Source organism: Bradyrhizobium sp. USDA 4451 (assembly GCF_054822585.1).
Genome location: NZ_JBTRCH010000001.1, coordinates 853,120 through 910,130 on the forward strand (window position 1 = coordinate 853,120; position 57,011 = coordinate 910,130).

Here is a 57,011-nt window from a genome sequence, read left to right on the forward strand (position 1 = left end):
GCAGAACCATTTGACATGTGCCTCGGCACTGCGCGCGGCTACGACGCAAAACAAAACCGCTGCAAGGCACGTGGCGAAAAATGAGCGTACAGCCGAGCCGGCATCGCGCTCCCGCCCACTAAACATTGAACCAACCGCCCGCACACACTTTAAGGACTTGTTCAACTTATATCAAATTTTACGGTTACGCCCGTCTGCAACAGCTCTCGGTTGCATTGTGGTTAATCGTGGCGCGCGCGCCCCAGCCTGTCCTCGAGTGCCGCTTTTCCGGCCGGTTCCATCGAATTTTAGGCAATTCCGGCACGGGCGCTCAATTCAACTGTCGTAGTGAAATCCGGACAAATCGGATCGGGAGGCCGGTTAGATGTTCGGAGTGCTGAGTGCCGTCAGTATCGGGGTGGGGTCCGCCCTCGCCTATGTGACGAAATCGTCCCTGTCGCGGACGGAAACCCTCGAGACCTGCGCGGGCGCCTGCCTGATCGTCGGGCTTGGCCTCCTGGGCGCCGCGCTGCCGCACCTCGCCTGACGAGTCTCGTTCGCCGGCCTTGTGACCCTCGAGCCGCTTACCTTTTGGGCTCGCGCTCAGCGCGGCAGTTTGGGAATCCCGGCCACCGGCGGGTCGGTGGCGGTCAGGGTTTGCAGGAAGGCGATCAAATCCTTCTTCTCGTCCGCGGTCAGCGACAGCGGCTTGATGTCGGGCGATCGGCTCGGCCGTTCGATCCCGCCTCTGTTGTAGAGCTCGATGACATCTTCCAGCGTCGCGACTGATCCGTCGTGCATGTAGGGCGCCCGGCGCGCGACGTCGCGCAAGGTCGGGGTCTTGAACGCATATTTCAGCTTCGCCGAGGTCGGAAAGTAGCGGCCGCGGCCGATGTCGTGGCCCTTGGCGGTGCCGATATCCTGGAAGGACCCGTCGGAGAAGGACGGGCCGCTGTGGCAGGACGAACAACGTCCCTTGCCGTTGAACAGATCGAATCCCTGCTTGGCTGATGCGCTGATCGCGCTCTCATCACCCTTGATCCAGCGGTCGAACGGCGCCTCGCCCGCAACGATGGAGCGCTCGAAGGTCGCAAGCGACTGTTCGATCCTCGGCCGCGTGATTGCGCCGTCGCCGAACGCGCGGGCAAACGCATCGACATAGCCTGATATCGCCGACAGACGCGCGATCAATTCCGGCTCGGTCATGTTCAGGTTCGCGGGGCTCAGGATCGGCCCGAACGCGACGGATTCGAGATCCCTGAACTTGCCGTCCCACCCCAGCGGCTCGAAGAAGGCCACGTCGATCAGCGTCGGCGAACGGATCGGCAGCCCCTTCGGATCCTCGCCGATGGCGCGTGGAAGGCCGTCGGCCCAGGACAGGCTCGGCTTGTGGCAGCTCGCGCAGGCATGCGTCTTCGACCGCGACAGCAGCGGATCGAAGAACAACATCTGCCCAAGCGCGGATTTCGCCTCCGAATAGGGATTGCTGCTCGGGAAGGGCACGACGTCCGGCCGGCGATAGCTTGCACGAATGGCCGCAGGGTCGCGCGGCTCCGTCGCCGGGGTCAGGGCAAGCGACAGCCCGACCGGCAAGACTGCTGCGAGCAAGGTCAGGCTGACCCAAAGCCTCATCGGGGTCCTCAGACGGTATCCTGCTCGGTATATGCCGAAGCATGTTCAACGAAGTTTTAACGCTCGGTTGCGGGCAACTACGGATGCCGGGCGATGGTCCTGGACCATCGCCCGCATATTCCCATCAACGTGATTACGATCAATCCGCGCAACGATAGAGCTGCACAACCTGTAGCGGCTGCGTTCGGCTATTTCTTCACCGGACGCAGCGGCGCGGAGAACTGCTCGGTGCGATCGCGCTCGGTCATGTCGACGACGGTGTCCATCGGCGCGGTCAACTCGTAGACGTAGGAAACGTCGGTGAAGTAGCGCTTCGCGGTGCCGCCGAGCGCTTCCGGCGCAACGCGGTCGAGCAGGATCAGGCCGAAGTCGCTGTCCGCCCGCCGCGTCGCCTGGCTGGTGTTGAACTCTTCCCAGCGGAAATGGAAGATCGCCTCCGCATCCTCGCCGACCACCTCCCAATTGGCGACGATATGCGGATGCTTGCCGACCAGCGACAGGCCCTCGTCGGAATGCGAGGCGAGCTCGAAGAACAACAGCGACAGCGATTGCGCGGCGCGGGCGCTGACCGTGATGTCGGGACCGTTCACCGCGATCCGCTCGGCATGCGGAATCGCGCGCGCTTCGAACAGGCCCTTCAGCTTGACGCCCTGCCACTGGCTCTCGCTAAGCAGCGTGACGACATTCGACATCGCGTGGATGCGCCCGATCAGGAGCTCGCGCGCGACGTCGATGTCGGCGCCGTGCCGCAGCGTGCGGGTCACGATCGACTGGATCACGGCGAGGATGTTCTTGACCCGGTGATTGAGCTCGTCGATCACGGCGGTCAGCCGGCGCTCGAAGCCGATCCGGACCTCGATCTCGCGACTGAGGCGCAGATTGTTGTAGGCGACATAGCCGAACAGACCGCAGACGATGCCGGTCAGCGCGAGGCCGATCGCCGCGACGATGGTCGCGGTCTGCTGCGCGCGCACCGTCGCGTTGCTCTTGGCGTAGTAGTCGAGCGACCAGTCGCGGCCGCCGAAGGTGACCGTGCGGACCATCGATGGCGTCGGCCCGTCCTGGCGCACCGCGCGCGAGGTGACGATGCCCTGCTCATTGGCGGTGAACTCGTCGTTGGAATCGCGCGGATCCTTCAGCGCCACCGCGAACAGCGAGGAATCGTCGTTGGTCAGCATCAGCGACGACAGCTCGTAAGAAAACGTGATGAAGCCGGCCGGCTCGGAGGCGCCTTCCTGGAACACCGGCGCGGCGAGCACGACCCCGACCGGACCGTTCTGCCGCAGCAGCGGCACCGGGTCCGAGGCCACCGGCTTGGCGTTGGCCATCGCTTTCGCCAGCATCGGGCCGACCACCGAGTGACGGTCGAAGGCGCGGCCCGGGATGCTCAGGGTCTCCGGGTTGCGCGGCTCGACGTCCATCAGCACGTTGATCGGCTTGTCGAGCGCCTTGATGTCGAGCGCCTGATCGTCGAAATCGCGGATCGAGGGGTTGGTGAAGCCGGCGGCCTTCAGCTCCGCTTCCGCCGCGGTCAGCTCGTTCGGCTTGAGCCGCGCGATCCAGGCGGCGACGACGAAGTCGGTCTTGAAGGCGTAGATCGCCGAGCGCAACGGCTGCAGCATGTTGGCCTTGACCATCGACGGCGTCCGGAACAGGCCCGAAGCGACCCGCGCCAGCAGCTCGCGCTCGGTCAGGCGGTCCTGCACCAGGCTGGCATGGACGTCGATCGCCCGCGCCAGCGCGATGCCGTCGATCGCGAGCTCCTGGTCATGTACCCGATAGGCCGCGAGACCGGAGAGCAGGACTCCGATCAGCGCAATCAAGGCAACGATGAAGCCCAGTCGAACCACACGCTTACTCGGCAATCAGGGGGTGGCGAAAGGGGACTGAAGGCATCTGGCTTCTGCGGGAGCGGCGACTAGTCAGGATGCGAAGAACGCCAGCCGCAAAGGAATATGGAATAGCGATCATCGGTACGCAACAGGAGCCGGTCGGCAACATTAACGACGACGCCACCCGGCGGTCTTTGGCGGCGCCAAAGGTTGCTAATCGTCAAAGTTGGAATTTGTTCCGGCGATAGCGCAGCTTTTTTGCGGCGAAGTGTTAGGGAGCGGAGCAAGCGGTACCCCTCTCCCCAACCCGGAAGGGGGGAGGGAGCCTGACCATCGTGCTCACCTCACGCCGAAGCATGCGAGTGCTTCACGCGCGACCGAGCGATTCGAGGACAACGCGTGTAAGGGAAGCACAGGCGGAAGGGCTCCCTCCCCCCTTGCGGGGGAGGGTGGGGAGAGGGGTACCGCTTGCTCGTTGAAAGAACAAACCGATCACCCGCCACAATGATTAACGGCCGGCCGCCTTGCCCGCCGCCTGTGACCGAAGGCCGCCCTTCGTCTCGATGAAACTGATGATGCGGTCGAGGCCGTTGCTTGTCTTCAGATTGGTCATCACGAAGGGCCGCTCGCCGCGCATCCGCCTGGCGTCGGTATCCATCTTCTCAAGCGACGCACCGACATGGGGCGCGAGGTCGATCTTGTTGATCACCAGCAGGTCGGAGCGCGTGATGCCGGGGCCGCCCTTGGACGGGATCTTGTCGCCGGCGGCGACGTCGATGACGTAGATCGTGAGATCCGCCAATTCCGGCGAGAAGGTCGCCGCCAGATTGTCGCCGCCGGATTCGATCAGGACGAGGTCGAGATCGGGGAATTTCGCCCGCATGTCGGCGACCGCGGCGAGGTTCATCGAGGCGTCCTCGCGGATCGCGGTGTGCGGGCAGCCGCCGGTCTCGACGCCGGCGATGCGGTCCGGCGTCAGCGAGCCGGAGCGCACCAGGAACTCGGCATCCCATTTGGTGTAGATGTCATTGGTGATCGCCGCGATGTCGTAGCGCTCGCGCATCGACTTGCAGAGCAAATCCATCAGCGCGGTCTTGCCGGAGCCGACCGGACCGCCGACGCCGACCCGCAGCGGGCCGTGAGAAGTGGGCATGTGAACAGCTCTCTCTTATTGTCGTCCCGGCAAAGGCCGGGACCCATTACCACCGAAAATCGATGTTGCGACGCGCCGGAGCCACAGCCTCGCATAACCACACAAGCCGGTGGTTATGGGTCCCTGCTTTCGCAGGGACGACGGGTGGAAAGTGTCGCGCCTCATGACCGGAACAGCCGCGTATATTGCGTCTCGTGACGCAGACTGGCGAGGTCGGCGCGGAAGGTCGCGCTGCCGAGATCGTCGAGCGTCGCCATGTCGGCCCGTGCTGCGGTCGCGGCAACGACCGGCTCGAGATCGGCCAGCACGCGCTGGCTGTCGGTCTGCCCGAGCGGGATCAGTCGGCTGCCTGCGGAAATCCAGTTCGAGACCACGGCGTGCAGGAAGGCATGCAGCGACGGCGCCAGGCGGATGCCGTGCGCGGCGCTGACGATACCGACCGCGACCGGATAGACGATCACGCCGTCGCAGGCCGCGATCATGGTGTCGAGACCGGGTGAATTCCAGGCGGCGCGGGCGATCTCGATGAAGGCGCGTCCCTGCGTCGTGGTTTCGAGCTGGCGCTCGCGCGACGGCACGAAGGCAGCGGCAAGCTCGGCGATCGCCTTCAGGGCGGCAGGATCAGGGCCAGACGCCGCGCGAAAACTCTGCGCGAGGAACACGGCGTCGCAAAAGCCGCTGCCGTCGCTCAGCATTGCGGAGAGCCAGCCGCGCAGCGAAGCGGCATCGGTGATATTGCCGGCCTCGACCGCCCATTCGAGGCCGCTGGAATAGGCGAACGCACCGACCGGAAAAGACGGCGACAGCCACGTCATCAGCCGGTACAGCGCGGCCGCCTCATCGTCCGCCATCCCGCCGCGCATCGCGGCGGGATCAGGCTCATTTGTGGTCATGAGCATGGGAGTGGTCGTGGTGATGATGGGCATGCCCGCAATGCTCATCATGGTGATGGTGATGGTGATGGTGGTGGTCGTGATCATGCCCGTGATCATGGTGATATCCATCACCGTGGTGATGTGCATGATCGTTGTGGTGACCATGATCGTGCGCCTGACTATGAGCATGATCGTGGCCGGCATGAACATGCGCGTGCGCCTCGGCCTGCGCATGCTCGGCATAGGCGCCGCCCTCGGGATCGAACGGCGCTTCGATCTCGATGATTCGGGCCCCCAACCCCTTCACCATTGCCTCGATCACGTGATCCCTGCGGATGCGCAGGCCCTTCGGCATGATCTGCGTCGGCAGATGGCGGTTGCCGAGATGCCAGGCGACCCGGATCAGATGATGCGGATCGCTGCCGCGGATTTCCACGAGCGGCTCGGGGGCTGCGACCACCTCGACGAGGCGCCCGTCCTCGAGTACCAGCGCATCGCCGCCGCGCAGCGCGACCGCGTTCTCGAGGTCGAGCAGGAATTCGAGCCCGCGCGTCCCGGTCATAGCCATGCGCCGCCGGTGCCGGTCGTCGAAATCGAGCACGACGGTGTCGGCGGCGGCTTCCTTGAAGCGATGCTGTCCCAGAACCTTGGTTGCGCGGATCATCGATGCCTCAGAGCTTCTGGACCTTGCCGTCGCTGATGATCTCGATCACCGTCGGCCCGGTCTTCATGTCCGCGGAATATTCGCGCCACACCTTCATGTGCGGCGCCTTGCTGTGCGCGGTCAGGTCGTCGCGGGTTTCCCAGCGCTCGACCACAACATACAGATTGGGATCGTTGACGCTGACATGGCCCTCATAGGAGAGGCAGCCCTTCTCCTTGTGGGTCTCGACGATGCAGGCCTTGTGCCCCTTGATGAAGTCGTCCCTGTTCTCCGGCTTCATCGGCGTGGTGGCGATCACATAGATCATAGAATTGCTCCCGTTGTTGTTCTTGCTTAGCGGACGTCGACCTTCTCGGGCGTGATCACCTCGATCTTCGGCGGCGCGGACATGCACTTCACGGCGACCCGGCCGAAGGTCTTCATGTGCTCGGCGGCACGATGCGGCACCAGCGCCTCGGCGTTTTCCCACTGCTCGACGAACACCATCTTGCTGTGGTCGGTGACGCTCTCATGCAGATCGTAGGCGATGTTGCCGGGCTCCTTGCGGGTTTCCTTGATGCAGGCCGTCGCCGCGGCGATGAATTCGGCGCGGGTTTCGGGCTTGATGGTCAGCGTGGCAACGACGTAAATCACGGAAATTCCTCCCGGTTTTCTTTTCTAGGTGAGATACCGGGGTGGGTTTTAGAACATAAAATAGCGCTGTGCCATGGGTAGCACCTCGGCCGGCGCGCAGGTCAGGAGTTCGCCGTCTGCGCGTACCTCATAGGTCTCCGGATCGACTTCGATCTTGGGCGTCGCGTCGTTGTGGATCATGCTCTTCTTGGAGATCTTTCCGCGGGTATTCTGCACCGCGTAGAGCTTCTTGCTGATGCCGAGCTTGCGGGCGAGGCCGCCGGTGACCGCAGCCTTCGAGGTGAACACCACCGAGGACGCGGTCAGCGACTTGCCGAAGGCGCCGAACATCGGCTGGTAATGCACCGGCTGCGGCGTCGGGATCGAGGCGTTCGGATCGCCCATCGGCGCTGCCACGATCGAGCCGCCCTTGATGATGCAGTCCGGCTTGACGCCGAAGAACGCCGGCGACCACAGCACGAGGTCGGCCATCTTGCCCTTCTCGACCGAGCCGATCAGCTTCGACACGCCATGCGCGATCGCGGGGTTGATGGTGTATTTGGCGATGTAGCGCTTGACGCGGAAATTGTCGTTGTCGTTGCCCTTGTCCTGCGGCAGCGCACCGCGCTGTTTCTTCATCTTGTCCGCGGTCTGCCAGGTGCGGATGATCACTTCGCCGAGCCGGCCCATCGCCTGGGAATCCGACGAGATCATCGAGAGCGCGCCGAGATCGTGCAGGATGTCCTCGGCGGCGATGGTCTCCTTGCGGATCCGGCTTTCGGCAAAGGCCAGGTCTTCCGCGATCGATGGATCGAGGTGATGGCACACCATCAGCATGTCCAGATGCTCGTCGATGGTGTTGCGGGTGAACGGCCGGGTCGGGTTGGTCGAGGACGGCAGCACGTTCTTCAGGCCGGCAACCTTGATGATATCGGGCGCATGTCCGCCGCCGGCGCCCTCGGTGTGGAAGGCATGGATGGTGCGGCCCTTGAACGCCTCGATCGTATCCTCGACGAAACCGGATTCGTTCAGCGTGTCCGAATGCAGCATCACCTGGACGTCGTAATCGTCCGCAACCGAGAGGCAGGTGTCGATCGCTGATGGCGTGGTGCCCCAGTCCTCATGCAGCTTCAGCGCGCAGGCGCCGGCCTTGACCATCTCGACCAGCGCCGCCGGTCGCGACGCGTTGCCCTTGCCGGAGATGCCAAGATTGACCGGGAAGGCGTCGAACGACTGGATCATCCGCCCCATGTGCCACGGGCCGGGCGTGCAGGTGGTCGCGAAGGTGCCGTGCGACGGGCCGGTGCCGCCGCCGAGTAGCGAGGTGACGCCCGCCATCAGCGCGTGCTCGATCTGCTGCGGGCAGATGAAATGGATGTGGCAGTCGAATCCGCCCGCGGTGAGGATCTTGCCCTCGCCCGCGATCACGTCGGTGCCGGGACCGACGATGATGGTGACGTTGGGCTGGATGTCGGGATTGCCGGCCTTGCCGATCGCGGCGATCATGCCCTCCTTGATCGCGACGTCGGCCTTGACGATGCCCCAGTGATCGACGATCAGCGCATTGGTTATAACGGTGTCGGCCGCGCCCTGCGCGTTGGTCACCTGCGATTGCCCCATGCCGTCGCGGATCACCTTGCCGCCGCCGAACTTCACCTCCTCGCCATAGGTGGTGAGATCCTTCTCGACCTCGATGATCAGATCGGTGTCGGCCAGCCGCACCTTGTCGCCGGTGGTCGGGCCGAACATGTCGGCATAGACGGAACGCTTGATCTTCACGGACATATCAGCCCCCAGTTTCAGCCAGCGCGGCCCTGGCGCGCGCCATGGTGTCATCGAAAATGCGATCGAGCCGCGGATTGATCCCCCGGCAGCCGGCAACGACCTTGTCGGCCCAGGCCGCATAGTCGGCGAGATCGGCGCGCTCATCCTTGCTCGGATGCGGCACGATCCGGGCGCCGATATTGCTGACCTTGTCGGCGGTCTTGATCAGCTTTGCGTCGGACGATTTGTGCGGAGCGTCATCGATCTGCTTTTCCCGCCGCTCGGCCTTCGGCAGGCTCATGTCGTCGGTGCACTCGACCACGAGATTGGCAACGCGCTCGCTGAACTTTTGCGCGAGCTCCTCGCGGGTGGTCTCGGTGTCCTCGATGGTGTCGTGCAGCCACCCTGCCGCCACCAGCTCGGCATCAGCGCCATCGGTTACGTGCGCGAGCAGATTTGCGACCTCGGCGAGATGATTGATATAGGGCTCATTTCCCCGCCCCTTGCGGGCCGTGCCGTTGTGACGGCGGGCGGCAAGTTCGGCAGCTTCGGAGACCATGCGAATTGCAGGAAGCATCGATTATACGACTCCCGCTTGGTCGCAGTTGCTATTGGCGGGAGATCGCGAAACGGCGCTTGTCAGCGCCCGGGGCTTACCCCTCTCCCCAACCCTCCCCCGCAAGGGGGGAGGGAGCCTGACCAGAGTGCTCACCTCACGCATCTCCATGGCTCACGGCGCATTGAATCCGAATCACAGCTTCCCCTTCACCTCGGCGCGGAAGCCGTGGATCACGCGCTTGCCGGCGAGGGCGACGAGCTGGACGTCGCGGGTCTGGCCGGGCTCGAAGCGGACGGCGGTGCCGGCGGCGATGTCGAGGCGCATGCCGCGGGCGCGTCTGCGGTCGAACTTCAGCGCCGGGTTGGTTTCGAAGAAATGGTAGTGCGAGCCGACCTGGATCGGGCGGTCGCCGGTGTTGGCGACCGACAGTGTCACGGTCTTGCGGCCGGCATTGAGCTCGATCTCGCCGTCCTTGATGAAGAGTTCACCGGGGATCATTTCTCTCTCCTGTCATTCCAAGGTACGCGAAGCGTGCACTATGATGTGCTCTGCACATCTGAGAATCTCGATCAACAATCTCTGGATTCCGGGTTCGGCCTTCGGCCGCCCCGGAATGGCGGTTCGTGGCTAGCGGATCGGCTCGTGCACGGTGACGAGCTTGGTGCCGTCGGGGAATGTCGCCTCGACCTGGATGTCGTGGATCATCTCAGGGATGCCGTCCATCACCTGCGCGCGGGTCAGGACCTTGGCGCCGGCCTGCATCAGATCGGCGACCGTGCGCCCATCACGCGCGCCCTCGACGATGAAATCGGTGATCAGCGCAATGGCCTCGGGATGGTTCAGCTTGACGCCACGCTCGAGCCGGCGGCGCGCCACCATGGCGGCCATCGAAACCAGGAGCTTGTCCTTTTCGCGGGGAGACAAATTCATGCGAGCACTCTGATCGTTCTGAAAGGATTAGTTGAGCCACAGGCCTTTAGTTAAGCCAGAGTCTTGGCAGCGGGACGATGGAGGCGCGGCCCAGCACCGCCATCATGTCGGCGCGCAGCCGGGCCGCATCTTGGGCACAGAAGCGCGCCATTGCAAAGCCATTCCAGGCGGAGATGCCGACCTCGCCGCCAAAGCTTTCCGAGACCTCGCGGATGCGCGCGACCAGCGCCTCGTCGCCGGGCACGATCAGCGCGGTGCCGATCGCGCATCCCCCATTGGCAATCGCGGGCCGTGCCAGCTTCGCGCCGATCTCGCCGTCGAGCCTGATGGTCTCGGCAAACACCAGCCGGCCGCCGCGCCGCACCCGCCAGCGGTCGACGAATTCGCCATGGCGCATGGTCTCGCCCATCGCGGCGCGGCCGAACACCACGATCTCGCAGAGCAAAAGCGAGGCGTGCTCGGCAAAATCGATGTCGAAGCTGCGGTGGATGCGCGCGCGGTCGAACAAAATGGTCTCCTGCGGCAGCCAGGAGAGATGCGCACCGTCCGCAACGCTGAGCGAGATATCAAGCCGCGCCGCGGCGCCGGGCGCGCGATAGACCTTCTCAGCGGCTGCCGTGGTCAGCGTCAGGCGGGCGCCCTCGCCGGCGGAGATGCCGATGTCGAAGCGGTCCCCGCCAGCAATGCCGCCGGCGGTGTTGACGAACATGGCGGAGAGGCCGTCATCTTCCGGTGACGGAAAGCGGACGCGCAGCGAGCCTGACTCGTGCAGGTCGCCGCGGCGGGTCGCGCCGTCCTTGCGATGCACCGCGAACCGCACTGCGCCCTGGGCGCGGTTTGCCGCAAACGTCGCCGCTGCCGCGCCTGCGATCCCGCTCCGCATTCCCCGACGCTCCCTTCGCACGCCACGGAGGGCGGCGTCACATCCTGTTCACAGCGCCATCTGGCGGCTGATCTCGGCGGGATCGAGGCTTGCGCGGTCGCAGGCATATTTCACCGCACCCCGGTCCATCACGGCAAAACTGTCGCCGAGTTCGCAGGCAAAGTCGAGATATTGTTCGACCAGCACGATGGCGATGTTGCCGAGGTTGCGCAGATAGGAGATGGCGCGGCCGATATCCTTGATGATCGAGGGCTGGATGCCCTCGGTCGGTTCGTCGAGCAGCAGCAGTTTTGGCCGCATCACCAGCGCGCGGCCGATCGCAAGCTGCTGCTGCTGGCCGCCGGAGAGATCGCCGCCGCGGCGGCCCAGCATGGTCTCGAGCACCGGAAACAGCGAGAACACGTCGTCGGGGATGTTGCGATCCTCTCGCTTCAGCGGGCCGAAGCCGGTCTTCAGATTCTCTTCCACCGTCAGCAGCGGGAAGATCTCGCGACCCTGCGGCACGAAGCCGATGCCGCGCCGCGCCCGCTCATAGGGCTTCAGCGCGGTGATGTCCTTGCCGTCGAAATTGATCGCGCCGGAGGCGATCGGATACTGGCCGACCATGGCGCGCAGCAGCGAGGTCTTGCCGACGCCGTTGCGGCCGAGCACGCAGGTGACTTTGCCGGGCTCGGCGGTCAGCGACACGCCGCGCAGCGCCTGCGCCGCGCCGTAATAGAGATTGATGTTGTCGACCTTCAGCATCGCTAGCGCCCCAGATACACTTCGACCACCCGCTCGTTCGACGACACCTGGTCGATCGAACCTTCGGCGAGCACCGAGCCTTCGTGCAGGCAGGTCACCTTGACGCCGAGCTCGCGCACGAAGGTCATGTCGTGCTCGACCACCATGATGGTGTGGTTCTTGTTGATCTCTTTCAGCAGCTCCGCGGTCAGATGGGTCTCGACGTCGGTCATCCCGGCGACCGGCTCGTCGACCAGCAGCACCTTGGGGTCCTGCGCCAGCAGCATGCCGATCTCGAGCCACTGCTTCTGGCCGTGCGACAGACTGCCGGCGAGGCGGTTGCGCGCCTCGGTCAGGCGGATGGTCTCGAGCACCTTGTCAATCCGCTCGGACTCGGCCTTGCTGCCGCGCCAGAACAGCGTGCCGCGCACGGAATGATCGACATTGAGCGCGAGCAGCAGATTGTCCTGCACGGTCTGGCTCTCGAACACCGTCGGCTTCTGGAATTTGCGGCCGATGCCGAGCTCGGCGATGCGGGTTTCATCGAGCCTCGTCAGGTCGACGGTGCCGTCGAACAGCACGGTGCCCTCGTCCGGCTTGGTCTTGCCGGTGATGATGTCCATCATCGTGGTCTTGCCGGCGCCGTTCGGGCCGATGATGGCGCGCATCTCGCCGGGCGCGAGCGTCAGCGACAGATTGTTGATGGCGTGGAAGCCGTCGAACGAGACGTGCACGCCGTCGAGATACAGCATGGCGGAGGTGGCGCGGGTATCCATGACGTTCATCGGTCTACTCCGCCGGGTTCGGTGCGCCGACGCCGTCTTCGCGCGCGGCACTCGCCTCGTCGGCTGCCATCCCCGCGCCGCGCCGCGTCTCGCGCCAGCTGTTGAAGGTGCCGACGATGCCCTTCGGCAAGAGCAGTGTGACCAGGATGAACAGCGCGCCCAGCATGAATAGCCAGTACGGCGCCAGCGGCCCCGAGGTGAAGAACGTCTTGGCGTAGTTGACGACGACGGCGCCGAGCGCCGCCCCGATCAGCGTGCCGCGTCCGCCGACCGCGACCCAGATCACCGCCTCGATCGAGTTGGCCGGCGCGAACTCGCTCGGATTGATGATGCCGACCTGCGGCACATAGAGCGCGCCGGCGACGCCGGCCATGCAGGCCGACAGCGTGAACACGAACAGCTTGTAGGATTCGACGCGGTAGCCGAGGAAACGGGTGCGGCTTTCGGCATCGCGCACCGCGATCAGCACCTTGCCGAGCTTCGAGGTCACGATCGCGCGGCAGATCAGGAACGCGATGATCAGGGCCAGGCAGCTCAGCAGGAACAGCGCGGCGCGAGTGCCTTCGGCCTGCACGTTGAAGCCGAGGATGTCCTTGAAATCGGTCAGGCCGTTGTTGCCGCCGAAGCCGAAATCGTTGCGGAAGAACGCCAGCAGCAGCGCATAGGTCATCGCCTGCGTGATGATCGACAGATAGACGCCGGTGACGCGCGAGCGGAAGGCGAGCCAGCCGAAGCAGAAGGCGAGCAGGCCCGGCACCAAGAGCACCATCAGCGCCGCAAAGGCGAACTTGTCGAAGCCGTACCAGTACCAGGGCAGCTTGTCCCAGTTCAGGAACACCATGAAGTCGGGCAGGATCGGGTTGCCGTAGACGCCGCGGCTGCCGATCTGGCGCATCAGGTACATGCCCATCGCGTAGCCGCCGAGCGCGAAGAATGCTCCATGACCAAGCGAAAGAATCCCGCAATAGCCCCAGATCAGATCGATCGAGAGCGCAAGGATGGCGTAGCAGACATACTTGCCCCACAGCGCCACCAGATAGGTCGGCACCTGGAACATCGAGCCCTGCGGCAGCAGCAGGTTCGACAGCGGGATCAGCACGCCGACCGCGGCGACGAGCAGGACGAACGCGGTCGCTGCGCGGTCGAGCGAGCGGGTCAGGATGTGCGGTGTCATGCTTCCACCGCCCGGCCCTTGAGCGCGAACAGGCCGCGCGGCCGCTTCTGGATGAACAGGATGATCAAGACCAGGATCGCGATCTTGCCGAGCACCGCGCCGGCCACCGGCTCCAGGAACTTGTTGGCGATACCGAGCGTGAAGGCGCCGACCAGCGTGCCCCAGAGATTGCCGACGCCGCCGAACACCACGACCATGAATGAGTCGATGATGTAGCTCTGGCCGAGATTCGGGCTGACATTGTCGATCTGCGACAGCGCCACGCCGGCGATGCCGGCGATGCCCGAGCCGAGCCCGAAGGTCAGCGCGTCGACGCGCGAGGTCGCGATCCCCATCGAGGCCGCCATGCGGCGGTTCTGCGTCACCGCACGCATCTCAAGCCCGAGCGCGGTGTAGCGCAGCATCGCGAGCAGGATCGCGAACACCGCGAGCGTGAAGCAGAGGATCCAGAGCCGGTTATAGGTGATGGTGATCTGGCCGAGCTCGAAGGCGCCGCTCATCCACGAGGGATTGCCGACCTCGCGGTTGGTCGGGCCGAACGCGGTGCGCACCGCCTGCTGCAGCACCAGCGACAGCCCCCAGGTCGCAAGCAATGTCTCCAGCGGGCGGCCGTAGAGGAAGCGGATGATGGTGCGCTCGATCAGAACGCCGATGAAGCCGGCGACCAGGAACGCGAGCGGCACCGCAATCAGCAGCGAATAGTCGAACAGCACCGGATAACGGGTGCGGATCACCTCCTGCACCACGAAGGTGGTGTAGGCCCCGAGCATCACCATCTCGCCATGCGCCATGTTGATGACGCCCATCACGCCGAAGGTGATGGCCAGGCCGATCGCGGCGAGCAGCAGCACCGAGCCGAGCGACAGGCCGTACCAGGCGTTCTGCACCATCGACCACATCGCCAGATTGCTCTGGATCGAGGACACCGCGCTGGCGGCGGCCTTGGCGACCAGCGGCGGCTGATCGCCGAGCCCGGTGAGCAGCGCCAGCGCCTCCTGGTCGCCGCGCGCCTTGACCACGGCGACGGCGTCGAGCTTGTCGCTGTCTGTCGCATCCGACTTGAACAGGATGATGGCGGCGCGGGCCTCGGCGAAGGCCTGCTTGATCGGCTTGACGCTCTCCTTGGCGAACGCGGTCTCCACCGTCGGCAGCAAATTCTCTTCGTGGCTCTTGAACACCGATTGCGCCGCGGCGAGCCGCTTGGCCGGATCCGGCGACAGCAGCGTCAGGCCGCCAAGCGCGGCTTCCACGGTGCGGCGCAGGCGGTTGTTGAGCCGGACGGCGGCGGCGTTGTCGGGCAGCTTGTCGACGGCGGCACCGGTGGTGGCGTCGACGATCTTGCCGTCGGTCTGGGTGATGAAGACCTTCTTGCTGTCGGGATCGGCCGACAGCCGGCCGTCCTGCAGCGCGCTGATGATGGGCGAGGCCAGCGCATTGCCCGATGCGGCGATCTCGCCGACCGCTGCCTCCGTGTCGGAGAACTCGTCATTGGCGAATTTGGCGACCGAATCCTCGAACGGCCCGGCCAGCGCCGGCGCGGCAAGACAGCTCAACAGCAGGATCGAGAGCAACAGCGTACGAAAACGATCAATACAATTGGCAAACACGTCAGGACCCCGGCCGGAGTGTGAGGAGAAGGCGGCGAGCATGCCGCCTTCTCCAGGTTCTTGGATGGTTGTGTTGTGTCGTTGATCAGGTCAGGAGCTTAAGAGCCTTTCAGCTCAAGAGCCCTGGCCGCCGCACTTGTTGGTCTTGGTGTTGTAGTTGCCGCACTTCTTGCCGACCCAATCGCCGATCAGGTCCTTGGAGCCTTCAAGCTCCTTCGACCAGGCGTCGCCGGCCACCAGGCCCGGGGTCTTCCAGACCACGTCGAACTGGCCGTTGCCCTTGATCTCGCCGATGAACACCGGCTTGGTGATGTGGTGGTTGGGCAGCATCTTCGAGGTGCCGCCGGTCAGGTTCGGTGCCTCGATGCCCGGGAGCGCGTCGATCACCTTGTCCGGATCGGTCGACTTCACCTTCTCGACCGCCTTCACCCACATGTTGAAGCCGATGTAGTGCGCTTCCATCGGATCGTTGGTCACGCGCTTCGGATTCTTGGTGTAGGCCTGCCACTCCTTGATGAACTTCTCGTTCGCCGGGGTCTTGATCGACTCGAAGTAGTTCCAGGCGGCGAGATGGCCGAGCAGCGGCTTGGTGTCGATGCCGGCGAGTTCTTCTTCGCCGACCGAGAACGCGACCACCGGAATGTCGGTCGCCTTGATGCCCTGGTTGCCGAGCTCCTTGTAGAACGGAACGTTGGCGTCGCCGTTGATGGTGGAGACCACGGCGGTCTTCTTGCCGGCCGAGCCGAACTTCTTGATGTCAGCGACGATGGTCTGCCAGTCGGAGTGACCGAACGGCGTGTAGTTGATCATGATGTCGTCCTGGGCGACGCCCTTCGACTTCAGATAGGCTTCCAGGATCTTGTTGGTGGTGCGCGGATAGACGTAGTCGGTGCCGGCCAGCACCCAGCGCTTCACCTTCTCTTCCTTCATCAGATAGTCGACGGCGGGGATCGCCTGCTGGTTCGGCGCCGCGCCGGTGTAGAACACGTTGCGCTCGGACTCCTCGCCCTCATACTGCACCGGATAGAACAGGATGTTGTTCAGCTCCTTGAACACCGGCAGCACGGACTTGCGCGACACCGAGGTCCAGCAGCCGAACACCACCGCGACCTTGTCCTTGGTGATCAGCTCGCGGGCTTTTTCGGCGAACAGCGGCCAGTTCGAGGCGGGATCGACCACGACGGGCTCGAGCTTCTTGCCAAGCACGCCGCCCTTCTTGTTCTGCTCGTCGATCAGGAAAAGGATCGTGTCCTTCAGCGTGGTTTCGCTGATGGCCATGGTGCCCGACAGCGAGTGAAGGATACCGACCTTGATGGTGTCGTCGGCCGCTTGCGCGGGCGCGAAGGGCGAGGACGCAGCCAGGCCCAAAACCAGGCCGGCCGTCGCCGCGAGCGCGCGGCGGCGGGTCATCGTCGCTATTCCGTGAGTAAGCTGAGTAAGCATGAAATGTCGTCTCCCTGACGCAGGCGTGAACGCTTGCGAAACGGCCGCATGGCCGCCTGCGGTTAAGGGAATCGCAAGAACTGTGCCACGGTGCGGAGGCACCGTAAGCTGATGAACCAGCTGGATAATTTCACGAGTTCCGGGCAAATACGGAAATCGATTGCATAAACATTGGGCCGCCAAATTGACTGCTGAAAGAGCAGTCAGGTTATTTTATGAGCAAAATGGTCGTTTTGGCTAAATTTCCGGCACAGATTTGTGACAGTTTGCGCGCCGGCTCGACGCACTCCGGGCGCCAATCGGGGCGATATCATCCAAACTGGCGATATCACCTTGAAACCGCCCAGTTCCTGGTCCATATCCTCGCCATGCCCGCGACATCGCGGTGCCTTCGCGAGCTGCGTGTTCAAGCTGCCCCAAGCGGCTTCTGGCTCGCCTTTCAGCTAACCCAGCTTGACGCCCCAGACACGCGGGTGTCCCCGAATGCCTTCATACGATTCCGGCCGGTCTTGGCTGGGACGATGACGGCTTTTATGGAAAGAACCACCTTTTGACCTCCTTTCAGGATTTCGGCCTCGCCGATCCCATCGCCCGCGCGCTTCGAGAAGAAAACTATCTCACGCCGACTCCCATCCAGGCCCAGACCATCCCGCTCGCACTTGCCGGCCGCGACGTCGTCGGCATCGCCCAGACCGGAACCGGCAAGACCGCGTCCTTCGCGCTGCCGATCCTGCACCGGCTGCTGGAGAACCGCGTCCGCCCGCAGCCCAAGAGCTGCCGCGTGCTGGTGCTCTCGCCGACCCGCGAACTGTCCGGGCAGATCCTCGACAGCTTCAACACCTATGGCCGCCACATCCGGCTGTCCTCGACGCTCGCCATCGGCGGCGTGCCGATGGGCCGCCAGGTCCGCTCCCTGATGCAGGGCGTCGAAGTGCTGGTCGCTACCCCCGGCCGCCTGCTCGACCTCGTGCAGAGCAACGGGCTGAAGCTCAACCAGGTCGAGTTCCTGGTGCTCGATGAAGCCGACCGCATGCTCGACATGGGCTTCATCAACGACATCCGGAAAATCGTCGCCAAGCTGCCCGTCCGGCGCCAGACGCTGTTCTTCTCGGCCACCATGCCGAAGGACATCGCCGAACTCGCCGAAGCGATGCTGCGCGACCCCGCCCGGGTGGCCGTGACGCCGGTCGCCTCGACCGTGGATCGCATCGCCCAGCGCGCGATCCAGGTCGATTTCGCCGCCAAACCGGCGGTTTTGGCCCAGCTCCTGAAGCAGGAACCGGTCAACCGCGCCCTGGTGTTCACCCGCACGAAGCACGGCGCCGACAAGGTGGTGAAAAGCCTTGCCAAGGCCGGCATCGAGGCCAATGCAATCCACGGCAACAAGTCGCAGAATCACCGCGAGCGTACGCTGGCGGCGTTCCGCTCCGGCGAGATCCGAACCCTGGTGGCGACCGATATCGCCGCCCGCGGCATCGACGTCGACGGCGTCAGCCACGTCGTGAACTTCGACCTGCCCAACATCCCCGAGACCTATGTCCACCGCATCGGCCGTACCGCGCGTGCCGGCGCCGACGGGGTCGCGATCTCGCTGATCGCCGGCGCCGAGGAGATGGGCTATTTGCGCGATATCGAGCGGCTGATCCGGATTACGGTGCCGCGGGAAGACCGCCGCACCCAAGGCGGCTCCTCCGGGGGCCGCGAGGCCGCCGCGCCCGCCCAGGCCACCCATCCGCACCGCGGCGGCCGTTCCGCGCCGCGCGCCCATAATGTTCGTGGGAATGAGGCTGCTCCGGGCACAAAAGGCCCTCGCCGCCGCCGCCGTCGGGGTGGTAATAATGGCGCGCCGCAGACGAACCGGGGCGAGTCGCCGCGTCCGTCGCAGGCCGGCAACAGCGAAGGCATCCAGGGCGTCGCCTTCTTGCATCGCGAGAGCCGGCCTAGTCCGCAACCCAACCGCAACAACCGACCGAAGCACTAGCCGTCGCTCGATCTGGAGAACCATATGGCTAAGGAAGAGCTGATCCAGTTCGAAGGACTGGTGACCGAAATCCTCCCCGACGCCCGTTACCGGGTGCAACTCGACGCCGGACACGAGATCGTCGCCTACACCGCCGGCAAGATGAAGAAAAACCGCATCAAGACGCTGGCCGGCGACCGCGTGACGATCGAAATGTCGCCCTACGATCTCGAAAAGGGCCGCCTGATCTTCCGTCACAAGGACGAACGTCCGAGCGGCGCGCCCGGCGGCCCGCCGCGGGGCGGAGCCCAGCGCGGCGGCCAGTTCCGCCGCCGGTAGCGGACTTTGCAACCGCTGCGGGCATGACGTGCCGATGTCCTGCGCAGCAATTGGCCGGCGACCGCGCCGGCCAAAAAATCGCGCACGTCAGGATTGTTTTGAGCCCTTCTATCGAATAATATCCTACCCATCGATTTTCGGCCGGACGACATTAGCCAATACCGGTACAGCCGGTTCAGACGCTGACGACCCTTCCAAAAATTCGATCTCACCACCCCGCCGATCAGCGGGTCTTGAACTTGTATATCTGAGAAGGGACTACCCACGTGAGCATGGGAACCGTGAAGTGGTTTAACGCGACCAAGGGCTACGGCTTCATCCAGCCGGATGAAGGCGGGAACGACGTGTTCGTGCACATCAGTGCAGTCGAGCGCGCCGGCCTTGGCACTCTGCGTGAAGGCCAGAAGATCTCCTACGAGATCGTTGCTGACCGCCGTTCCGGCAAATCCTCGGCCGACAATCTGCGCGCCGCCGGATAAGCCGATTTTCCGGGAGCGCCAAGCTCCGGGAAATTGTCGTTAAAGCATCAAGGGCCGCACCTTCGGGGGCGGCCCTTTTTGTTTGGATATCGAGGTCGTTTGAATCGCCGCGCTGCCGCCGCAGCCTGGAAGCCTTTTCGTTCCGATAGAATCGGAACGGGCTCTCGATTCTTGTTTTGAAGCGCTTCTTCACCCGAAGCGGTAACCACTTCGCTTGAGAGCGCTCTAGTAAGTCGAGCAGGTCGTCGGCATCGTGGCGGCGGTCGGGGCATAGAACACGCAGACAGACTGCCGCGGCCGTGTAAAGGCAACGTCGGTGAGATTGATGCCGCTCTTGGCCATCACGTAGCCGATGGTTGGGACGTATTTGTAGCTGACTTCGCTGAAGATCAGATAGGTGCCCGCGACCAGCAGCGCCGACGGCACGAGGCTCGTCACAATGTCACCCTGGCTGCGGGTCGAGGCCGACAGCGTGGCCTGCGTGGCACCGGAGGCGATCGTGCCGGCCTTGCTCCACTGGATATGCGCGATCTTGGAATTGTCGACGTAGATTTCCGACAACGTGACTTTGGTCGGCGACGCATCGTAGGGCGTCATGATGCCGACGCTGGCGCTGAAGAAATTCTGCAGATCGGAGTCCACCACCTGCGTCGACTGCGAGGTCAGATCTGACGCGGCACGCGCCATCAGCGTGACCTTGCGGTCGACCGCGACACCGGACGAAAACTCGACGGTACCGAAGAACATCACCAGCATCAGCGGCAGGATGAAGGCGAATTCGACGGCGGCGAGGCCCCGGCGGTCATAGCGGAAAGCAACGACAAAGCGCAGCAAGGCTGCAGGCAGCGTTTTCATGACCTTGCTCATGAGCATGTCGTGCCGGCTGTTCCGGAGGGCTCGTTCTTGAATGTCGCGGTCGCGATCAGGAGCCGCTTGCCGTTGGTGAGGTAGGCGGAGCTGAACAGCTTGGTGACAAATATCGGCCACTGGTAGAACAGTCGGACCACCACGACGTCGCCGTCCTTGCCTGGACACCATTTCACCTGACTGGGATCGGTGATCGGCGTGAGGTTGACGGTCGAAAAACTCGTCGCAGGATAGCTGCGCACGTCAACGTAGATGCCGTTCGTGCAATCGAACAACGCGCTGCTGACCTCGCCGCAGACGAATTTCTTGAAATCGTCCTGGCTATAGTTTGCGCCCTGGGCTTGGCCGGTCATGACGAAGCGGGACGAATCCTGCGTCGCCGTCTCGAGCACCTGGCTGGCGAAGAAGATCATCGCCACTTCGATGATCGCAAACAGCAGCGCGAAGAACGGCGGCGCGACCAGCGCGAATTCGACCGCCGTCGCACCACGGCGATTGCGGCGGAAGCGACGGAGGAGGCTCATGAATGAATGAGCGGGCGGCGGCATCAACGACCCCGGATCAACATGGCGGCAGCAACAATCCAAGACAACGACCCAAGACTCACTAGCCAAGACTCACTACCCAAGAGTCACTACCCAAGACTCATTGTCGAAGTATTTCGCCGGATCGAGACAGAGCGACCCGATCCGTTAGGCTTTTCTTAACCATGACGGGGACAACTGCGATCGAGGGCCCGGCTTGTGGAAGCGCCGGCACGCGTCAGTTCTGCGGCTTGCCACCCGCGCCGGACCCAGATGCCTGGCTGCTGAGTGAACCGGCCTGGTCCATGGTCGACTTGAAGTAGGTCTCGCCGTCGCCAAGGGTGATGCGGCGCTGACAGACCGGCATGCAGCTGTAGGTCTCCCGATCGACCCCGCGATAGACGGTCACAAGCTGGTCGGTCGGACCTTCGACCTGGATCTGGCGATCCACCAGCACCTGGCCGGTGCGGTCGAGCGCGATGAAGTTGGTCGCACCGTAGCCCTTGCCGGTCACCACGACGACGCCGCCATTCTGCAAGGTGACGTCGGCAATCAGGGGGTTGCCGACCACGATGGTGGCGATGCCGCCGGGCAGCTTGACGAGCTTGGCCTGGTCGACATTGACCGCAATGCGGTCCGGATCGGGCGCCGCGGTTGCGAATGCGGGCCACAGCAGCACGGCTGCGGCCAGCGAGATGAATCCAATGCGCGCGACGGCGCGAATACGTTGGGACTGAAACGACATACTCTACCCCGGGACGTGTACGAGCCGGCAAAAGCGATACGCAGCGGACCGGCGCCCGACGCTGCCAAATCTGACGGCAATTCATTTAAGAAGAGCAAAAATCGACCGCCGAATTGCGCGGATGTCGCGACTTCCGGAGCGGATCAGTCGGCGGCCTCGTAACCCCCGGGAAAATACCGATCCCGCCGGGACAGCCGCAACCTAGCCGGTCGCACGCACATGGATCACGACGCGGTCGTCGGCGTAGAGGCGCCGCCAGCCGTCGATGTGATCGAGCAATTTGGAGGCCGGCGTCGCCGGGTCGAGCATCACCGCGTCGATGTCGTAGGCCTTGAGCAGATCGAGGAAGCCGCCGACATCCTTGAGCTGGAGCGCACGGTAATAATCCATCTCGAACTTTTCGCCGTAGAGCTCGGCACGGCCGTCGACGAACACCGGCACCTGACGCCAGATCAGGTAGCCGCCGAACTGCAGATCGTGGAGCACGCGCCGCGCCCTGTACGCCTTCAGCGCGTCGACCGCAGCAGCCGGCGAGTGGATCGGCGGCGGCGATATGGTCTGGCGCGCCGCAACGATCGCCGTCGAGACGCACAGCGCGGCGATCAGCATGGCCGCCGGCGCGGCCGTCAGCCGGACGGCTCTCACGGCACGCAGGCCGAACTGGGTTGCCACCGGGGTGAGCGTAGCCAGCGGCAGCAGCAGGGCGAACAGCTCGAGATTGCGGACATGGGACAGCGCCATGTGCAGCAAGCCCAGCACCAGGGCGATCCGCGGCAGCGGCAGCTTCACCCCGCAATAGAGCGCTGCGCCGATCAGGCCGAGAATCGACAGCTCGAACGCATCGACCTGGCTGAAGTTCGCCGGCATCCATTCCGCAATGAGATGCAGCAGTTCGCCGAGGTTCAGGATCTTCAGCGAGGCCAGGATCGAACCCCAGCCATAGGGCGTGACGCAGCATGCGGCCAGCGCACCGATGCCGAATGCCGCCCAGCGCAGCGCCAGCTGCACCCGTTGCACCGGCTGGGCATTCCACAGCGCGTCGAGCGCGAAAGCGCCGACCAGCACCAGCCCGAACAGAAAGCCGCCATGCAGATTGGCCCAGAGTGCGATCAGCGGCAGCAGCCAGACCGAGGGCGCCGCGCGGCGCTCGCTGGCAGCCATCAGGCCGTTGGCCCACACCAGCATGATCGGCAGCACCAGCACATGCGGACGGGCGAGCAGATGCCCGCATGTCAGCACCAGCGCCGCGAGCGCGATCAGGCTCGCATGGATCGTCGGCACGGCGCGGCCGAGGATCGCGGTGAGCAGCGCAAAGGTGGCGGCGCCGCAGGCGGCGGCCAGCGCCGCCGGTCCGGTCCAGCCGGCAAGGTCATAGGCCTTCGCGAACAGCACCTGCGCCAGCCAGGACGACGACACCCATGGCTCGCCCGCCTTGGTGAAGGAATAGATGTCGACCGACGGCAGTGCGCGGTGGTCGAGAATCCAGCGGCCGACGGCAATCTGCCAGTAGGTATCGGAGTCGGCGAGCAGCCGGTCGCCGACGATCAGCAGCAGCGCGTAGACGCCGCACGCCATCCAGAACCAGGCCGGGACCTCGGCGAGTACGGCGGTCCTGGCCTGCGGGACGGCTGCGGTCTCAGCACTCATGCGGACACAGACCGGTTGATGACGTCAATGCCGGAACGGATAGGCCAGCTGCCCGCCGATTTCCGCCGGCACGCCTTGCTCGGCGTCGACGCCGTAATCGTCCGGCAGCTTACCTTCGGGCATCCGGAACGTTCCGAACAGAATGTCCCAGAGCGGAAACGTGCCGGCGAAATTGGTGTCGCCGCCTTCTTCCAGCGCGGTGTGATGCCAGCGGTGAAACACCGGCGTGGCGATCACATATCTGAACGGGCCGAGCGTCCAGTTCAGATTGGCGTGCACGAATGCCGAGTGGAATGTGGTGAACGGGCCGACCCACAGCATGATGTTCGGCGAGATGCCGGCCATCAGCAGGATGACGTCGACCGTGATCGTGCCGATCAGGAGATTGACGGGATGGAAGCGCGCCGCCGAGATCCATTCCAGATCCTCGGAGGAGTGATGAATGGCGTGGTACTTCCAGAAGGCGCCGCCGTGAAACATCCGGTGCAGCCAGTACAGCATGAAGTCGGACGCGACCAGGAAGATGATCGACTGCATCCAGAGCGGCAGCTGCGCCAGCGGGCCATGCCCGTTCTCATAGAATGCAATCAGCTCGTCGGCGCCGTGCACGTTGAAGACCGCGGCCGCGCCGACCACCAGCAGTCCGATGCGCAGCACGCGGGCGAACACCGGCACGAAGAACCAGTAACAGATGTCGGTGACCAGCTCGCGCTTCTGCCACCACGGCTTGCCGGGATTGCAGGCCCAGTAATGAGTGAGCACCGTGAAGAACAGTGCCAGCGCGATCGTGATCGGCACCACCCGCATCATCGTCTGGCCGAGCATCTCGATGACTTCGATCGGAAGGGTGGACATTGGCAGCCTCATTTCACGGAAGCCCCATGAGTATAGCTGTGCGCTTAAGGAGCCGTGAATGGATGCCGGCAGCGGCCGCTCCGGAAACAATCCGCAATTTTAGCAGGCCGTTTAATCCCAAATTTACTGTGCGCAACAACAGCGGGTTCCCCCGAAGTTTATGCAATCAAATTAACTGCACCGAAATCGTCCAACCGTAGGGTGCCGCAATGGTCACGGTGCTGAGAACGCCGGCGAGACCAAATCTAGTTCGACCAGCCACGTGTACACAGGAGTGATTTTATGAAGAACCTCGTTTCGCGCTTCGTGAAGGACGAGTCCGGCGCGACCGCCATCGAGTACGGCCTGATTGCCACCGGCATCGCCATCGCGATCATCGCTGCGGTCAACGGCGTCGGCTCGAAGCTCTCGGGTACCTTCAACTCGATCTCGGGTTCGCTGAAGTAAGCCGGATCCTGCGAATTCGCATCAAAGGTCCCGGCAGCCCCGGGACCTTTGCTATTTGTCGGGGACCGATCGGGGCTCGTTTTAAAGGCGCCGGCGATCCTTTCCCGATTATTCACCATTGGCCGCTAGCGTCGGGTCTCGACCGCAGCTCCAGCTTGACGGCATGAATCCATGATCCTCGACATCGCCCGCTTGATGCTGTTTCCGGCCCTGATGGCCTTCGCGGCGGCGAGCGATCTGTTGACCATGACGATCCCGAACCGGATCTCGCTGGCGCTGGTGGCCGGCTTCTTCGTGCTGGCGCCGCTGACCGGGATGGGCGTCCACGAGATCCTCACCCACGCAGGCGCCGGTGCGCTGGTGCTGGTGGTGGCGTTTGGCATGTTTGCGATGGGCTGGGTCGGAGGCGGCGACGCCAAGGTGGCGGCCGCGGCCGGCCTTTGGTTCGGGTTCGAGCATCTGCTCCCCTATCTGGTGTTCGCGTCGCTGTTCGGCGGGGCGCTGACCGTGCTGCTGCTGCAACTGCGACAATGGCCGCTGCCCTACCCGCTTGCGTCCCAGGCCTGGCTGAGCCGTCTGCACGACAAGCAGACCGGAATCCCCTACGGCATTGCGCTCGCCCTCGGCGCCCTGCTGATCTATCCCGAGACGGACTGGATCAAGACGATCGATCTCGCGCACTTCGCCATGCGCTGAAAAGGCGGGCGGTAACCGCCCGTTAAGGCGATTTAGATACGCCTCATTAACCATGCTTTGACGAATAGCTGGTCAACTCCCATCACGGCGGCGGCAGCGTCGCGGCGTCATGTGGAAAGTGAAGCGTAATGGATAGGGCCCGCATTCTGGTCTTGGCAATTGCAGGCTGCGCCGGCATTGCGGCGCTCTATTTGGCAAGCGGAGGCGAGGACAAGCCGGCGCCTCCTCCGCCCGTCGCGCAATTGCCTACCGTCGACATCCTGGTCGCGCGCACCGACATCGGTCTCGGCCAGGCGGTGAAGCCCGAGGATGTGCAGTGGCAGACCTGGCCGGCCGCGACCGCCAGCGCCAGCTTCATGCGCAAGGACAGCAACGCCGACGCCATCAAGGACGTCACCGGCTCGATCGCACGCGCCCCGTTCATCCAGGGTGAACCGATTCGCGAACAGAAGCTGGTCAAGGCCGACGGCAGCGGCTTCATGGCCGCGATCCTGCCCAGCGGCATGCGGGCGGTATCGACCGAAATCTCGCCCGAGACCGGCGCCGGCGGCTTCATCCTGCCGAACGACCGGGTCGACGTCCTGCTCTCGAAGCGGGACAAGAATCCGGACCGCAACGGCGCCGACATCGTCAACTCCGAGGTCATCCTGACCAACGTTCGCGTGCTCGCGATCGACCAGGCGCCGAAGGAGAAGGACGGCACCAACGCACTGATCGGCAAGACGGTGACGCTGGAGCTGAAGCCCGAACAGACCGAGACGCTGGCGCGCGCGCGCCAGAGCGGCGTCCTGTCGCTGGCGCTGCGCAGCATCGCCGACAACAACGCGCCCGAGACCAAGACCGACGACATCCGTAAGCGCGGTGAGACGATCAACGTCATCCGCTTTGGCGTTGCCAACCAGGCAACGATGCAGAAGTGACCATGAGGATACACGTGATGATGGGCGGGGCAACTCAACGGACAATGCGGACCTTCATGGTCCGCGCTTTGTCGTTCTCGGCCGTCACGGCGTTTACGCTCAACCCGGCGCTGACGCCGGTGATCGCAAGCGACTACCGCGCCGCGCCCGCCCCTGCCGCGTCGGCCGATGGCGGCCAGATGAATGCCCGTTTCCTCGCACTCGGCGTCGGCAAATCGATCGTGATCGATCTGCCGAGGGACATCAAGGACGTGCTGGTCGCCGATCCCAAGATCGCCAACGCCGTGGTCCGCTCGGCGCAACGCGCCTACATCATCGGCGCGGCGGTCGGCCAGACCAACATCGTGTTCTTCGACGCAGCCGGACAGCAGATCGCGGCCTATGACATCGCGGTCAAGCGCGACCTCAACGGCGTGCGCGCTGCACTGCGAGCGGCGCTGCCGAATGCCGATATCCAGATCGAGGGCGTCGGCGAGGGCGTCATGCTGACCGGAAGCGCGGCGAGCCCGATCGAGGCGCAGCAGGCCGCCGACATCGCCACGCGCCTGGTCGGCAGCGCCGACAAGGTCGTGAACTCCATAGCGGTTCGCGGCCGCGACCAGGTGATGCTGAAAGTCACGGTTGCCGAAGTCTCGCGCAGCCTGATCAAGCAGCTCGGCATCGACCTCACGGCAAACCTCAATTACGGCACGGCGGTGGTAAAGTTCGCCAACGCCAACCCGTTCACGGCGAACAATGCTCCGCTGGTACCCAACAACGCGATCACCACGTCGTTCGGATCGTCGGTGTCGGCAACGATCCGTGCCATGGAGAGCGCCGGTGTCGTGCGGACGCTCGCCGAACCGAACCTGACCGCGATCTCGGGCGAATCGGCGACCTTCATCTCGGGCGGCGAATTCCCGATTCCGACCGGCGTGACCTGTCAGACCACGACGTCAGGCGCGATCGGACAGTGCGTTCAGACCGTCAGCTTCAAGAAATTCGGCATCTCGCTCAACTTCACGCCGGTGGTGCTGACCGAGGGACGGATCAGCCTGCGCGTGATGACCGAGGTGTCGGAAGTCTCGACCGAGAACTCGCTGACCGGCGGCGCCAATGGAACGACGATCCCCTCGATCAAGACCCGCCGCGCCGAAACCACGCTGGAAATTCCCTCGGGCGGCTCGATGGCGATGGCCGGCCTGATCCAGGACCAGACCAAGCAGGCGATCAACGGCCTGCCCGGGCTGGCGTCGCTGCCGGTGCTCGGCACGCTGTTCCGCAGCCGCGACTTCGTCAACAACCAGACCGAACTGATGGTGCTGGTGACGCCCTATATCGTCCGCGCGGTGGCGCAGAAGGACCTGTCGCGTCCGGATGACGGCTTCGCCAACGCCTCCGATCCGCAGGCCGACCTGCTGGGCAGCCTCAATCGCATCTATGGAGCGCCCGGCCGCACCACCGAGCCGGCGCGGAATTACCGCGGCACCTACGGCTTCATTACCGACTGAGGCGGACGATGACACAGACCACATCCAGGACACCCGCCGAACACAAGCGCAGCATCGGCCTGGCCGGCGCGCTGGTCGGCCTTGCCATGACGCTCGGCGCCTGCCAGCACGCCGCCGACAACAGCTTTGCGATGGTGAACTCGCCGGCCGACTATCGCGAGCGTCATCCGATCGCGGTCACCGAAGCCAATCGCTCGATCGTGGTCTTTGTCGGGCGCAGCCGCGGCGGCCTGACCGCGGAGCAGCGCGCCGAGGTGATGGGGATGGCGCAGGACTGGATGCGCGAAGGCACCGGCGCCGTCACCATCGACGTGCCCGCCGATACGCCGAACGCGCGCTCCGCCCAGGAATCCCTGCGCGAAATCCAGGCGACCTTCACCGCCGCCGGCGTGCCGCCGCGCGGGATCGTGGTTCGCAAATATCGTCCCGACGATCCACGCCAGATGCCCGCGATCCGCGTCAACTATCCGAAGATGAAGGCGGTCGCCGGACCGTGCGGCCTGTGGCCGGAAGATCTCGGTCCGTCGATCCACAACGGGTCCTACAACGAGAACAAGCAGTACTACAATTTCGGTTGCGCCAATCAGCGCAACCTCGCAGCCATGGTCGAGGACCCGACTGACCTCGTGCAGCCGCGCGCGGAGACCCCTGCCTACACGGCGCGTCGCAGTATCGCCTTCGACAAATATCGCAAGGGCACCGCCACCGCCACGAATTATCCCGAGTCCGACAGGGCCAAGCTAAGCGACACAGGAAAATGATAACCTACGCGCAGCAAAACTCCGAAGAGCAGACGGACGCCCCGCCGCAGGCCGTGGACGACCATATTGCTCCGGCGCCGCGGGTTTCCGTCCAGGCGTTCTGCGAAACCGTCGAGACCGCCGCCGCGGTCCAGTCGGCGGGCGAGGATCGCCGGCTGGCCAAGGCCCACCTCAAGATCCAGATGGGCGGCATGGCGGCCGCCATCGAGGCCTATCGCTCCGCGCCGACGCCCAACGTCATCATCCTCGAGACCGAGGGCCGCAGCGACGTGCTGGCCGGCCTCGATCAGCTTGCCACGGTGTGCGACGCCGGCACCCGCGTGGTGGTGATCGGCCGGGTCAACGACGTCACGCTGTATCGCGAGCTGGTGCGCCGCGGCGTCAGCGACTACGTGATCGCGCCGGCGCATGCGATCGACGTGGTGCGCGCGGTCTGCAACCTGTTCTCGGCGCCGGAAGCCAAGGCGGTCGGCCGCATCGTCGCCGTGGTCGGCGCGAAGGGCGGCGTCGGCGCCTCGACGATCGCGCATAATGTCGCCTGGGCGATCGCCCGCGATCTGGCGCTGGATTCCGTGGTCGCCGACCTCGACCTCGCGTTCGGCACTGCCGGACTCAACTACAACCAGGACCCGGCGCAGGGCATCGCGGATGCCGTGTTCTCGCCGGATCGCGTCGATACCGCCTTCGTCGACCGCCTGCTGTCGAAATGCACCGACCATCTGAGCCTGCTGGCGGCGCCGGCGACGCTCGACAAGGTCTACGATTTCGGCGCCGAGGCGTTCGATGCGATCTTTGATACGCTGCGCACCACGATGCCCTGCATCGTGCTCGACGTGCCGCATCAATGGTCCGGCTGGACCAAGCGCGCGCTGATCGCGGCCGACGACATCCTGATCGTGGCGGCGCCCGACCTCGCCAATCTGCGCAACGCCAAGAACATGTTCGACTTGTTGAAGGCGTCGCGGCCGAACGACCGCGCACCGCTGTACTGCCTGAACCAGGTCGGCGTGCCGAAGCGTCCGGAGATCGCAGCCGGCGAGTTCGCCAAGGCGATCGAAAGCCAGCCGATCGCGGCCATCCCGTTCGATCCGCAGATCTTCGGTTCGGCCGCCAATAACGGCCAGATGATCGCGGAGATTTCCGCCAATCACCGCGCGGTGGAGCTGTTCCTGCAGATGGCGCAGCGGCTGACAGGCCGCGGCGAGACCAAGAAGCCGAGGGGGTCCTTCCTGTCGCCCCTGCTCGAAAAGCTGCGGTCCAAATAGTGGTCCGCGTGGAGTCAAGACGTCGTGTTTGGTAAGCGTAGCGGAAACGATGGGGACGTGCGGGCACCCAAGCCCGCTTTTCAGACGCCGGAGCCTGCCGGCCCGTCGACCATGCCGCGCGAGTCCGCGGCACCGACGATCTCGTCGCCACCGCTGGCACCTAGCAAGCCGCCGCCCGCTCCCGCCGTCGAGGCCCGCCGCTCGGACAACTACTACCAGGTCAAGGCGACGATCTTCGGCGCCCTGATCGAGGCGATCGACCTGGCCCAGCTTGCCAAGCTGGACAGCGAATCGGCGCGCGAGGAAATCCGCGACATCGTCAACGAGATCATCGCGATCAAGAACATCGTGATGTCGATCGCCGAGCAGGAAGAGCTGCTCGACGACATCTGCAACGACGTGCTCGGCTACGGCCCGCTCGAGCCGCTGCTGTCGCGCGACGACATCGCCGACATCATGGTCAACGGCGCGGGCACGGTGTTCATCGAAGTCGCCGGCAAGATCCAGCGCACCGGAATCCGCTTTCGCGACAACCAGCAGCTGCTCAACATCTGCCAGCGCATCGTCAGCCAGGTCGGCCGGCGCGTCGACGAATCCTCGCCGATCTGCGACGCCCGCCTCGCCGACGGCTCGCGCGTCAACGCCATCGTGCCGCCGCTGGCGATCGACGGGCCCGCGCTCACCATCCGAAAATTCAAGAAGGACAAGCTGACGCTGGAGCAGCTCGTCAAGTTCGGCGCCATCACGCCGGAAGGGGCGACCATCCTGCAGATCATCGGCCGGGTCCGCTGCAACGTGATCATCTCCGGCGGCACCGGCTCGGGCAAGACCACGCTGCTGAACTGCCTGACCAACTATATCGAGCACGACGAACGCATCATCACCTGCGAAGACGCTGCCGAACTTCAGCTGCAGCAGCCGCATGTGGTGCGGCTGGAAACCCGGCCGCCGAACATCGAAGGCGAAGGTCAGGTGACGATGCGCGAGCTGGTGCGCAACTGCCTGCGTATGCGCCCCGAGCGGATCATCGTCGGCGAAGTCCGCGGACCCGAGGCGTTCGACCTGTTGCAAGCGATGAACACCGGCCATGACGGCTCGATGGGCACGCTGCACGCCAATAATCCGCGCGAAGCGCTGTCGCGCTGCGAATCCATGATCACTATGGGCGGATTCTCGCTGCCGTCGCGGACCATTCGCGAGATGATCTGCGCCTCGGTCGACATCATCGTGCAGGCCGCGCGCCTGCGCGACGGTTCGCGCCGCATCACCCACATCACCGAGGTGATGGGCATGGAAGGCGACACCATCATCACCCAGGACATCTTCCTCTACGACGTGGTCGGGGAAGACGCCAACGGCAAGATCATCGGCAAGCATCGCTCGACCGGCATCGGCCGGCCGCGTTTCTGGGAGCGTGCCCGCTACTACAATGAAGAGAAGCGGCTGGCGGCGGCGCTCGACGCCTCCGACGCACCCGCGCCGGTCTAGGGAGACGCCGGATGCAGATGCAGATGCTTGCCCTCGCCTTTCTCGCCGCCACCACCGTGGGCGGCCTCGCCTGGGTGTTCCTGTATCCCTACCTCTCCGGAGAGAAGAAGGCCGAGTCGCGCCGCGCATCAGTTGCGCGCAGCGAACCCTCGACGACCCGGACCGCCGACCGCACGCAGCGTTCGCGCCGCGAGCAGGTCGAAGGATCGTTGAAGGAACTCGAGGCCCGCCGGCAAAAGGACAAGAAGGTCCCGCTCGGCATGCGCATCTCGCAGGCCGGGCTGGAATGGTCCGAGCAGAAATTCTGGATGATCTCCGGCGCCCTCGGCCTGTTCGGGTTCGGCGTGGCATTCTTGGTCGGCGGCGGCCTGCTCGGCGCGGCGGGCATCGGCTTTGCGATGGGTCTCGGCCTGCCGCGCTGGCTGCTCGGCTTCCTGAAGAAGCGGCGGGAGAAGGCCTTCCTGAAAGCGCTGCCCGATGCCGTCGACGTCATCGTGCGCGGCATCAAGGCCGGCCTGCCGCTGTTCGAATCGCTCAAGGCTGTGGTCAACGACGCGCCGGAGCCGCTGCGCAGCGAGTTTCTCGCGATCATCGAGACCCAGGCGATCGGCATGCCGCTCGGCGAGGCCTGCGCCCGGCTCTACGAACGCATGCCGCTGCCGGAGGCCAACTTCTTCGGCATCGTGATCGCGATCCAGCAGAAGTCCGGCGGCAATCTGTCGGAAGCGCTCGGCAATCTGTCGCGGGTGCTGCGCGACCGCAAGAAGATGGCCGAGAAGATCCAGGCGATGTCGATGGAAGCGAAGGCCTCCGCCGGCATCATCGGCTCGCTGCCGCCGATCGTGATGATCCTCGTGTTCCTGACGACGCCCGACTACATCGCCCTGCTCTGGACCAACTCGATGGGACAGCTGATGCTGGTCGCCTGCGCGCTTTGGATGACATGCGGCGTCCTGGTGATGAAGAAGATGATCAACTTCGATTTCTGACGGTGCAGCATGATTGATATTCTGGTTGCCAAGCTCCACGACGTCAGGTTCATGACCATGCTGCTTGCCTTCTTCGCGGCAAGCGCGACGGTCTATACGCTGGTGATGCCGCTGCTCGCCGGCGGCGATCTCAACAAGCGCATGAAGGCGGTGGCCAGCGAGCGCGAACGGCTCCGGCAGCGCGAACGCGAACGGCTCTCCAAGACGGAGAAGGTGGCACTGCGGCAAACGCCGAAGCAGGTCGTCTCCAGGGTGGTGGACGACCTCAACCTCACCAAATGGCTGGCCCAGGAAGCAGCGCTCGAGAAGCTCGTGATGGCGGGCTATCGCGGCCACGCGCCCTACGTCACCTTCCTGTTCGCCCGCGCGGTGACGCCGATCGTGCTGCTGCTCGGCGCCATCATCTATACGTTCTTCATCGCCGGCGCCGGCTGGTCGCTCACGATCAAGATCGGCATTTGCGTCGCCGCGGCCTATGCCGGCCTGCAGGCGCCGATGCTGTTCCTGAAGAACGCGATCTCCAAGCGTCAGCTCCAGATCAAGCGTGCCTTCCCTGATTCGCTGGATCTGCTGCTGATCTGCATCGAATCGGGCATGTCGGTCGAGGTCGCGTTCCGCAAGGTGGCCAACGAGATCGCCGGACAGTCGATCGCGCTGTCGGAGGAGTTCGCGCTGACCACCGCGGAACTGTCCTATCTACAGGACCGCAAGTCCGCCTACGAGAACCTGGCGCGCCGCACCGGGCTCGAGGGCGTCAAGTCGGTGTGCATGGCCTTGCAGCAGTCGGAACGCTACGGCACGCCGCTCGGCCAGAGCCTGCGCGTGATGGCGCAGGAAAACCGCGACATGCGCATGAACGAGGCCGAGAAGAAGGCGGCGGCATTGCCGCCCAAGCTGACCGTGCCGATGATCCTGTTCTTCCTGCCCTGCCTGTTCATCGTGATCCTCGGGCCGTCCTACATCAAGATCGCCACGATGCATTGAATTTGCGCGACGACGCATACGAGAACGCCCGGCATTGCCGGGCGTTTCTCTTTGTGCGTATGGGGCACGGGTATCGCGAAGCTGCAAGAGGTGACGTTAGTCGTCCTTGGCGACGACGGGTGCGGCGCGCGACGCGGTCTTCGGCCCGTCCTTGCGGTTCAGCATGTCGCGGAGATAGGCGACATTGGCCGCCGCCTCGTCTGCCGGCAGGTCCGCCTTGACGATCGTCTCGGCCTCGGCGAAGCGGCCCTGCAGGCCGACGACGAGCGCGAGGTTCTGCCGGATCCTGGTGTCGGCGCGGGCGCTGGCATAGGCCTGGCGCAGCGTCTCTTCCGCCTTCGGCAATTCCTTGGTCAGCATGTAGGACAGGCCGAGATTGGACAGCACCGAGGGCTCGTCCGGAGCCAGCCGCAGCGCGCTGGCGTAATAGCGCCGCGCCTCCTCGTGCCGGTTCAACTTGTCGAGCGTGGTTCCCTGCACCGAGAGGATCCGCCAATCCGGATTGTCCGGGCTGTGCGCGCGGCTCAGGACGTCGAATGCGGCCTGCGAATTGCCGTTGTCGGCGAGCGCCCGGCCATAGGCCGCGAGCAGCGCCTTGTTGCCGGGGCTGGCGATGGTCGCCTGCTCCAGCACAGCGCAAGCCTGCGAGCGCTGTCCGGTCATGCGCAGCGCCTGGCCATAAGCGATAGCGGCCTCGGCATCCTTGGGATTCTTGCGATAGCGCTCGCCATAGACCTCGGCGGCGCGGCGCGGATCATCGGGCGTGGCGGGGGTGGGGTCCGAGCGGGACGCAATCGATCCCGTCACGTCGGACATGGTCTGACAGCCGCCAAGCCCTGCGGCGAGGACCGCCACGAAGGCTGCGGAAGCGAGATGCCGGGTCAAATGGGACTGTCGACGCATGGCACTGTGACTCACGAAATCGGGCGAATGGCTCCAACCGAGCGTGCCAGCAATAGACTGTTAACCCTAACGTCTGGTTAACTGGCGGCACGAGGGACCGGCGCGCCGGTTCCGATTCTGCAAGGCCTTGTGACCGCGGCCGCGCTACCATCCGCCGTGAAAGGCGTGTAGTCACCAGCCACGACGCCAGAACAGCCGAGAGCCGCATGCCATCCGTGTTCGAGACCGCCCCCACGACCGCCGCCACGCCGATCACCTTCGTCACCAAGGCGACCTGGGATGCGGTCCGCGACGAGCTGTCGGCGCCGGCGCGCCAGTTCGCCGAGGCCAACCGCTTCGAGGCCAAGCCGGGCAAACTCCTCGTTCTGCCGGCGGCCGATGGCGGCATTGCGCAGGTGCTGTTCGGCCTCGAGGACACGGACCACAAGGCGCGCGATCCGTTCCGGCCCGGCGCCCTGCCCGGTCTGCTGCCGCCCGGCATCTACCGCTTCGCCAACGCACCGCATGACACGCGGCTCGCCGCGCTCGCCTTCGCGCTCGGCTGTTACCGCTTCGGCCGCTATCGCAAGAACAAGGCTCCCGAGGTCCGCCTGGTGCCGCCCGACGGCATCGATGCCGCCGAGATCGCGCGGATGGCGGACGCCTCGGCGCTGGCGCGGGACCTCATCAACACGCCGTCCAACGACATGGGCCCGGCCGAGCTCGCCGAGGTGGCGCGCGATCTCGCCAGCCGGTTCGGCGCCGCCTTCAATTGCATCGAGGGCGACGAGCTGGCGCAGAATTTTCCGCTGATCCAAGCCGTCGGCATGGCCTCGACGCGCGCCCCCCGGCTGATCGAGCTCTGCTGGGGCGATCCTGCTCATCCGAAGGTGACGCTGGTCGGCAAGGGCGTCTGCTTCGACACCGGCGGGCTCGACCTCAAGCCGTCGAGCGGCATGCTGCTGATGAAGAAGGACATGGGCGGCGCCGCCAATGTGCTGGCTCTCGCGCAGATGGTGATGGACGCCAGGTTGAAGCTGCGGCTGCGCGTGCTGATCCCGGCGGTCGAGAATGCGGTCGCCGGCAATGCGTTCCGTCCGCTCGACATCTTCAGGTCGCGCAAGGGCATCACGGTGGAGATCGGCAACACCGACGCCGAGGGACGGCTGGTGCTCGCCGACGCGCTGGCGCTGGCCGACGAGGAGACGCCGGATCTGCTGGTCGATTTGGGCACGCTGACCGGCGCGGCGCGGGTGGCGCTGGGCCCGGATCTGCCGCCGTTCTACACCAATGACGAGGCACTCGCCGCCGACGTCGCAGTTCATGCGACAAGCGAGAACGATCCGTTGTGGCGGATGCCGCTGTGGCCGGCTTACGATGCCTGGCTCGATTCCAAGACTGCCGATATCAACAACGCGCCGTCGGGCGGTTTCGCGGGCTCGATCACCTGCGCGCTGTTCCTGCAGCGCTTCGTCGAGCACGCACGGAGCTGGCTGCATGTCGACATCTATGGCTGGACGCCGTCGGCAAAGCCGGGCCGCCCCGAAGGCGGCGAATGCCAGGCGGCGCGCGCGATCTACAAACTGTTGAGCCGGCGCTATGCATGATGCCAGACTGACGCCGGCCCGTGCCGACCTCGCCGCGAAATATCTCGAGGGCAAGGTCCAGGCGGCGCGCTTCGTCGACGGCACGCTGTTCGAGGTTAGCGAGGCGATCGCGCCGCTGCGCCGGGCACCGGTAAGCGATGCCGAGCAGATGACGCAGACGCTGCGCGGCGAGCGCGTCACGGTCTACGATCGCAACGGCGAAGGCTGGGCCTGGGGCCAATTGGCCGATGACGGCTATGTCGGCTGGTTACCCGAGGCCGCGCTGACGACGCCCGGTGCGACCCCGACGCACAAGGTGACGGCACTGCGCACGCTGGCGTTTCCGGGACCGTCGATCAAGCTGCCGCCGGTCGAGGCGCTGGTGATGGGGAGCAAGCTCGCGATCGTCCGCGAGGACGGCGTTTTCGTGGTGACCGGCGAGGGCTGGCATCTGCCGCGCCAGCATCTCGCGCCACTCGACGCGATGGCGCAGGATTTCGTCGCGGTCGCCGAGCAATTCGTCGGCACGCCCTATCTCTGGGGCGGCAAGTCGAGCCTCGGCATCGACTGCTCGGGCCTGGTGCAGGTCGCGCTGACCGCCGCCGGCACCGGCTGCCCGCGCGACAGCGACATGCAGCAGGACGGGCTCGGCCGCGAATTGACGGCAGCGGAAGCGAAGCACCTGCAGCGCGGCGACCTGATCTTCTGGAAGGGCCATGTCGCCATCGCGTGCGATGCGACCACGATCGTGCACGCCAACGCGCATCGCATGGCGACGGTGGTCGAGAACACACAAGCCGCGATCGCAAGGATCAAGGCTGCCGGTAGCGAGGTCACCGCGATCAAGCGGCTCTGAACCTGTCATTCCGGGGCGGCGCGGAGCGCCGAGCCCGGAATCCATCCATCCACCGAACATGCGGGCCGGGCTCTCGCTTCGCGAGCCCCGGAATGACGAGTATGGGTTACGTCGCCACCGACCCGTCGCCGGCCGCTTCGATGCGGAACGCGGCCGCGAACAGCGCGCGGGTGTAGTCGCTCTTCGGGTTCTTGAACAGCTCGGAGGCCGGCCCCTCCTCCTCGATCTTGCCGGATTTCATCACGATCAGGTGGCTCGCGAGCGAGGCGACCACGCGCAGATCGTGCGAGATGAACATGTAGGTGAGGTCGCGCTTGCGCTGCAGGTCGCGCAGCAGATCGACCATCTGAGCCTGCAGCAGCATGTCGAGCGCCGAGGTCGGCTCGTCCAGCACGACGAAGTTCGGCTCCAGCACCACCGCGCGCGCGATCGAGATGCGCTGGCGCTGGCCGCCGGAGAATTCGTGCGGGTAGCGGAAGCGCCAGTCCGGATCGAGGCCGACATCCTTCATGGCCTTGATCACCCGCGCCTCGCGCTCCTCGCGCGACAGCTGCTTCTGGTGCACTTCGAGCCCCTCGGCGATGATGTCGGCGACCGACATGCGCGGGCTGAGCGAACCGAAGGGATCCTGGAACACGATCTGCATGTCCCGACGGAACGGCCGCATCTGCTTGAAGCGCAAGCCCTGGATGTCGTTGCCGAGGAACACGATCGGGCCATCGGAGGAGATCAGCCGGAGCAGCGCGAGCCCAAGCGTGGTCTTGCCGGAGCCGGATTCGCCAACCACGCCGAGCGTCTCGCCCTTGCGCACCGCGAGGCTGACGCCATCGACCGCCTTGATGTGGCCGACGGTCGAGCGCAACAGCCCGCGCTTGATCGGAAACCAGACCTTGAGATTGTCCGCCGACATCACGACCGGCGCGCCCGGCTGCGGCGGCGCCGGATCGGGCTTCGGCTCGGCCGCGAGCAGCGCCTTGGTATAGGCGTGCTGCGGGGCGGTGAAGACCTGCTCGACCGGCCCCTGCTCGACGATCTTGCCGTTGTTCATCACGCAGACCGTGTCGGCGATGCGGCGGACGATGCCGAGATCGTGGGTGATGAACAGCAGGCTCATGCCGAGCCGCGCGCGGATCTCGGCCAGCAGCGCCAGGATCTGGGCCTGCACGGTGACGTCGAGCGCAGTGGTCGGCTCGTCCGCGATCAAGAGATCAGGCTCGTTGGCGAGCGCCATGGCGATCATCACGCGCTGGCGCTGGCCGCCGGACAATTGGTGCGGATAGCTCTTCAGCCGGGTCTCCGGCTCGGGGATGCCGACCTGGCCGAGCAATTCCAGCGTCCGCGCCCGCGCCGCCGCGCCGCCGATGCCTCGGTGCAGCGACAGGATCTCGCCGATCTGGGTCTCGATGGTCTGGAGCGGATTGAGCGAGGTCATCGGCTCCTGGAAGATGATCGAGATGTCGTTGCCGCGAACCTCGCGCATCTCCTGGTCGGACGCGGTCAGGAGATCACGGCCGCGGAAGCGGATCGCGCCGGTCGGATGCGAAGCCGTCGGATACGGCAACAGCTTCAGCACCGACAGCGCGCTGACGGATTTTCCCGAACCGGATTCGCCGACCAGCGCGACGCACTCGCCGCGCTTGATCGAGAACGAGATGCCGTCGACCGCAAGCGAGCGGCCGAAGGCCACCGAGAGGTCGCGGACATCGAGCAGAGGCTGGTTGACCGCGTCCATGCGTCAGCCCTTCGAGAACGTCTTGCGCGGATCGAAGGCGTCGCGCGCGGCTTCGCCGATGAAAATCAGGAGCGACAGCATGATCGCGACCGAGAAGAAGCCGGTGAGACCGAGCCACGGCGCCTGCACGTTGGCCTTGCCCTGCGACAGCAATTCACCGAGCGAGGGCGAGCCGGGCGGTAGGCCGAAGCCGAGGAAGTCCAGCGCCGTCAGCGTCATCACCGAGGACGAGACGATGAAGGGCAGGAACGTCATGGTCGCGACCATCGCGTTGGGCAAGAGATGGCGGAACATGATGACGCCGTTGGAGACGCCGAGCGCGCGTGCCGCCTGGATGTATTCGAAGTTGCGACCGCGCAGGAATTCGGCGCGCACCAGGCCGACCAGCGAGACCCAGGAGAACAGCAGGAGGATGCCGAGCAGGATGAAGAAGCCGGGCGGCAGCACCGCCGAGATGATCAGGAGCAGATAGAGCGAGGGGATCGCGGTCCAGATCTCGATCAGGCGCTGGAAGATCAGATCGGTCCAGCCGCCGAAATAGCCCTGCACGCCGCCGGCGGCGATGCCGATGATCGAGGACAGGATAGTCAGGATCAGGCCGAACAGCACCGAGATGCGGAAGCCGTAGATCAGCCGCGCGACCACGTCGCGGCCCTGATCGTCGGTGCCGAGCCAGTTGTATTCGAGGTCGCGGCAGCCGGTGAGGCCCTTCTTCTGCACCACCTCCTTGCATTGGTCCTCGGTCAACAGCCAGGTCGGCTTCGACGGCGCTGGAGTCGGCAGATCCAGATTGTGGGTGTCGTAGGAGTAGCGGATCGGCGGCCAGATCATGCTGCCGCCCTTGGCGGCGATCTGCTTCTGCAGATAGGGATCGCGATAGTCGGCAGCGGTCTCGAAATCGCCGCCGAAGGTGGTCTCGGCATAGCTCGTCACGACAGGCCAATAGTAATGGCCGTCATACTTCACGAGCAGCGGCTTGTCGTTGGCAATGAAATTGGCAAACAGCGACAGCACGAACAGCACCAGAAAGATCCAGAACGACCAGTAGCCGCGCCGGTTCGCCTTGAAGTTCTGCCAGCGCCGCTGGTTCAGCGGTGACGGCGTGAAGGCGTGGCGGGTGGCGGGCACCGCCTCGCCCATCGGCGATTGCGTCGTGGTCTCGACCGGCCGGGGCGCGAGCATCGACATCACACCTCCCGCGCCTCGAAGTCGATCCGGGGATCGATCCACATATAGGCCAGATCGGAGATCAGATTGACCACCAGTCCGACCAGCGAAAAGATGAACAGCGTCCCGAACACCACCGGATAGTCGCGGTTCAGGACGCTCTCGAAGCCGAGCAGCCCGAGCCCGTCGAGCGAGAAGATGGTTTCGATCAAGAGTGAGCCGGAGAAGAAGGCGTGGATGAACGCGCTGGGGAAACCCGCGATCACGATCAGCATCGCGTTGCGGAAGACGTGGCCGTACAGCACCTGGCGCTCGCTGCAACCCTTGGCCCGCGCCGTCATCACATATTGCTTGCGTATCTCGTCAAGGAATGAGTTCTTGGTCAGCAGCGTCATGGTGGCGAAGGCGCCGAGCGCCATCGATATCAGCGGCAGCGTCAAATGCCAGAAATAGTCAATGATCTTCCAGTACCAGGGGAACTGCGACCAGCCGTCCGAGGTCAGACCGCGCAGCGGGAAGATGTTGAGGAACGAGCCGCCGGCGAACAGGATGATCAGCAGGATCGCGAACAGGAAGCCGGGGATCGCAAAGCCCACGATGATCACGGCTGAGGTCCAGGTGTCGAACCGCGACCCGTCTTTCACCGCCTTGCGGATACCGAGCGGGATCGAGATCAGGTAGGTCAGCAGCGTCATCCAGATGCCGAGCGACATCGAGACCGGCAGCTTCTCCTTGATCAGCTGCAACACGCTGACGCTGCGGAAATAGCTTTCGCCGAAGTCGAAGCGCGCGAAATTCCACACCATCAGCGCGAACCGCTCCGGCGCCGGCTTGTCGAAGCCGAATTGCACCTCGAGCTTCTTGATGAAGTCAGGGTCGAGCCCCTGCGCGCCGCGATATTTCGAATTGATCGCACCGCCCGCTCCGCCGCCCTGGCCGCGCTGCGCAGCGAAATCGCCGCCACCGCCGGAGACCCGCGAGGTGCCGCCGGTGTCGGCACCGTTAAGCTGCGCGATGACACGCTCGATCGGGCCGCCGGGCGCGAACTGCACCACCACGAAGGAGACGAACAGGATGCCGAGCAGCGTCGGCAGCATCAGGAGGATACGTCGGGCGATATAGGCGCTCATCGGCTACTTCGCCTGCTCGAGCTTCGCGGCCTTGGCCGCGTCATACCACCACAGGATACGCTCCCCCATGCTCGATGAGTAGTTGTCGATCTGATAGCGCGGCAGGGTCTTGGGATGATCGAAGACATCCCAATAGGCGACCCGATGCTTGTTGGAATACCATTGCGGCACCCAGTAGCGGCCGGCGCGGAACACGCGATCGAACGCGCGGCAGGCGGTCGTCAGTTCGGCGCGGCTGTCCGCGGCGATGATCTTCTCGACCAGCGCATCGATCACCGGGCTCTCGATCCCGGCAAGATTGTAGGAGCCCTTGGTCTTGGCCGCCTGCGACGTGAAGAACGGCCGCATGCTGTCGCCGGGCGTCGCCGACGTGCTGAAGCGCTCCATCGTCATGTCGAAGTCGAAGTCTTCGACCCGGGCCCGATACTGCACGGGGTCGACGAGGCGGAACGTCGCGTCGATGCCGAGCGTGGCGAGATTCTTGATGTAGGGCCCGTGATGCGGCTGCAGAGAGGACTCGTCGTTGAGGAATTCGATGGTGAAGGGCTCGCCGTTGGGCCGCACGCGCTTGCCGTCCTTGACCACATAGCCGGCCTCGGTGAGGAGCTGGCCGGCCTTGCGCAACAGCGCGCGATCCTGCCCCGAGCCGTCGGACGCCGGCGGCACGAAGGGCGCGCCGAACACCTCGTCGGGCACCTGGCCGCGGAACGGCTCGAGCAGCGCGAGCTCCTCCGGAGAGGGCGATCCGTTTGCCATCAGGTCCGAATTCTGGAACGGCGAGACGGTGCGCGCATAGGCGCCGTACATGATGGTCTTGTTGGTCCACTCGAAGTCGAAGGCGTAGATCAGCGCCTCGCGCACGCGCGGGTCCTTGAACTTGTCGCGGCGCATGTTGATGAACCAGCCCTGCGCGCCGGACGGCGTGTCGTCCGGGATCAGCTCCTGCTTGACGCGGCCTTCCTTGAGCGCGGGGAAATCGTAGCGCGTCGCCCAGACGCGCGCGGTGAGCTCCTCGCGGAACAGATAGTTCTTCGCGGTAAAGCCCTCAAAGGCGACATCGCGGTCGCGATAATATTCGTAGCGCACGGTGTCATAATTATACAGGCCGCGGCTCACGGGCAGATCGGCGCCCCACCAATCCTTGACCCGATCATATTCGATGTAACGGTTGACCTCGAATTTGCCGACCTTGTACGGCCCCGAGCCAAGCGGCGTATCGAGGGTCGACTCCTCGAACGCCCGCGTCGCATAATAGGCCTTCGAGAAGATCGGCAGGCTCGCGACGAACAGCGGCACGTCGCGCGCGCGCTTCTCCGTGAAGGTGACCAGCACCGTCGCATCATCGAGCGCGTCCGCCTTCACCATGTCGCGGAGCTGCACCACCACCAGCGGGTGCCCCTTGTCCTTGAGGATGTTCAGCGAAAAGGCGACGTCCTGCGCGGTCAGCTTGGAGCCGTCGTGGAAGCGCGCCTCAGGCCGCAACGTGAAGCGATATTCGCGTTTATCCGGCGAAATCCGCACCGACTTCGCCACCAGGCCGTAGACGGCATCCGGCTCGTCGGCCGCGCGCGCCATCAGCGTGGCAAAGGTCAGGTCCGCGCCCTGCGCGCCCTCGCCCTTCAGGATGAAGGCGTTGAGCGAGCTGAAGGTGAAATACGACTGGTTGTTGGTGCGCACGGTCGGCACCATCGAGAACAACCCGCCTTTCGGCGCCTTCGCATTGACGAAGTCGAACTGCTGGAAATCCGCCGGGTATTTCAGGTCGCCGAACACCGACATGCCGTGCATCTCGGCGCCGTCTTCGGCTGCAGCAGGTACGGCACGCCATGCCGCTGCGCTCACCGCACCGATGCCGAGACCAAGTGCATGCCGGCGGGTCAATAGCGCCATGCGCGTTTCCTTCTAAGAGCGCTTGATCTTGGCGGCCTTGTCGGCGTCGTACCACCACAGGCTCGGAAAGCCCGTCACGCCGTATTTCGGCAGCGGATCGGGGCGACTGAAACGGTCCCAGCGGGCGGCGCGTTCGAAGCCGGCGGCGAATTGCGGGACCAGATAGCAATTCCAAAGCAGGACCCGGTCCAGCGCCTTGCAGCTCGCGACCAGGTCGGCGCGGTCCTTGGCGAAGATGATGCGCTCGATCAGGGCATCGACCGCCGGATTCTTGATCCCGGGGCGATTGCGCGAGCCCGGCCGGTCGGCCGAGTCCGATCCGAAGAAGTCGCGCTGCTCGTTGCCCGGCGACAGCGACTGTCCCCATACCGCGGTCGTGATATCGAAGTCGAAACTGCGGATGCGGTTCTGGTACTGCACGCTGTCGACCGTGCGGATCGACACCGTGATGCCGAGCCGCTCGAGATAGGGCTTGTAGAACAGCACGCCACGCTCGTCGCCCGGGTCGCCGCACAGGAATTCGACGCTGACCGGCTTGCCCGAGGGATCGATCAGCTTGCGATCGCGATTCTCGAAGCCCGCTTCCTTGAGCAGGCGCGCGGCTTCACGCAGATTGGCGCGCGCCGCCTCCTCGGTGCCGCCAACCGGATTCTTGTATGGCGTCGTGAACAGCTCGGCAGGCACCTTGTCGCGCAGCGGTTCGAGGATCTGCAGCTCGGCACCTTCCGGGATGCCGGTCGCCATGAACTCGGGAATCCCGTCGAAATAGCTGTTGTCGCGATGGTAGTCGCCGTTCGAGAGCAGCCGGTCCGAGGTCTCCCAGTCATAGGCGAGGTTGAAGGCGCGGCGGACCCTGATGTCGGTGAACAGCGGACGGCGCAGATTGAACGCGTAGCCCTGCATCCGTCCCGAGCTCGAATTGGTGAACTTCTCCTTCAGCACGCGCTTGTCGGCCACCGCCGGGAAATCATAGGCGGTCGACCATTGCTTGCCGCTGCGTTCGGCGAACCAGTCGAGCTGGTCCGCCTTGAAGGCTTCGCGCCCGACCGTATCGTCGCGGAAGAATTCGAACCGCATCTGCTCGAAATTGTTCTGCCCGACATTGACCGGGAGGTCCTTGCCCCAATAGTCGGCGACGCGCTCCAGCGTGACCGAACGACTGGCAATGAATTCCTTGATTCGATAGGGCCCGGACCCCAGCGGAATCTCCAGCGTCGTCGCAGTGATGTCGCGCTTGTTGCCCTGCGCATCGTTTGCTTCCCACCAATGCCTGGGCAGCACCGGCACTTCGCCCGCGATGCTTGGAAGCTCGCGATTTCCGGGCGCGTCGAACGTGAATTTGACATCGCGTTCGCCGGTCTTTTCGCATTTGACGATATGCCGATAATACGCGTTGTACATCGGGCTGTTGGTCTTGAAGGCATCGAACGAGAAGATCACGTCCTCGGGCGTCACCGGCTTGCCGTCGTGCCAGCGTGCCGCCGCGCGCAGCCGATAGATCACGTAGGAAAAATCATCGGGATAGGCGGCCGTCTCCGCCAGCAACCCATAGGCGGTCGAAGGCTCGTCCAGCGATCGTGTGGTCAGGGTTTCGATGATCTGCGTCGCAGCGCCGGCAAGCGAGCCCTTCACGCCCTGGATGACGAGATTGAAATTGTCGAACGTGCCGAGCTCGAACAGCCGAATCACGCCGGCTTTCGGCGCCTCCGGATTGACGTAGTCGTAACGCTTGAAGTCGGCGGGATATTTGACATCGCCGAACGTCGAGAGCGCGTGACGCCATTTCAGCCCGCCGGGGGCGTCCTCCGCGTGGGCCCCTGATATGACCGATGCGGCGGGGGCAAGACCAAGCGCCGGAGCCATCGCGGCGTAGGCGCTACCTTGGAGAAGATGTCGTCGGGTGATCGCCAATGCAGAATTCCTGTTGCTGTGCACGCCTCGCTAGATGGGACTCAATATAAGGCAACGGTTCGACAAATTACGTTGCTTTTTCCTCATGATAGCCGTTGGGGAACAATTCCGCTGCGGCCAAACGCCACGATAACAAGCCCGCGACCGCCAAACGGTTTCCCACATACGAAAACGGCCAGGCATTGCCTGGCCGTCAATCTGCATATGATCGCAGGACAAATCGTTACTTCGAAGCGGTCGGGAGCGGAGCCGGGTGCTCCGAGTTCGAATTCAGATAGGCGATGATGTCGGCGCGCTCGCTGTCCTTCGGAACGCCGGCGAAGCCCATCGCGGTGCCCGGGATGAAGCCCTTGGGATTGGCCAGGAACTTGTTGAGGTCGTCGAAGGTCCAGGTGCCGCCCTTGCTCTTCATCGCGGCCGAGAAGTTGAAGCCGCGGCCTTCGCCGCGGGGCTCGCCAACGATACCGTAGAGGTTCGGACCGACGCGGTTGGGGCCGCCCTTCTCGAAGGTGTGGCAGGCCTGGCACTTCTTGGCGGCCGCGGCGCCCTTCTCGGCGGAGGCGGTCTGCAGCAGCTTCTCGATCGGCTCGGACTGCGCGGCTGCGGCCTCGCCGCCACCGCCATGGGTCTCTTCCTTCACCGCGATCTCAAAACCCGGCTTCTCCGGCATCTTGGCCGAAAACACCGATCCGGCGGTAAAGCTCATCACCAGGACGACGATGCAGGTGCCGAGAACCGCACCGAGGATTTTGTTGAGTTCGAAGGAGTCCATTTCGGTCAGGCTCCGGGCCTTGAATGTCGACTTCAGGCCGGGAATACGGCCGCGGGGAAAGACCCGGGAATCGACCTTTCGTGCCTCCCCCAGGCAGGGTTGAGATATCGGTTTGCCCGCGCTCTGGCAACCCGTATAAACGCGCCGAATTCAACCTCCTCCCCGGCAATTTCCGCAAGCCGGACGGGCCCCGAACCGAATGACCGATCCCCGTACCTTGGTGCTGATTCCGGCCCGCATGGCCGCCACCCGACTGCCCGGAAAACCGCTGCTCGAGATCGCAGGCCAGCCGATGATCGTCCATGTGCTGCGGCGGGCCGAGGCGGCCGGGATCGGCCGGGTCGCGGTCGCCACCGACACGGCGGAGATCGCAACCGCAGTGCGCGCGGCGGGCGGCGAGGTGGTGATGACCCGCGCCGACCACCCCTCCGGCTCGGACCGGATCTACGAAGCGATGATGACCCTCGACCCCGGCGGCCGCGCCGAGATCGTGGTCAATCTGCAGGGCGATTTCCCGACCATCACGCCGGAGACCATCCGCAGCGTGATGCCGGCGCTCGACGACGCCGCCGTGGATATCTCGACCCTGGCCTCGCGGATTCACAGCGAGGAGGAGGACCGGGCGTCCAGCGTGGTCAAAGCGGTCGGGTCCCCGATCGGCGCCAACCGGTTGCGCGCGCTGTATTTCACCCGCGCCACCGCGCCCCACGGCGACGGGCCGCGCTACCACCATATCGGCCTCTATGCCTATCGCCGCGCCGCGCTGGAGCGGTTCGTCAGGCTGCCGCCCTCGCCGCTGGAGCTGCAGGAGAAACTCGAGCAGCTGCGCGCGCTGGAGGCCGGGATGCGGATCGACGTCACCATCGTCGACAGCGTCCCACGCGGCGTCGACACCGCGGCCGACCTCGAAACCGCCCGCAGAATACTTTCCAAGGCCTGAGCGGGTGCTAAAAGGCCCCGCAGGAAAGAACCGATGACCAAGAAGCTGAAAATCGCGTTCCAGGGCGAGCCTGGCGCCAATTCCCATATCGCGATCGTCGAGGCCTATCCCGACGCCGAGCCCATGCCGTGCCCGACCTTCGAGGACGCGCTGGCCGCGATCTCGTCGGGCGAGGCCGATCTCGGCATGATCCCGATCGAGAATTCGGTCGCCGGCCGCGTCGCCGACATCCATCATCTGCTGCCGGCGTCGGGCCTGTTCATCGTCGGTGAATGGTTCTTGCCGATCCGCCACCAGCTGATGGCGCTCAAGGGCGTCAAGCTCGCCGACATCAAGAGCGTGGAAAGCCATGTCCAGGCGCTCGGCCAGTGCCGGCGCACCATCCGCAAGCTCGGCATCAAGCCGATCGTCGCCGGCGACACCGCCGGCAGCGCCCGCGATGTCTCCGAACGCGGCGACCGCACCGTGGCGGCGATCGCCTCGCGCCTTGCCGCTAATATCTATGGCCTCGAGATTCTCGCCGAAGATATCGAGGACGAGGCCCACAACACCACCCGCTTCGTGGTGCTGGCGCGTGAGGCGAAATGGGCCGCGCAGGGGTCGGGGCCGCTGGTCACCAGCTTTGTGTTCCGGGTGCGCAATCTGCCCGCCGCGCTCTACAAGGCGCTGGGCGGCTTTGCCACCAACAGCGTCAACATGACCAAGCTCGAAAGCTACATGGTCGACGGCAATTTCTTCGCCACGCAATTCTATGCCGATGTCGACGGTCATCCGGATGATCGCGGGCTCGCCTTCGCACTGGAGGAACTGAAATTCTTCTCGCGCGAATTCCGCATCCTCGGCGTCTATCCCGGCAACCCGTTCCGCGCGACCTTCAGCGAAACGCAGGACTGACGCCGTCATTCCGGGGCGATGCCTAGCATCGAACCCGGAATCTCGAGATTCCGGGTCTGGTCCTGCGGACCATCCCGGAATGACGGCCTCATGCGGCGCCCCTCTTCACAAGCCCGAATGCCTCCGCAAGCAGGCTGTAGGACCTCTTCCTCGCCGCGTGGTCGTACACCGCGGTGATCACCATCAGCTCGTCCGCCTGGGTCGCCGCGATCAGCGGCTCCAGCTTCGTCATCACGGTTGCCGGGCTGCCGACGAACAGCCGGGCGCGATTGCGTGCGATCGAGGCGCGCTCGGCGTCGGTGTAGGGATAGGCCTCGGCTTCATCGATGCTCGGCAGCGGCAGATATTGGCCGCGGTCGCGGCGCAGCCGGTTGAGATCCATCGATAGCGCCAGCCGCTCGGCGTCCGCATCGGTCTCCGCCGTCACCACGGCGACCGCGAGGATCGATTGCGGCGTCGCGCGCCAGCCGGACGGCTTGAAATGCGCGCGATAATTGGTCATCGCCGCGATCGCATCGTGCGTGGCGAAATGATGCGCGAACGCGAACCCCATCCCGACCTGGGCGGCGAGCTCGGCGGAATAGTCGCTCGAGCCGAGCAGCCAGATCGGCGGCAGCGGCGAATCATCCGGCATCGCCACCACATTGGTGTAGGGATGGCCGGCCGGAAAATCGCGCGTCTCCCACAAGGTCAATTCGTGCAATCGTTCGAGGAAATCGTCGCCCTCGCGGCGATCGAGCCGGCTGCGCAGCGCATAGGCGGTGGCACCATCGGTGCCGGGCGCGCGGCCGAGGCCGAGGTCGATGCGGCCGGGAAACAGCGCCTCCAGCATCTTGAAGCGCTCGGCGACGACAAGCGGCGCATGGTTGGGCAGCATCACGCCGCCGGAGCCGACGCGAATATGCTGCGTCACCGCCGCGATCTGCCCGATCATCACATCGGGCGCCGGGCTCGCGACCGAGGCGAGGTTGTGGTGCTCGGCGAGCCAATAGCGGACAAAGCCGAGAGCATCGACATGGCGCGCCAGATCGATGCTGTTGCGGAGCGCCGCGGCGGGCTTGGTGCCGGTGGTAACGACGGAGAGGTCGAGGACGGACAGCGGGATCATGGCCGACAACCTAGTGTGAGGTCAGGAGGCGACAAAGTCCCCGGCCGCGCAGAGCAGTCCCGCACCCGAGGGCCGGAAGAGGCTGCAGCAGTGCATTGGGACAAGATAAGACGATTCATTGAAATACTCCGTTGCCCACATTCCAATCTAGCAGCGCACACATCGCCTACACAGGGCTTAATCCATATAGATCAATATGTTATCTATCCGATTTGGCGGACAACTCGTCGCCCACCACACGTGCCCTTCAGCCATTTTTTCTCGTTTCCTTGCCAACAATGGGCAATTTCCCATATCGAATGGGCTGTTTCAGCCCACCGGTTTCGCTTATCTTGGGGGCTCCATATCCAGGCCGGATGTCTGCCCTCCAGTTGCGGAGCCCTTGCGTATCATGACCGAGACCATTTCCTCCGTGCCGAACGGCCAGCGCGCCCCGAGGGCGCCGAAAATCTCCTTCGAGTTCTTCCCGCCGAAGACCGAGGAGATGGAGCGCAATCTGTGGGAGACCATCAATCGCCTTGCGCCGCTAACGCCGAACTTCGTCTCGGTCACCTACGGCGCCGGCGGCTCGACCCGCGAGCGCACCCATTCGACCATCAGCCGCATCCTGCGCGAGACCGATCTGCTGCCGGCCGCGCATCTGACCTGCGTCAGCGCCTCGCGCAGCGAGATCGACGAGATCGTCGACCGCTACCATGAGGTCGGCGTCCGCCACATCGTGGCGCTGCGCGGCGATCCGCCCGGCGGCATCGGCACGCCCTACTTCACCCATCCCGACGGCTACCAGAGCTCGGCCGAACTCGTCGCCGGGATCAAGCGCCGCCACGCCGACATCGAGATCTCGGTGTCCGCCTATCCGGAGAAGCATCCGGAAGCCGCCGATTTCGACGCCGACATCGACACGCTGAGGGCCAAGGTCGACGCCGGTGCGACGCGCGCGATCACCCAGGTGTTCTTCGACAACGATCTCTACCATCGCTACGTCGACAGAGTCCGGGCGCGCGGCATCGAGATTCCGATCGTGCCGGGCATCATGCCGATGCACAATTTCAAGCAGGCCCGCAATTTCGTCACCCGCGCCGGCACCAGCGTGCCGGACTGGCTCGCCGAGAAGTTCGAAGGCCTCGACAACGACGCCGAGACCCGCAAGCTGGTCGCGGCCACCGTTGCCGCCGGCCAGGTGCAGAAGCTGTTCAAGCACGGCGTCGACACCTTCCACTTCTACACCATGAACCGCGCGGACCTCGTGTTCGCGATCAGCCACCTGCTCGGCATCCGGCCGAACGGTGCCCAGAAAGCTGCCTGATCCATGACCATTCCTGTTTCTGCGAAGCGTACCGCCTTGCTCGCGGCTGCCCGTGAGCGCATCCTGGTGCTCGACGGCGCCATGGGCACGATGATCCAGGGCCTGCAGTTCGACGAAGCCGCCTTCCGCGGCGCGCGCTTTGCGGACTTCCACCGCGACATCAAGGGCAACAACGATCTCCTGATCCTGACCCAGCCCGAGGCGATCACCGACATCCACGCCGCTTATCTGCGCGCCGGCGCCGACATCGTTGCGACCAACACCTTCTCCTCGACCTCGATCGCGCAGGCCGACTACGACATGTCGGACCTCGCCTATGAGATGAACCTGCAAGGCGCTCGCCTCGCGCGCATCGCAGCGGAGCGGGTCAGCGCCGAGGACGGCAAGCCGCGCTTCGTCGCCGGCGCGCTCGGCCCGACCAACCGCACCGCCTCGATCTCGCCCGACGTCTCCAATCCCGGCTATCGCGCGGTGACCTTCGACGATCTGCGCAAGGCCTATGGCGAACAGGCCAAGGGCCTGCTCGATGGCGGCGCCGACCTGCTGCTGGTCGAGACCATCTTCGACACGCTGAACGCCAAGGCTGCGCTGTATGCGATCGCCGAGATCATCGAGGAGCGCGGCATCGACGTGCCGGTGATGGTTTCCGGCACCATCACCGACAAGTCCGGCCGCCTGCTCTCCGGCCAACTGCCGGAAGCGTTCTGGCATTCGGTTCGGCACGCCAGGCCGATCACGATCGGCTTCAACTGCGCGCTCGGCGCAGAAGATTTGCGCGCGCATATCGCCGATATCGGCCGCGTCGCCGACACGCTGGTGTGCGCCTATCCGAACGCCGGCCTGCCCAACGAATTCGGCCAGTATGACGAGACGCCGGACTACATGGCGCGGTTGATCGGCGAGTTCGCCGCCGCCGGCCTCGTCAACATTGTCGGCGGCTGCTGCGGCACCACGCCCGACCATATCGCGGCGATCGCCAGGGCGGTCGCCCCGCACAAACCGCGCGTGGTGCCCGAGATCGAGCGGCGGCTCAAGCTGTCCGGCCTCGAGCCGTTCACCCTGACCGATGCGATCCCGTTCGTGAATGTCGGCGAGCGCACCAACGTCACCGGCTCGGCCCGCTTCCGCAAGCTGATCACCGCGGGCGATTATACCGCGGCGCTTCAGGTCGCGCGCGACCAAGTCGAGAACGGCGCCCAGGTGATCGACGTCAACATGGACGAGGGCCTCCTGGACTCCGAGAACGCGATGGTGACGTTCCTCAACCTCGTCGCCGCCGAGCCCGACATCGCGCGCGTGCCCGTGATGGTCGATTCCTCGAAATTCCACGTCATCGAGGCCGGCCTGAAATGCATCCAGGGCAAGCCGATCGTGAACTCGATCTCGCTGAAGGAAGGCGAGGAGAAGTTCATCCACGAGGCGACGGTAGCCAAGCGCCACGGTGCGGCCGTGGTGGTGATGGCGTTCGACGAGACCGGCCAGGCCGACACGTTCAAGCGCAAGACCGAGATCAGCAAGCGCGCCTACGACATTCTGGTCGGCCGGCTCGACTTCCCGCCCGAGGACATCATCTTCGATCCGAACATCTTCGCGATCGCGACCGGCCTTGAGGAGCACAACAATTACGGCGTCGACTTCATCGAGGCGACGCGCTGGATCCGGCAGAACCTGCCCGGCGCCCACGTCTCCGGCGGCGTCTCCAATCTGTCGTTCTCGTTCCGCGGCAACGAGCCGGTGCGCGAGGCGATGCACTCGGTGTTCCTGTATCACGCGATCCACGCCGGCATGGATATGGGCATCGTCAACGCGGGGCAGATGATCGTCTACGACGACATCGATCCCGAGCTGCGCCAGACCTGCGAGGACGTCATCCTCAACCGCGATCCCGGGGCGTCCGAGCGACTGCTGGCGCTCGCGGAAAAATTCCGCGGCAAGGAGAAGCAGGCCAAGGAAGCCGACCTCGCCTGGCGCGAATGGCCGGTCGAGAAGCGGCTGTCCCACGCCCTGGTGCACGGCATCACCGAATTCATCGAGCAGGACACCGAAGCGGCCCGCCAGAACGCCTCCCGTCCGCTCGACGTCATCGAGGGGCCGCTGATGGCCGGCATGAACGTGGTCGGCGACCTCTTCGGCGACGGCAAGATGTTCCTGCCGCAGGTCGTGAAGTCGGCGCGGGTGATGAAGCAGGCGGTCGCCTATCTGATGCCGTTCATGGAGGAGGAGAAGGCGCGCAACCTCGCCAATGGCATCACCGGCGGCCGCAACGCCGCGGGCAAGATCGTGCTGGCGACGGTCAAGGGCGACGTCCACGACATCGGCAAGAACATCGTCGGCATCGTGCTCCAGTGCAACAATTTCGAGGTCATCGACCTCGGTGTCATGGTGCCCGCCAACAAGATCATCGAGACCGCCAAGGCCGAAGGTGCCGACATCATCGGCCTGTCCGGCCTGATCACGCCCTCGCTCGACGAGATGAGCTTCCTCGCCGGCGAACTGGAACGGCAGGGTATGAACGTGCCGCTCTTGATCGGCGGCGCGACGACGAGCCGCGTACACACCGCTGTCAAGATCGACCCGAACTATCCGGGTGGCCCGGTCGTGCATGTCAATGATGCCAGCCGCGCGGTCGGCGTCGCCTCCTCGCTGCTGTCGGCCGAGAAGAAGCAGGCCTACGCCGCCGAGGTGCGCGCGGAATACGCGAAGATCTCGTCGGCGCATTTCCGCTCCCAGGCCGACAAGAAGCGGCTGAAGCTTGCTGAAGCGCGCGCCAACAAGGTTGCGATCGACTTCGTCGCCGCACCGCCGAAGAAACCGGCCTTCTTCGGCCTGAAGAGTTTTGACGCCTACGATCTCGCCGAGTTGGCCTCCTACATTGACTGGACGCCGTTCTTCCAGACCTGGGAGCTGACCGGCCGCTTCCCGGCGATCCTCGACGATCCCAAGGTCGGCGAGGTCGCGCGCTCGCTCTATGCCGACGCGCGCAAGATGCTCGACAAGATCATCGCGGAGAAGTGGTTCACCGCGCGCGCCACCATCGGCTTCTGGCCGGCGAATGCGGTCGGCGACGATGTCGAGGTCTATGCCGACGAGACGCGGAAGCAAAAGATCGCGACCTTCCACACGCTGCGCCAACAGCTCGAGAAGCGCGAGGGCCGCTTCAACGCCGCGCTGTCCGACTTCGTCGCGCCAAGGGACACCCGCGTGCCCGACTATATCGGCGGCTTCGTCGTCACCGCGGGGATCGGCGAGGATGCGGTCGCCGACCGTTTCAAGAACGCCAATGACGACTATTCCTCGATCCTGTGCAAGGCGCTGGCCGATCGCCTCGCCGAGGCCTTTGCCGAGCGCATGCACCAGCGTGTGCGCAAGGAGTTCTGGGGCTATGCGCCGGACGAGACGTTCTCGGCGGACGAACTGATCCTCGAGAAGTATGACGGCATCCGCCCGGCGCCCGGCTATCCGGCGCAACCCGACCACACCGAGAAGCGGACGCTGTTCGCGCTGCTCGACGCGGAGAATACCGCCGGAGTGAAGCTGACCGAGAGCTTTGCGATGTGGCCGGGCTCGTCGGTCTCGGGCCTGTATTTCTCGCATCCCGAGAGCTTCTATTTCGGCGTCGGCAAGATCGAGCGCGACCAGGTCGAGGACTATGCCGCGCGCAAGGCCATGACGGTCGCCGAGGTCGAGCGCTGGCTGGCGCCGGTCTTGAACTACATCCCCTCGCAGGACGGCGCCAAGGGCCAGCCGATCGCACCCGCCGCAACGCCAGCCAACGACGCCGAGCTGGCCTCGCATCCGCAGGGCTGCACCTGTGCCGTGCATCTGGCCTGGCGCAAGAAGAAGGTCGGCGCGGGCTAGGCATCGACGATGGCGTAGCCCGGATGCAGCGAAGCGCAATCCGGGATAGACTGCGACGGAACGACGATCCGGTTCCGGGTTTTCGCTTGCGCTTCATCCGGGCTACGAGCCGCCTCGTTGAGGGCAGAGAGAAATTCCCGATGCAGTTCTTCTCCTTCTGGCGATCGCTGGCGAGCTTTCGGGTGCGGATTGCGCTCAACCTCAAGGGCGTGCCGGCCGACATCGTGTTCGTCGACATCGATGCCGACGCGCACCGCGCCGACGCCTATCGCAAGATCAATCCGCAGATGGCGCTGCCGGCGCTGGTGACCGACGACGGCGCCGTGCTGTTCCAGTCGCTCGCGATCATCGACTATCTCGACGAGACTTTTCCGACCCCGCCGCTGCTGCCGTCCGATCCGCGCGGCCGCGCCCGGGTGCGCGGACTTGCGCTGATCGTCGCCTGCGAAGGCCATCCGCTGCTGACCCCGCGGGTGCGCCGCTACCTCGACCGCGAGCTCGACCTGCGCGATAGCCAGCAATCTGCCTGGCGGCGGCACTGGACGGTCGAGACGCTGGCGGCGCTCGAAGGCCACCTCGCCGGCCACAAGGCGACCGGCCGGTTCTGCCACGGCGACACGCCGACCGTCGCCGATATCTGCCTGGTCGGCCATGTCACCGCGGCGATCAACCAGCAGATCAGCCTGTCGCCCTGGCCGACCGTAAAACGCATCCACGACACCGCGATGGCGCTGCCGGCGTTCGCCACGGCACATCCGTCAGCGCAACCCGATACGCCTGAGGCGATGCGGGTGAAGGCGACGTAAGGAATCTCCCCATCGTCGTCCTGGCGAAAGCCATAAAAGCCCCGTTCGGTGATGAACGGGATAGTGGCCCCAGCGTCGGGTCACAATTGAGATTTGGGTAATGGGTCCCCTGAGTTCACAAACGAAGTGCAACACTTCCGACTGGAGGTGTTGCGATGGGCCGGACTTACAAGCAGCTGTCACTGGACGAGCGATGCGAGATTGCCAGACATTCGGCCAATGGGGCCTCGATCCGGCAAATCGCTGCAGCTTTGGATCGCCCGCCATCAACGATCTCTCGGGAGATGAACCGTAATCATGGCGTTCGGGCCGGCTACAAGGCCGACTATGCCCAGCAACGGATGCGAGCGCGGCGCTGGACGGGCGGACGCCTCGAACGGGAGCCCGTCCTGCGCCGCGCGGTGTTGGATGGCCTTCGCCGTGGCTGGTCGCCCGAACAGGTCGCCGGCCGGCTGGCCATCGAGCATGGACGCAAGGTGATCTCCTACGAGAGCATCTACCGCTTCATCTATGCCCAGATCAGACGCACCACGGACGGCAGCTGGCGGCACTATCTGCCACGCGCCAAGAGCAAGCGCGGCCGCCGTGGCAAGCGGGGCGGCAGTCCCGCAAGCTTCATCGAAGGCCGTGTTTCCTTGGATAAACGGCCCGTCGAGGTCGCCGATCGCAACACTCCCGGCCATTGGGAGGCCGATCTGATGATGTTCTCCAAATACCGTCAGCAGATCCTGGCCGTGCATGAGCGCACCTCCCGCCTGCTGCTCGGCGTCCGCCTCCCAAGCAAGCTCGCTTCCGGTGTCGCAAGCTATCTCGTGCGTCTGTTCAAGGCGCTGCCAGAGCAGATGCGCCAGACCGTCACCTTCGACAACGGTACCGAGTTCGCATCTCACCTTTCCTTGCAAAGCCTCTTGATGAAGACCTTCTTCTGCGATCCGCACTCCCCCTGGCAGAAAGGTGGCATCGAGAACGCCATCGGTCGCATGCGACGCTTCATCCCGCGCAAAACCGATCTCGACAAGCTCCCAACCCGACGCCTCAGCAAGTTCATCGCCGCATACAACAACACCCCGCGCAAATGCCTTGACTTCAGGACCCCAGCGGAGACCTTTGCTGCTCAAGTGTTGCATTTCGAGTGTGAATCCACCTCCTGGCTTTCGCCAGGACGACGATGAGGATCGATCTCGATTCGAGATGTCAAACACGCGGTGTCATCACCCGCGAAAGCGGATGATCCAGTATTCCAGAGACAGCAGTACTTGAACCGAGACGCCGCGGCGTACTGGATCGCCCGGTCGAGCCGGGCGATGACAGTTGAGGATTAAAGACATCGCTTCGCAGCGTGCTGCTATCGCCCGGCTTCGCTCTCCATCGTCCTGCGAATCCGCTCCCGCACTGTCCGTGCAATCGCGGCCGGCGCCTCGTCGGGAATCGCGAAGCACGAGCTGGCGTTGATTTCGCAGAGCACGTAAGTGTCGGCACCATCAGCATCGCGCGGGCCGTAGAGGAAATCCGCATCCCAGATCACCGGCAGCGATGCTTCATCGATCGTTAGCGTCGCCATCATTTGCGGGATCCATTCGTCCTCCATCAAGCGCCGCAATGCCTGGAAGTGCGCGGCATCAGGACCGTGCATGATGCGCGGCCCGGGCTGGGCTTGCGGTGAATCAGCGCCTTCCGGAGGCGGCGGGATCAACGCCTTGATCAATTGATGCCCGAAGCCCGCGACCTTCGATCCGCTGACATAGCAGCGGATCATGCCTTCAGGCAGGCGCGGCTGGAACGGCTGGTCGATGATGCAGCCGCCCCAGCCGAAATACTGATCGCAGCGCGCCATGAACGCCTCCAGCGGCAGCTGCTCAGGCTGGCTGCCGCGCAGCGCATGCAGCACGCGAACGGTCGCATCCGCATCCGGCGAGGTCTCCACTTTCCAGACGCCCTGCCCGCCATTGCCACGGTTCTGCTTGAGCACACGCGGCCCGGACGTGCGAAGCCGCGACGTGAATTCGGCACGGAAGACGTCCGCGCTGGCGTATCGATGCGTGTCGGCGCCCCAGCCCAGATGACGCGTGCGATAAAGCACGTCCTTGACGCCCATCTTCAGGATGACATCGGGATGTGCGCTGACCCATGGGCGTTTGGCCGCGACCTCGCGCAGCAGCGGATCGAGGGCCGCGCGCGTCTTGCCCTGATGGATCGGATCGACCCAGACGAGGACGCCGTCAATGGTCAGCAATTGGTCGCGGACGAGATCGGCGAAGGTCTCGTCATAGACGACGGGAATGGCCTGGATGCCGGAGGCGGCAAGCGCCTCGAAGACACGGACGAAGCGGCTGTTCTGCGGCGTCGCCTCGCGGCGCGTCACGGCATCGCCACGCCACAGGATCGCGATTCTGGAACGAGGAGGTGTGTGCTGTTCGGTGTCCATATGGAAGCTCCACGACGGTTGAAGTCGCGCAGAGCTTGGACCGAAGTCTCACGGGGAGTCTGCCTGGTCCCCTCAAGGGCGACTCTAGACCACTTCGCGCCGGTTTCAAGATCGACGTGAGATCACGCCATGACCCCGTGCACCCCCAGCCATCCCGTGTAGAGGCCGACCAGCACGATCAGCGCGGCCGACACGTAGGGAGCGCGCCGAGCGAAGCGGCTGAAGCCGCCCCAGTGACGCTCGACGTGACGGAGACTGAGCGCCGCCCCGACCCCGACGGAGACCATGGTCAGCGCAAGCCCGATACCGAAGCAGAACACCAGCACGAAACCGAGACTGAACTGCTTGAGCTGAAGGCAGAGCAGCAACACGGTGATCGCCGCCGGACAGGGAATGAGCCCACCGGTCAGGCCGAACAGGATGATCTGCCAGGTCGTGACAGTGCGCCCGGCAAAGCGCTTGCGAATGTCGGCCGCGTGGGCACGCGCATGCGCATCATCTTCGTCGTCGCCGAGGTCGATATGCGCATGGTCGTGCTCCTCGAACAGGACTTCCGCCGTCTCCGCCCGCACCGAGACGCGCGCCTTGAAAGCATGCGGCTCCGGAATGTCATCGACGCTTTCCAGATAGCCGTCGCGCGCGGCGAAGCGAAAATGCTGCTCGCCGCCGTCGGGGCG

The 57,011-nt window shown here is 64.8% G+C and carries 54 protein-coding genes (2 of these 54 only partly in view); 21 read left to right on the forward strand and 33 right to left on the reverse strand.

Features of this window, described 5'->3' with window-relative positions; translation table 11 throughout:
- Positions 1–54: the 5' end (the start) of a hypothetical protein gene (locus ACVMB0_RS03895; RefSeq protein ID WP_456752082.1), read on the reverse strand. The gene continues 930 nt to the left of window position 1, outside the view; only the first 54 of its 984 coding nucleotides appear in the window; its start codon is at positions 52–54; its stop codon lies off the left edge, out of view.
- Positions 55–364: 310 nt separating this feature from the next.
- On the opposite strand from ACVMB0_RS03895, the gene ACVMB0_RS03900 reads away from it, so the two are divergent.
- Positions 365–526 carry a hypothetical protein gene (locus tag ACVMB0_RS03900; RefSeq protein WP_456752081.1) on the forward strand — a complete coding sequence of 54 codons (162 nt, stop codon included), beginning with the start codon at positions 365–367 and terminating at the stop codon, positions 524–526.
- Positions 527–582: 56 nt separating this feature from the next.
- Here ACVMB0_RS03900 and ACVMB0_RS03905 read toward each other — a convergent pair whose 3' ends face one another.
- The 17 genes from ACVMB0_RS03905 to urtA form a co-directional block, all read right to left on the reverse strand.
- The gene (locus ACVMB0_RS03905) at positions 583–1,611 is read right to left on the reverse strand and encodes a cytochrome-c peroxidase (protein ID WP_456752080.1); all 1,029 of its coding nucleotides are present in this window, start codon (positions 1,609–1,611) and stop codon (positions 583–585) included.
- A 188-nt stretch (positions 1,612–1,799) separates the two neighbouring features.
- Positions 1,800–3,461 (reverse strand): CHASE domain-containing protein, encoded by a 1,662-nt coding sequence (locus ACVMB0_RS03910; RefSeq protein WP_456752079.1) that lies wholly within the window; start codon positions 3,459–3,461, stop codon positions 1,800–1,802.
- Between the two features lie 490 nt (positions 3,462–3,951).
- The gene (gene ureG, locus ACVMB0_RS03915) at positions 3,952–4,596 is read right to left on the reverse strand and encodes an urease accessory protein UreG (RefSeq protein WP_461345365.1); all 645 of its coding nucleotides are present in this window, start codon (positions 4,594–4,596) and stop codon (positions 3,952–3,954) included.
- A gap of 161 nt (positions 4,597–4,757) precedes the next feature.
- Positions 4,758–5,495 (reverse strand): urease accessory protein UreF, encoded by a 738-nt coding sequence (locus tag ACVMB0_RS03920; protein WP_461349586.1) that lies wholly within the window; start codon positions 5,493–5,495, stop codon positions 4,758–4,760.
- Entirely contained in the window at positions 5,476–6,135 is a 660-nt protein-coding gene (locus ACVMB0_RS03925; protein ID WP_461345366.1) for an urease accessory protein UreE, read from the reverse strand. The genes ACVMB0_RS03920 and ACVMB0_RS03925 overlap by 20 nt, the downstream gene beginning before the upstream one ends.
- A 7-nt stretch (positions 6,136–6,142) precedes the next feature.
- Positions 6,143–6,442, reverse strand: coding sequence for a putative quinol monooxygenase (locus ACVMB0_RS03930; RefSeq protein ID WP_456752076.1), 300 nt, complete (start codon positions 6,440–6,442; stop codon positions 6,143–6,145).
- 26 nt (positions 6,443–6,468) lie between these two features.
- Positions 6,469–6,768, reverse strand: coding sequence for a putative quinol monooxygenase (locus ACVMB0_RS03935; protein ID WP_456752075.1), 300 nt, complete (start codon positions 6,766–6,768; stop codon positions 6,469–6,471).
- 48 nt (positions 6,769–6,816) lie between these two features.
- Positions 6,817–8,532 carry an urease subunit alpha gene (gene ureC, locus ACVMB0_RS03940; protein ID WP_461345367.1) on the reverse strand — a complete coding sequence of 572 codons (1,716 nt, stop codon included), beginning with the start codon at positions 8,530–8,532 and terminating at the stop codon, positions 6,817–6,819.
- Position 8,533: 1 nt separating this feature from the next.
- On the reverse strand, positions 8,534–9,088 hold the full coding sequence (locus ACVMB0_RS03945) for an HD domain-containing protein (protein ID WP_456752073.1): 555 nt from the start codon (positions 9,086–9,088) through the stop codon (positions 8,534–8,536).
- A 174-nt stretch (positions 9,089–9,262) separates the two neighbouring features.
- Positions 9,263–9,568, reverse strand: a complete 306-nt coding sequence (locus tag ACVMB0_RS03950; RefSeq protein ID WP_050405365.1) for an urease subunit beta — start codon at positions 9,566–9,568, stop codon at positions 9,263–9,265.
- A gap of 129 nt (positions 9,569–9,697) precedes the next feature.
- The gene (locus tag ACVMB0_RS03955; protein WP_176528888.1) at positions 9,698–10,000 is read right to left on the reverse strand and encodes an urease subunit gamma; all 303 of its coding nucleotides are present in this window, start codon (positions 9,998–10,000) and stop codon (positions 9,698–9,700) included.
- A gap of 46 nt (positions 10,001–10,046) precedes the next feature.
- Positions 10,047–10,883: an urease accessory protein UreD gene (locus ACVMB0_RS03960; protein ID WP_461345368.1), complete on the reverse strand. Its 837-nt coding sequence runs from the start codon at positions 10,881–10,883 to the stop codon at positions 10,047–10,049.
- Positions 10,884–10,931: 48 nt separating this feature from the next.
- Entirely contained in the window at positions 10,932–11,627 is a 696-nt protein-coding gene (gene urtE, locus ACVMB0_RS03965) for an urea ABC transporter ATP-binding subunit UrtE (protein ID WP_069279334.1), read from the reverse strand.
- Positions 11,628–11,629: 2 nt separating this feature from the next.
- Positions 11,630–12,391, reverse strand: a complete 762-nt coding sequence (gene urtD / locus ACVMB0_RS03970) for an urea ABC transporter ATP-binding protein UrtD (RefSeq protein ID WP_461345369.1) — start codon at positions 12,389–12,391, stop codon at positions 11,630–11,632.
- A gap of 4 nt (positions 12,392–12,395) precedes the next feature.
- Positions 12,396–13,565, reverse strand: coding sequence for an urea ABC transporter permease subunit UrtC (gene urtC / locus ACVMB0_RS03975; RefSeq protein ID WP_461345370.1), 1,170 nt, complete (start codon positions 13,563–13,565; stop codon positions 12,396–12,398).
- Positions 13,562–15,214, reverse strand: a complete 1,653-nt coding sequence (gene urtB, locus ACVMB0_RS03980) for an urea ABC transporter permease subunit UrtB (protein WP_461345371.1) — start codon at positions 15,212–15,214, stop codon at positions 13,562–13,564. The genes urtC and urtB overlap by 4 nt, the downstream gene beginning before the upstream one ends.
- Positions 15,215–15,286: 72 nt before the next feature.
- Entirely contained in the window at positions 15,287–16,615 is a 1,329-nt protein-coding gene (urtA, locus tag ACVMB0_RS03985) for an urea ABC transporter substrate-binding protein (protein ID WP_146989050.1), read from the reverse strand.
- 550 nt (positions 16,616–17,165) lie between these two features.
- Here urtA and ACVMB0_RS03990 point away from each other — a divergent pair.
- The 3 genes from ACVMB0_RS03990 (at position 17,166) to ACVMB0_RS04000 (ending at position 19,393) form a co-directional block, all read left to right on the forward strand.
- Positions 17,166–18,596 carry a DEAD/DEAH box helicase gene (locus tag ACVMB0_RS03990; protein WP_456797150.1) on the forward strand — a complete coding sequence of 477 codons (1,431 nt, stop codon included), beginning with the start codon at positions 17,166–17,168 and terminating at the stop codon, positions 18,594–18,596.
- Between the two features lie 24 nt (positions 18,597–18,620).
- Positions 18,621–18,914, forward strand: coding sequence for a translation initiation factor IF-1 (gene infA / locus ACVMB0_RS03995; protein ID WP_016842649.1), 294 nt, complete (start codon positions 18,621–18,623; stop codon positions 18,912–18,914).
- Between the two features lie 266 nt (positions 18,915–19,180).
- Positions 19,181–19,393, forward strand: a complete 213-nt coding sequence (locus ACVMB0_RS04000) for a cold-shock protein (protein ID WP_016842648.1) — start codon at positions 19,181–19,183, stop codon at positions 19,391–19,393.
- A gap of 225 nt (positions 19,394–19,618) precedes the next feature.
- On the opposite strand, the gene ACVMB0_RS04005 is transcribed toward ACVMB0_RS04000, so the two are convergent.
- From ACVMB0_RS04005 to ACVMB0_RS04025, 5 genes are all read right to left on the reverse strand, one after another.
- Positions 19,619–20,266, reverse strand: coding sequence for a TadE/TadG family type IV pilus assembly protein (locus ACVMB0_RS04005; protein WP_456752067.1), 648 nt, complete (start codon positions 20,264–20,266; stop codon positions 19,619–19,621).
- The gene (locus ACVMB0_RS04010; RefSeq protein ID WP_456752066.1) at positions 20,257–20,808 is read right to left on the reverse strand and encodes a TadE family protein; all 552 of its coding nucleotides are present in this window, start codon (positions 20,806–20,808) and stop codon (positions 20,257–20,259) included. The genes ACVMB0_RS04005 and ACVMB0_RS04010 overlap by 10 nt, the downstream gene beginning before the upstream one ends.
- A 214-nt stretch (positions 20,809–21,022) precedes the next feature.
- Positions 21,023–21,529: a pilus assembly protein N-terminal domain-containing protein gene (locus ACVMB0_RS04015; RefSeq protein WP_461345372.1), complete on the reverse strand. Its 507-nt coding sequence runs from the start codon at positions 21,527–21,529 to the stop codon at positions 21,023–21,025.
- A 201-nt stretch (positions 21,530–21,730) separates the two neighbouring features.
- Positions 21,731–23,176, reverse strand: coding sequence for a hypothetical protein (locus ACVMB0_RS04020; RefSeq protein ID WP_461345373.1), 1,446 nt, complete (start codon positions 23,174–23,176; stop codon positions 21,731–21,733).
- Between the two features lie 24 nt (positions 23,177–23,200).
- Positions 23,201–24,031, reverse strand: a complete 831-nt coding sequence (locus ACVMB0_RS04025; protein WP_456752063.1) for a sterol desaturase family protein — start codon at positions 24,029–24,031, stop codon at positions 23,201–23,203.
- Positions 24,032–24,313: 282 nt separating this feature from the next.
- Here ACVMB0_RS04025 and ACVMB0_RS04030 point away from each other — a divergent pair, with 282 nt between their 5' ends.
- From ACVMB0_RS04030 to ACVMB0_RS04070, 9 genes are all read left to right on the forward strand, one after another.
- Positions 24,314–24,478 carry a Flp family type IVb pilin gene (locus ACVMB0_RS04030; protein WP_139480303.1) on the forward strand — a complete coding sequence of 55 codons (165 nt, stop codon included), beginning with the start codon at positions 24,314–24,316 and terminating at the stop codon, positions 24,476–24,478.
- Between the two features lie 171 nt (positions 24,479–24,649).
- A complete protein-coding gene (locus ACVMB0_RS04035) occupies positions 24,650–25,174 on the forward strand; it encodes an A24 family peptidase (RefSeq protein ID WP_016842641.1) in 525 nt (174 codons plus the stop codon).
- 128 nt (positions 25,175–25,302) lie between these two features.
- Positions 25,303–26,094, forward strand: coding sequence for a Flp pilus assembly protein CpaB (gene cpaB, locus ACVMB0_RS04040; RefSeq protein WP_461345374.1), 792 nt, complete (start codon positions 25,303–25,305; stop codon positions 26,092–26,094).
- A gap of 2 nt (positions 26,095–26,096) precedes the next feature.
- Positions 26,097–27,584, forward strand: a complete 1,488-nt coding sequence (locus tag ACVMB0_RS04045; protein ID WP_461345375.1) for a type II and III secretion system protein family protein — start codon at positions 26,097–26,099, stop codon at positions 27,582–27,584.
- Between the two features lie 8 nt (positions 27,585–27,592).
- Positions 27,593–28,345, forward strand: a complete 753-nt coding sequence (locus ACVMB0_RS04050) for a CpaD family pilus assembly protein (RefSeq protein WP_461345376.1) — start codon at positions 27,593–27,595, stop codon at positions 28,343–28,345.
- Positions 28,342–29,610 (forward strand): AAA family ATPase, encoded by a 1,269-nt coding sequence (locus ACVMB0_RS04055; RefSeq protein ID WP_456752059.1) that lies wholly within the window; start codon positions 28,342–28,344, stop codon positions 29,608–29,610. The genes ACVMB0_RS04050 and ACVMB0_RS04055 overlap by 4 nt, the downstream gene beginning before the upstream one ends.
- A gap of 24 nt (positions 29,611–29,634) precedes the next feature.
- Positions 29,635–31,098, forward strand: a complete 1,464-nt coding sequence (locus tag ACVMB0_RS04060; RefSeq protein ID WP_456752058.1) for a CpaF family protein — start codon at positions 29,635–29,637, stop codon at positions 31,096–31,098.
- Between the two features lie 11 nt (positions 31,099–31,109).
- Positions 31,110–32,087 carry a type II secretion system F family protein gene (locus ACVMB0_RS04065; RefSeq protein WP_456752057.1) on the forward strand — a complete coding sequence of 326 codons (978 nt, stop codon included), beginning with the start codon at positions 31,110–31,112 and terminating at the stop codon, positions 32,085–32,087.
- 9 nt (positions 32,088–32,096) lie between these two features.
- Positions 32,097–33,071, forward strand: a complete 975-nt coding sequence (locus ACVMB0_RS04070) for a type II secretion system F family protein (protein WP_456752056.1) — start codon at positions 32,097–32,099, stop codon at positions 33,069–33,071.
- A gap of 96 nt (positions 33,072–33,167) precedes the next feature.
- On the opposite strand, the gene ACVMB0_RS04075 is transcribed toward ACVMB0_RS04070, so the two are convergent.
- Positions 33,168–33,974 (reverse strand): tetratricopeptide repeat protein, encoded by an 807-nt coding sequence (locus ACVMB0_RS04075; protein WP_461345377.1) that lies wholly within the window; start codon positions 33,972–33,974, stop codon positions 33,168–33,170.
- 206 nt (positions 33,975–34,180) lie between these two features.
- Here ACVMB0_RS04075 and ACVMB0_RS04080 point away from each other — a divergent pair, with 206 nt between their 5' ends.
- Together ACVMB0_RS04080 and ACVMB0_RS04085 are read left to right on the forward strand one after the other, a co-directional pair.
- Positions 34,181–35,560: a leucyl aminopeptidase family protein gene (locus ACVMB0_RS04080; protein WP_461345378.1), complete on the forward strand. Its 1,380-nt coding sequence runs from the start codon at positions 34,181–34,183 to the stop codon at positions 35,558–35,560.
- A complete protein-coding gene (locus tag ACVMB0_RS04085) occupies positions 35,553–36,395 on the forward strand; it encodes a C40 family peptidase (protein ID WP_461345379.1) in 843 nt (280 codons plus the stop codon). The genes ACVMB0_RS04080 and ACVMB0_RS04085 overlap by 8 nt, the downstream gene beginning before the upstream one ends.
- A gap of 106 nt (positions 36,396–36,501) precedes the next feature.
- Here the strand turns inward: ACVMB0_RS04085 and ACVMB0_RS04090 are convergent, their stop codons facing one another.
- The 6 genes from ACVMB0_RS04090 to ACVMB0_RS04115 all read right to left on the reverse strand — a co-directional run bounded on the left by ACVMB0_RS04090 (position 36,502) and on the right by ACVMB0_RS04115 (position 44,997).
- On the reverse strand, positions 36,502–38,127 hold the full coding sequence (locus ACVMB0_RS04090) for an ABC transporter ATP-binding protein (RefSeq protein ID WP_461345380.1): 1,626 nt from the start codon (positions 38,125–38,127) through the stop codon (positions 36,502–36,504).
- 3 nt (positions 38,128–38,130) lie between these two features.
- Positions 38,131–39,315, reverse strand: a complete 1,185-nt coding sequence (locus ACVMB0_RS04095; RefSeq protein WP_456752051.1) for an ABC transporter permease — start codon at positions 39,313–39,315, stop codon at positions 38,131–38,133.
- A complete protein-coding gene (locus ACVMB0_RS04100; RefSeq protein WP_456752050.1) occupies positions 39,315–40,424 on the reverse strand; it encodes a microcin C ABC transporter permease YejB in 1,110 nt (369 codons plus the stop codon). Before ACVMB0_RS04100 ends, ACVMB0_RS04095 begins: the two co-directional genes overlap by 1 nt.
- Before the next feature lie 3 nt (positions 40,425–40,427).
- Complete coding sequence (locus ACVMB0_RS04105; protein WP_461345381.1) at positions 40,428–42,314, reverse strand: extracellular solute-binding protein; 1,887 nt, start codon at positions 42,312–42,314, stop codon at positions 40,428–40,430.
- A 12-nt stretch (positions 42,315–42,326) separates the two neighbouring features.
- On the reverse strand, positions 42,327–44,225 hold the full coding sequence (locus ACVMB0_RS04110; protein ID WP_461345382.1) for an extracellular solute-binding protein: 1,899 nt from the start codon (positions 44,223–44,225) through the stop codon (positions 42,327–42,329).
- Positions 44,226–44,448: 223 nt separating this feature from the next.
- The gene (locus ACVMB0_RS04115) at positions 44,449–44,997 is read right to left on the reverse strand and encodes a c-type cytochrome (protein ID WP_461345383.1); all 549 of its coding nucleotides are present in this window, start codon (positions 44,995–44,997) and stop codon (positions 44,449–44,451) included.
- 199 nt (positions 44,998–45,196) lie between these two features.
- Between ACVMB0_RS04115 and ACVMB0_RS04120 the strand changes: the two genes are divergently transcribed.
- Positions 45,197–45,937 carry a 3-deoxy-manno-octulosonate cytidylyltransferase gene (locus ACVMB0_RS04120; protein WP_461345384.1) on the forward strand — a complete coding sequence of 247 codons (741 nt, stop codon included), beginning with the start codon at positions 45,197–45,199 and terminating at the stop codon, positions 45,935–45,937.
- 33 nt (positions 45,938–45,970) lie between these two features.
- A complete protein-coding gene (locus ACVMB0_RS04125; RefSeq protein WP_461345385.1) occupies positions 45,971–46,831 on the forward strand; it encodes a prephenate dehydratase in 861 nt (286 codons plus the stop codon).
- A gap of 88 nt (positions 46,832–46,919) precedes the next feature.
- Here ACVMB0_RS04125 and ACVMB0_RS04130 read toward each other — a convergent pair whose 3' ends face one another.
- On the reverse strand, positions 46,920–47,939 hold the full coding sequence (locus tag ACVMB0_RS04130; protein WP_461345386.1) for an LLM class flavin-dependent oxidoreductase: 1,020 nt from the start codon (positions 47,937–47,939) through the stop codon (positions 46,920–46,922).
- Positions 47,940–48,330: 391 nt separating this feature from the next.
- On the opposite strand from ACVMB0_RS04130, the gene metF reads away from it, so the two are divergent.
- From metF to ACVMB0_RS04150, 4 genes are all read left to right on the forward strand, one after another.
- Positions 48,331–49,245: a methylenetetrahydrofolate reductase [NAD(P)H] gene (gene metF / locus ACVMB0_RS04135; RefSeq protein ID WP_461345387.1), complete on the forward strand. Its 915-nt coding sequence runs from the start codon at positions 48,331–48,333 to the stop codon at positions 49,243–49,245.
- Between the two features lie 3 nt (positions 49,246–49,248).
- Positions 49,249–53,103, forward strand: coding sequence for a methionine synthase (gene metH, locus ACVMB0_RS04140; RefSeq protein WP_461345388.1), 3,855 nt, complete (start codon positions 49,249–49,251; stop codon positions 53,101–53,103).
- A 140-nt stretch (positions 53,104–53,243) separates the two neighbouring features.
- Complete coding sequence (gene maiA / locus ACVMB0_RS04145) at positions 53,244–53,909, forward strand: maleylacetoacetate isomerase (protein WP_461345389.1); 666 nt, start codon at positions 53,244–53,246, stop codon at positions 53,907–53,909.
- A 155-nt stretch (positions 53,910–54,064) separates the two neighbouring features.
- Entirely contained in the window at positions 54,065–55,081 is a 1,017-nt protein-coding gene (locus tag ACVMB0_RS04150; RefSeq protein WP_461345390.1) for an IS30 family transposase, read from the forward strand.
- A 173-nt stretch (positions 55,082–55,254) separates the two neighbouring features.
- Here ACVMB0_RS04150 and ACVMB0_RS04155 read toward each other — a convergent pair whose 3' ends face one another.
- Together ACVMB0_RS04155 and ACVMB0_RS04160 are read right to left on the reverse strand one after the other, a co-directional pair.
- Positions 55,255–56,334, reverse strand: coding sequence for a Cj0069 family protein (locus ACVMB0_RS04155; protein ID WP_461345391.1), 1,080 nt, complete (start codon positions 56,332–56,334; stop codon positions 55,255–55,257).
- A gap of 122 nt (positions 56,335–56,456) precedes the next feature.
- Positions 56,457–57,011 carry the 3' portion of a nickel/cobalt efflux transporter gene (locus ACVMB0_RS04160; RefSeq protein WP_461345392.1) on the reverse strand. It continues 531 nt past the right edge of the window, so the window shows 555 of its 1,086 coding nt (coding positions 532–1,086); the start codon falls outside the window, past its right edge — the gene reads right to left on this strand; its stop codon occupies positions 56,457–56,459.

Coding starts and splice junctions, on each gene's coding strand:
- urtC (WP_461345370.1), bottom strand. CDS start 13,565: ATGACACCGCACATCCTGACCCGCTCGCTCGACCGCGCAGCGACCGCG.
- ACVMB0_RS04075 (WP_461345377.1), bottom strand. CDS start 33,974: ATGCGTCGACAGTCCCATTTGACCCGGCATCTCGCTTCCGCAGCCTTC.
- ureG (WP_461345365.1), bottom strand. CDS start 4,596: ATGCCCACTTCTCACGGCCCGCTGCGGGTCGGCGTCGGCGGTCCGGTC.
- ACVMB0_RS03925 (WP_461345366.1), bottom strand. CDS start 6,135: ATGATCCGCGCAACCAAGGTTCTGGGACAGCATCGCTTCAAGGAAGCC.
- ACVMB0_RS04015 (WP_461345372.1), bottom strand. CDS start 21,529: ATGTCGTTTCAGTCCCAACGTATTCGCGCCGTCGCGCGCATTGGATTC.
- urtA (WP_146989050.1), bottom strand. CDS start 16,615: ATGCTTACTCAGCTTACTCACGGAATAGCGACGATGACCCGCCGCCGC.
- metH (WP_461345388.1), top strand. CDS start 49,249: ATGACCATTCCTGTTTCTGCGAAGCGTACCGCCTTGCTCGCGGCTGCC.
- ureC (WP_461345367.1), bottom strand. CDS start 8,532: ATGTCCGTGAAGATCAAGCGTTCCGTCTATGCCGACATGTTCGGCCCG.
- ACVMB0_RS04035 (WP_016842641.1), top strand. CDS start 24,650: ATGATCCTCGACATCGCCCGCTTGATGCTGTTTCCGGCCCTGATGGCC.
- ACVMB0_RS04010 (WP_456752066.1), bottom strand. CDS start 20,808: ATGCCGCCGCCCGCTCATTCATTCATGAGCCTCCTCCGTCGCTTCCGC.
- ACVMB0_RS04085 (WP_461345379.1), top strand. CDS start 35,553: ATGCATGATGCCAGACTGACGCCGGCCCGTGCCGACCTCGCCGCGAAA.
- ACVMB0_RS04095 (WP_456752051.1), bottom strand. CDS start 39,315: ATGTCGATGCTCGCGCCCCGGCCGGTCGAGACCACGACGCAATCGCCG.
- urtB (WP_461345371.1), bottom strand. CDS start 15,214: ATGCTCGCCGCCTTCTCCTCACACTCCGGCCGGGGTCCTGACGTGTTT.
- ACVMB0_RS04105 (WP_461345381.1), bottom strand. CDS start 42,314: ATGGCGCTATTGACCCGCCGGCATGCACTTGGTCTCGGCATCGGTGCG.
- ACVMB0_RS04130 (WP_461345386.1), bottom strand. CDS start 47,939: ATGATCCCGCTGTCCGTCCTCGACCTCTCCGTCGTTACCACCGGCACC.
- ACVMB0_RS04150 (WP_461345390.1), top strand. CDS start 54,065: ATGGGCCGGACTTACAAGCAGCTGTCACTGGACGAGCGATGCGAGATT.
- ACVMB0_RS04020 (WP_461345373.1), bottom strand. CDS start 23,176: ATGAGTGCTGAGACCGCAGCCGTCCCGCAGGCCAGGACCGCCGTACTC.
- ACVMB0_RS04125 (WP_461345385.1), top strand. CDS start 45,971: ATGACCAAGAAGCTGAAAATCGCGTTCCAGGGCGAGCCTGGCGCCAAT.
- ACVMB0_RS03905 (WP_456752080.1), bottom strand. CDS start 1,611: ATGAGGCTTTGGGTCAGCCTGACCTTGCTCGCAGCAGTCTTGCCGGTC.
- ACVMB0_RS04055 (WP_456752059.1), top strand. CDS start 28,342: ATGATAACCTACGCGCAGCAAAACTCCGAAGAGCAGACGGACGCCCCG.
- ACVMB0_RS04045 (WP_461345375.1), top strand. CDS start 26,097: ATGAGGATACACGTGATGATGGGCGGGGCAACTCAACGGACAATGCGG.
- urtD (WP_461345369.1), bottom strand. CDS start 12,391: ATGAACGTCATGGATACCCGCGCCACCTCCGCCATGCTGTATCTCGAC.
- ACVMB0_RS03920 (WP_461349586.1), bottom strand. CDS start 5,495: ATGCTCATGACCACAAATGAGCCTGATCCCGCCGCGATGCGCGGCGGG.
- urtE (WP_069279334.1), bottom strand. CDS start 11,627: ATGCTGAAGGTCGACAACATCAATCTCTATTACGGCGCGGCGCAGGCG.
- ACVMB0_RS04120 (WP_461345384.1), top strand. CDS start 45,197: ATGACCGATCCCCGTACCTTGGTGCTGATTCCGGCCCGCATGGCCGCC.
- ACVMB0_RS03955 (WP_176528888.1), bottom strand. CDS start 10,000: ATGAATTTGTCTCCCCGCGAAAAGGACAAGCTCCTGGTTTCGATGGCC.
- maiA (WP_461345389.1), top strand. CDS start 53,244: ATGCAGTTCTTCTCCTTCTGGCGATCGCTGGCGAGCTTTCGGGTGCGG.
- ACVMB0_RS04155 (WP_461345391.1), bottom strand. CDS start 56,334: ATGGACACCGAACAGCACACACCTCCTCGTTCCAGAATCGCGATCCTG.
- ACVMB0_RS04025 (WP_456752063.1), bottom strand. CDS start 24,031: ATGTCCACCCTTCCGATCGAAGTCATCGAGATGCTCGGCCAGACGATG.
- ACVMB0_RS04005 (WP_456752067.1), bottom strand. CDS start 20,266: ATGCTCATGAGCAAGGTCATGAAAACGCTGCCTGCAGCCTTGCTGCGC.
- ACVMB0_RS03950 (WP_050405365.1), bottom strand. CDS start 9,568: ATGATCCCCGGTGAACTCTTCATCAAGGACGGCGAGATCGAGCTCAAT.
- ACVMB0_RS04065 (WP_456752057.1), top strand. CDS start 31,110: ATGCAGATGCAGATGCTTGCCCTCGCCTTTCTCGCCGCCACCACCGTG.
- ACVMB0_RS04100 (WP_456752050.1), bottom strand. CDS start 40,424: ATGAGCGCCTATATCGCCCGACGTATCCTCCTGATGCTGCCGACGCTG.
- ACVMB0_RS03930 (WP_456752076.1), bottom strand. CDS start 6,442: ATGATCTATGTGATCGCCACCACGCCGATGAAGCCGGAGAACAGGGAC.
- ACVMB0_RS04050 (WP_461345376.1), top strand. CDS start 27,593: ATGACACAGACCACATCCAGGACACCCGCCGAACACAAGCGCAGCATC.
- metF (WP_461345387.1), top strand. CDS start 48,331: ATGACCGAGACCATTTCCTCCGTGCCGAACGGCCAGCGCGCCCCGAGG.
- ACVMB0_RS04115 (WP_461345383.1), bottom strand. CDS start 44,997: ATGGACTCCTTCGAACTCAACAAAATCCTCGGTGCGGTTCTCGGCACC.
- infA (WP_016842649.1), top strand. CDS start 18,621: ATGGCTAAGGAAGAGCTGATCCAGTTCGAAGGACTGGTGACCGAAATC.
- ACVMB0_RS04080 (WP_461345378.1), top strand. CDS start 34,181: ATGCCATCCGTGTTCGAGACCGCCCCCACGACCGCCGCCACGCCGATC.
- ACVMB0_RS04070 (WP_456752056.1), top strand. CDS start 32,097: ATGATTGATATTCTGGTTGCCAAGCTCCACGACGTCAGGTTCATGACC.
- ACVMB0_RS03945 (WP_456752073.1), bottom strand. CDS start 9,088: ATGCTTCCTGCAATTCGCATGGTCTCCGAAGCTGCCGAACTTGCCGCC.
- ACVMB0_RS04030 (WP_139480303.1), top strand. CDS start 24,314: ATGAAGAACCTCGTTTCGCGCTTCGTGAAGGACGAGTCCGGCGCGACC.
- cpaB (WP_461345374.1), top strand. CDS start 25,303: ATGGATAGGGCCCGCATTCTGGTCTTGGCAATTGCAGGCTGCGCCGGC.
- ACVMB0_RS03960 (WP_461345368.1), bottom strand. CDS start 10,883: ATGCGGAGCGGGATCGCAGGCGCGGCAGCGGCGACGTTTGCGGCAAAC.
- ACVMB0_RS03900 (WP_456752081.1), top strand. CDS start 365: ATGTTCGGAGTGCTGAGTGCCGTCAGTATCGGGGTGGGGTCCGCCCTC.
- ACVMB0_RS04090 (WP_461345380.1), bottom strand. CDS start 38,127: ATGGACGCGGTCAACCAGCCTCTGCTCGATGTCCGCGACCTCTCGGTG.